57 protein-coding genes (1 of these 57 only partly in view) are annotated in these 55,902 nt (G+C 60.9%); 11 read left to right on the top strand and 46 right to left on the bottom strand.

The features are described from left to right. Positions 1-1,042: the 5' portion of an MFS transporter gene (locus tag JWQ61_RS10640; protein WP_304360505.1), read on the bottom strand. It extends 248 nt beyond the left edge of the window; only the first 1,042 of its 1,290 coding nucleotides appear in the window; the start codon lies at positions 1,040-1,042; its stop codon lies off the left edge, out of view. A gap of 237 nt (positions 1,043-1,279) precedes the next feature. Between JWQ61_RS10640 and JWQ61_RS10635 the strand changes: the two genes are divergently transcribed. The 6 genes from JWQ61_RS10635 to JWQ61_RS10610 all read left to right on the top strand — a co-directional run bounded on the left by JWQ61_RS10635 (position 1,280) and on the right by JWQ61_RS10610 (position 8,152). Beyond that, positions 1,280-2,287, top strand: coding sequence for a LacI family DNA-binding transcriptional regulator (locus tag JWQ61_RS10635; protein ID WP_304360504.1), 1,008 nt, complete (start codon positions 1,280-1,282; stop codon positions 2,285-2,287). A gap of 1 nt (position 2,288) precedes the next feature. Continuing rightward, a complete protein-coding gene (locus tag JWQ61_RS10630) occupies positions 2,289-3,776 on the top strand; it encodes a sugar ABC transporter ATP-binding protein (RefSeq protein WP_304360503.1) in 1,488 nt (495 codons plus the stop codon). Next, positions 3,757-4,761, top strand: a complete 1,005-nt coding sequence (locus JWQ61_RS10625) for an ABC transporter permease (RefSeq protein WP_304360502.1) — start codon at positions 3,757-3,759, stop codon at positions 4,759-4,761. Before JWQ61_RS10630 ends, JWQ61_RS10625 begins: the two co-directional genes overlap by 20 nt. An 81-nt stretch (positions 4,762-4,842) precedes the next feature. Next, complete coding sequence (locus JWQ61_RS10620; protein ID WP_304360501.1) at positions 4,843-5,820, top strand: substrate-binding domain-containing protein; 978 nt, start codon at positions 4,843-4,845, stop codon at positions 5,818-5,820. Between the two features lie 62 nt (positions 5,821-5,882). Then, complete coding sequence (locus tag JWQ61_RS10615) at positions 5,883-6,935, top strand: sugar phosphate isomerase/epimerase (RefSeq protein WP_304360500.1); 1,053 nt, start codon at positions 5,883-5,885, stop codon at positions 6,933-6,935. Between the two features lie 2 nt (positions 6,936-6,937). Beyond that, on the top strand, positions 6,938-8,152 hold the full coding sequence (locus JWQ61_RS10610; RefSeq protein WP_304360499.1) for a Gfo/Idh/MocA family protein: 1,215 nt from the start codon (positions 6,938-6,940) through the stop codon (positions 8,150-8,152). Positions 8,153-8,206: 54 nt separating this feature from the next. On the opposite strand, the gene JWQ61_RS10605 is transcribed toward JWQ61_RS10610, so the two are convergent. The 16 genes from JWQ61_RS10605 to ndk all read right to left on the bottom strand — a co-directional run bounded on the left by JWQ61_RS10605 (position 8,207) and on the right by ndk (position 24,624). Then, on the bottom strand, positions 8,207-8,743 hold the full coding sequence (locus JWQ61_RS10605; protein ID WP_014005912.1) for a phosphoribosyltransferase: 537 nt from the start codon (positions 8,741-8,743) through the stop codon (positions 8,207-8,209). 7 nt (positions 8,744-8,750) lie between these two features. Further along, positions 8,751-10,064 carry an adenylosuccinate synthase gene (locus JWQ61_RS10600; protein WP_304360498.1) on the bottom strand — a complete coding sequence of 438 codons (1,314 nt, stop codon included), beginning with the start codon at positions 10,062-10,064 and terminating at the stop codon, positions 8,751-8,753. A 3-nt stretch (positions 10,065-10,067) separates the two neighbouring features. Beyond that, complete coding sequence (locus JWQ61_RS10595) at positions 10,068-11,216, bottom strand: ATP phosphoribosyltransferase regulatory subunit (RefSeq protein WP_304360497.1); 1,149 nt, start codon at positions 11,214-11,216, stop codon at positions 10,068-10,070. 163 nt (positions 11,217-11,379) lie between these two features. Next, entirely contained in the window at positions 11,380-12,276 is an 897-nt protein-coding gene (gene hflC / locus JWQ61_RS10590) for a protease modulator HflC (RefSeq protein WP_120236053.1), read from the bottom strand. Continuing rightward, on the bottom strand, positions 12,276-13,574 hold the full coding sequence (hflK, locus tag JWQ61_RS10585; RefSeq protein ID WP_304360496.1) for an FtsH protease activity modulator HflK: 1,299 nt from the start codon (positions 13,572-13,574) through the stop codon (positions 12,276-12,278). Before hflK ends, hflC begins: the two co-directional genes overlap by 1 nt. A gap of 88 nt (positions 13,575-13,662) precedes the next feature. Next, positions 13,663-14,784 carry a GTPase HflX gene (gene hflX / locus JWQ61_RS10580; protein WP_304360495.1) on the bottom strand — a complete coding sequence of 374 codons (1,122 nt, stop codon included), beginning with the start codon at positions 14,782-14,784 and terminating at the stop codon, positions 13,663-13,665. A gap of 42 nt (positions 14,785-14,826) precedes the next feature. Beyond that, positions 14,827-15,063, bottom strand: a complete 237-nt coding sequence (hfq, locus tag JWQ61_RS10575; RefSeq protein WP_019141241.1) for an RNA chaperone Hfq — start codon at positions 15,061-15,063, stop codon at positions 14,827-14,829. A 147-nt stretch (positions 15,064-15,210) separates the two neighbouring features. Then, positions 15,211-16,554 (bottom strand): ribosome biogenesis GTPase Der, encoded by a 1,344-nt coding sequence (der, locus tag JWQ61_RS10570; RefSeq protein WP_304360494.1) that lies wholly within the window; start codon positions 16,552-16,554, stop codon positions 15,211-15,213. Between the two features lie 32 nt (positions 16,555-16,586). Beyond that, on the bottom strand, positions 16,587-17,732 hold the full coding sequence (bamB, locus tag JWQ61_RS10565; protein ID WP_304360493.1) for an outer membrane protein assembly factor BamB: 1,146 nt from the start codon (positions 17,730-17,732) through the stop codon (positions 16,587-16,589). A gap of 21 nt (positions 17,733-17,753) precedes the next feature. Beyond that, entirely contained in the window at positions 17,754-18,404 is a 651-nt protein-coding gene (locus tag JWQ61_RS10560; RefSeq protein ID WP_304360492.1) for a tetratricopeptide repeat protein, read from the bottom strand. A 25-nt stretch (positions 18,405-18,429) separates the two neighbouring features. Continuing rightward, complete coding sequence (gene hisS, locus JWQ61_RS10555; protein ID WP_304360491.1) at positions 18,430-19,815, bottom strand: histidine--tRNA ligase; 1,386 nt, start codon at positions 19,813-19,815, stop codon at positions 18,430-18,432. A gap of 53 nt (positions 19,816-19,868) precedes the next feature. Continuing rightward, the gene (ispG, locus tag JWQ61_RS10550) at positions 19,869-21,146 is read right to left on the bottom strand and encodes a flavodoxin-dependent (E)-4-hydroxy-3-methylbut-2-enyl-diphosphate synthase (RefSeq protein ID WP_304360490.1); all 1,278 of its coding nucleotides are present in this window, start codon (positions 21,144-21,146) and stop codon (positions 19,869-19,871) included. 23 nt (positions 21,147-21,169) lie between these two features. Next, positions 21,170-22,120: a helix-turn-helix domain-containing protein gene (locus JWQ61_RS10545; protein ID WP_304360489.1), complete on the bottom strand. Its 951-nt coding sequence runs from the start codon at positions 22,118-22,120 to the stop codon at positions 21,170-21,172. Beyond that, the gene (pilW, locus tag JWQ61_RS10540) at positions 22,113-22,958 is read right to left on the bottom strand and encodes a type IV pilus biogenesis/stability protein PilW (protein ID WP_304360488.1); all 846 of its coding nucleotides are present in this window, start codon (positions 22,956-22,958) and stop codon (positions 22,113-22,115) included. The genes JWQ61_RS10545 and pilW overlap by 8 nt, the downstream gene beginning before the upstream one ends. Further along, complete coding sequence (gene rlmN, locus JWQ61_RS10535; protein ID WP_304360487.1) at positions 22,955-24,130, bottom strand: 23S rRNA (adenine(2503)-C(2))-methyltransferase RlmN; 1,176 nt, start codon at positions 24,128-24,130, stop codon at positions 22,955-22,957. Before rlmN ends, pilW begins: the two co-directional genes overlap by 4 nt. 86 nt (positions 24,131-24,216) lie before the next feature. Further along, positions 24,217-24,624 carry a nucleoside-diphosphate kinase gene (gene ndk, locus JWQ61_RS10530; protein WP_014005898.1) on the bottom strand — a complete coding sequence of 136 codons (408 nt, stop codon included), beginning with the start codon at positions 24,622-24,624 and terminating at the stop codon, positions 24,217-24,219. Between the two features lie 260 nt (positions 24,625-24,884). On the opposite strand from ndk, the gene JWQ61_RS10525 reads away from it, so the two are divergent. Beyond that, positions 24,885-25,580, top strand: a complete 696-nt coding sequence (locus JWQ61_RS10525) for a Bax inhibitor-1/YccA family protein (RefSeq protein WP_304360486.1) — start codon at positions 24,885-24,887, stop codon at positions 25,578-25,580. 62 nt (positions 25,581-25,642) lie between these two features. On the opposite strand, the gene rlmD is transcribed toward JWQ61_RS10525, so the two are convergent. The 5 genes from rlmD to surE form a co-directional block, all read right to left on the bottom strand. Further along, entirely contained in the window at positions 25,643-26,992 is a 1,350-nt protein-coding gene (gene rlmD, locus JWQ61_RS10520; protein WP_304360485.1) for a 23S rRNA (uracil(1939)-C(5))-methyltransferase RlmD, read from the bottom strand. A gap of 74 nt (positions 26,993-27,066) precedes the next feature. Beyond that, entirely contained in the window at positions 27,067-28,092 is a 1,026-nt protein-coding gene (gene rpoS, locus JWQ61_RS10515) for an RNA polymerase sigma factor RpoS (RefSeq protein WP_183081756.1), read from the bottom strand. Further along, complete coding sequence (locus JWQ61_RS10510) at positions 28,093-29,064, bottom strand: peptidoglycan DD-metalloendopeptidase family protein (RefSeq protein WP_304360484.1); 972 nt, start codon at positions 29,062-29,064, stop codon at positions 28,093-28,095. It lies immediately after the preceding gene. Between the two features lie 147 nt (positions 29,065-29,211). Next, positions 29,212-30,090 (bottom strand): protein-L-isoaspartate(D-aspartate) O-methyltransferase, encoded by an 879-nt coding sequence (locus JWQ61_RS10505; RefSeq protein ID WP_304360483.1) that lies wholly within the window; start codon positions 30,088-30,090, stop codon positions 29,212-29,214. After that, the gene (gene surE, locus JWQ61_RS10500) at positions 30,087-30,824 is read right to left on the bottom strand and encodes a 5'/3'-nucleotidase SurE (protein ID WP_304360482.1); all 738 of its coding nucleotides are present in this window, start codon (positions 30,822-30,824) and stop codon (positions 30,087-30,089) included. The genes JWQ61_RS10505 and surE overlap by 4 nt, the downstream gene beginning before the upstream one ends. A 220-nt stretch (positions 30,825-31,044) precedes the next feature. Between surE and JWQ61_RS10495 the strand changes: the two genes are divergently transcribed. Continuing rightward, positions 31,045-31,542, top strand: a complete 498-nt coding sequence (locus JWQ61_RS10495) for a polyhydroxyalkanoate granule-associated phasin (protein WP_304360481.1) — start codon at positions 31,045-31,047, stop codon at positions 31,540-31,542. Here JWQ61_RS10495 and JWQ61_RS10490 read toward each other — a convergent pair. The 19 genes from JWQ61_RS10490 to JWQ61_RS10400 are packed head-to-tail and all read right to left on the bottom strand — an operon-like array spanning position 31,539 to position 49,038. Further along, complete coding sequence (locus tag JWQ61_RS10490; RefSeq protein ID WP_304360480.1) at positions 31,539-32,249, bottom strand: 4'-phosphopantetheinyl transferase superfamily protein; 711 nt, start codon at positions 32,247-32,249, stop codon at positions 31,539-31,541. The genes JWQ61_RS10495 and JWQ61_RS10490 overlap by 4 nt on opposite strands. 12 nt (positions 32,250-32,261) lie before the next feature. Continuing rightward, on the bottom strand, positions 32,262-33,506 hold the full coding sequence (locus tag JWQ61_RS10485) for a beta-ketoacyl-ACP synthase (RefSeq protein ID WP_304360479.1): 1,245 nt from the start codon (positions 33,504-33,506) through the stop codon (positions 32,262-32,264). Next, a complete protein-coding gene (fabG, locus tag JWQ61_RS10480) occupies positions 33,503-34,273 on the bottom strand; it encodes a 3-oxoacyl-ACP reductase FabG (RefSeq protein WP_304360478.1) in 771 nt (256 codons plus the stop codon). The genes JWQ61_RS10485 and fabG overlap by 4 nt, the downstream gene beginning before the upstream one ends. 14 nt (positions 34,274-34,287) lie before the next feature. After that, the gene (locus JWQ61_RS10475) at positions 34,288-34,761 is read right to left on the bottom strand and encodes a hotdog family protein (protein ID WP_304360477.1); all 474 of its coding nucleotides are present in this window, start codon (positions 34,759-34,761) and stop codon (positions 34,288-34,290) included. After that, positions 34,758-35,933, bottom strand: a complete 1,176-nt coding sequence (locus tag JWQ61_RS10470; RefSeq protein WP_304360476.1) for a beta-ketoacyl-ACP synthase — start codon at positions 35,931-35,933, stop codon at positions 34,758-34,760. The genes JWQ61_RS10475 and JWQ61_RS10470 overlap by 4 nt, the downstream gene beginning before the upstream one ends. 2 nt (positions 35,934-35,935) lie before the next feature. Next, positions 35,936-36,541, bottom strand: coding sequence for a DUF3261 domain-containing protein (locus JWQ61_RS10465; RefSeq protein WP_304360475.1), 606 nt, complete (start codon positions 36,539-36,541; stop codon positions 35,936-35,938). Continuing rightward, positions 36,526-37,764 (bottom strand): NAD(P)/FAD-dependent oxidoreductase, encoded by a 1,239-nt coding sequence (locus JWQ61_RS10460; protein ID WP_304360474.1) that lies wholly within the window; start codon positions 37,762-37,764, stop codon positions 36,526-36,528. Before JWQ61_RS10460 ends, JWQ61_RS10465 begins: the two co-directional genes overlap by 16 nt. Next, entirely contained in the window at positions 37,748-40,138 is a 2,391-nt protein-coding gene (locus JWQ61_RS10455; RefSeq protein ID WP_304360546.1) for an MMPL family transporter, read from the bottom strand. Before JWQ61_RS10455 ends, JWQ61_RS10460 begins: the two co-directional genes overlap by 17 nt. A 37-nt stretch (positions 40,139-40,175) precedes the next feature. After that, entirely contained in the window at positions 40,176-40,793 is a 618-nt protein-coding gene (locus JWQ61_RS10450) for an outer membrane lipoprotein carrier protein LolA (protein ID WP_304360473.1), read from the bottom strand. Continuing rightward, a complete protein-coding gene (locus tag JWQ61_RS10445) occupies positions 40,790-41,221 on the bottom strand; it encodes a thioesterase family protein (RefSeq protein WP_304360472.1) in 432 nt (143 codons plus the stop codon). The genes JWQ61_RS10450 and JWQ61_RS10445 overlap by 4 nt, the downstream gene beginning before the upstream one ends. Positions 41,222-41,224: 3 nt before the next feature. Beyond that, a complete protein-coding gene (hutH, locus tag JWQ61_RS10440) occupies positions 41,225-42,814 on the bottom strand; it encodes a histidine ammonia-lyase (protein WP_304360471.1) in 1,590 nt (529 codons plus the stop codon). Continuing rightward, positions 42,801-43,706, bottom strand: coding sequence for an acyltransferase (locus JWQ61_RS10435; RefSeq protein WP_304360545.1), 906 nt, complete (start codon positions 43,704-43,706; stop codon positions 42,801-42,803). Before JWQ61_RS10435 ends, hutH begins: the two co-directional genes overlap by 14 nt. Positions 43,707-43,759: 53 nt before the next feature. Beyond that, a complete protein-coding gene (locus JWQ61_RS10430) occupies positions 43,760-44,548 on the bottom strand; it encodes a glycosyltransferase family 2 protein (RefSeq protein ID WP_304360470.1) in 789 nt (262 codons plus the stop codon). Next, positions 44,535-46,304 carry an AMP-binding protein gene (locus tag JWQ61_RS10425; protein ID WP_304360469.1) on the bottom strand — a complete coding sequence of 590 codons (1,770 nt, stop codon included), beginning with the start codon at positions 46,302-46,304 and terminating at the stop codon, positions 44,535-44,537. Before JWQ61_RS10425 ends, JWQ61_RS10430 begins: the two co-directional genes overlap by 14 nt. Further along, complete coding sequence (locus JWQ61_RS10420; protein ID WP_304360468.1) at positions 46,297-46,902, bottom strand: hypothetical protein; 606 nt, start codon at positions 46,900-46,902, stop codon at positions 46,297-46,299. The genes JWQ61_RS10425 and JWQ61_RS10420 overlap by 8 nt, the downstream gene beginning before the upstream one ends. Before the next feature lie 16 nt (positions 46,903-46,918). Further along, on the bottom strand, positions 46,919-47,173 hold the full coding sequence (locus JWQ61_RS10415) for an acyl carrier protein (protein ID WP_148264977.1): 255 nt from the start codon (positions 47,171-47,173) through the stop codon (positions 46,919-46,921). Positions 47,174-47,224: 51 nt separating this feature from the next. Next, the gene (locus JWQ61_RS10410; protein ID WP_014005874.1) at positions 47,225-47,485 is read right to left on the bottom strand and encodes a phosphopantetheine-binding protein; all 261 of its coding nucleotides are present in this window, start codon (positions 47,483-47,485) and stop codon (positions 47,225-47,227) included. Continuing rightward, positions 47,472-48,305 carry a 1-acyl-sn-glycerol-3-phosphate acyltransferase gene (locus JWQ61_RS10405; RefSeq protein WP_304360467.1) on the bottom strand — a complete coding sequence of 278 codons (834 nt, stop codon included), beginning with the start codon at positions 48,303-48,305 and terminating at the stop codon, positions 47,472-47,474. The genes JWQ61_RS10410 and JWQ61_RS10405 overlap by 14 nt, the downstream gene beginning before the upstream one ends. Beyond that, positions 48,271-49,038 (bottom strand): beta-ketoacyl synthase chain length factor, encoded by a 768-nt coding sequence (locus JWQ61_RS10400; protein WP_304360466.1) that lies wholly within the window; start codon positions 49,036-49,038, stop codon positions 48,271-48,273. Before JWQ61_RS10400 ends, JWQ61_RS10405 begins: the two co-directional genes overlap by 35 nt. Positions 49,039-49,318: 280 nt before the next feature. Here JWQ61_RS10400 and galE point away from each other — a divergent pair, with 280 nt between their 5' ends. Continuing rightward, positions 49,319-50,350, top strand: coding sequence for a UDP-glucose 4-epimerase GalE (gene galE / locus JWQ61_RS10395; RefSeq protein ID WP_304360465.1), 1,032 nt, complete (start codon positions 49,319-49,321; stop codon positions 50,348-50,350). 5 nt (positions 50,351-50,355) lie between these two features. Here galE and JWQ61_RS10390 read toward each other — a convergent pair whose 3' ends face one another. Continuing rightward, a complete protein-coding gene (locus JWQ61_RS10390) occupies positions 50,356-50,547 on the bottom strand; it encodes a DUF1289 domain-containing protein (protein ID WP_120236090.1) in 192 nt (63 codons plus the stop codon). A 248-nt stretch (positions 50,548-50,795) separates the two neighbouring features. Here JWQ61_RS10390 and JWQ61_RS10385 point away from each other — a divergent pair, with 248 nt between their 5' ends. Continuing rightward, complete coding sequence (locus tag JWQ61_RS10385) at positions 50,796-51,461, top strand: TetR/AcrR family transcriptional regulator (RefSeq protein ID WP_041741656.1); 666 nt, start codon at positions 50,796-50,798, stop codon at positions 51,459-51,461. 65 nt (positions 51,462-51,526) lie between these two features. After that, positions 51,527-52,108, top strand: a complete 582-nt coding sequence (locus JWQ61_RS10380) for a TIGR00730 family Rossman fold protein (protein ID WP_304360544.1) — start codon at positions 51,527-51,529, stop codon at positions 52,106-52,108. A gap of 52 nt (positions 52,109-52,160) precedes the next feature. Here JWQ61_RS10380 and JWQ61_RS10375 read toward each other — a convergent pair whose 3' ends face one another. From JWQ61_RS10375 to JWQ61_RS10360, 4 genes are all read right to left on the bottom strand, one after another. Then, the gene (locus JWQ61_RS10375) at positions 52,161-53,396 is read right to left on the bottom strand and encodes a cystathionine gamma-synthase family protein (RefSeq protein ID WP_304360464.1); all 1,236 of its coding nucleotides are present in this window, start codon (positions 53,394-53,396) and stop codon (positions 52,161-52,163) included. Positions 53,397-53,485: 89 nt separating this feature from the next. Continuing rightward, on the bottom strand, positions 53,486-55,003 hold the full coding sequence (gene purF / locus JWQ61_RS10370; RefSeq protein ID WP_014005865.1) for an amidophosphoribosyltransferase: 1,518 nt from the start codon (positions 55,001-55,003) through the stop codon (positions 53,486-53,488). A gap of 97 nt (positions 55,004-55,100) precedes the next feature. Further along, positions 55,101-55,589, bottom strand: coding sequence for a CvpA family protein (locus tag JWQ61_RS10365; protein ID WP_304360463.1), 489 nt, complete (start codon positions 55,587-55,589; stop codon positions 55,101-55,103). A gap of 67 nt (positions 55,590-55,656) precedes the next feature. Beyond that, the coding region (locus tag JWQ61_RS10360) for an SPOR domain-containing protein (protein ID WP_304360462.1) at positions 55,657-55,902 on the bottom strand (246 nt) is incomplete at its 5' end.

Genomic DNA, 55,902 nt, shown 5'->3' with positions numbered 1-55,902 from the left:
TCAGCAGGCCGATCACGCCTTGCACCAGCAGCAGGTTGATGAAGCTCGGGTTGAACGACAGCCAGGAGAACAAGGGATAAGTCAGCAGCACGAACAGCACGCTGCTGGCCAGCATGAACGGAGTGCGCCCATATTTATCGGAGAGCTGGCCGACCACCGGCGAGAACAGCAGCATGATCAGGCCGGCCAGGATGGTGGCGCTGAACGAAGCGGTCGACGTCATGCCCAGCTGCTTGACCGCGTAGGTCGGCATGTAGACCACCAGGTACACCGACACGGTCGCCATGATGACGCTGCCGGAACCGATCAGCAGCCGCATCTTCTGGCTGGTCATGATGTCGCGCAGCGGCGTGCGGGTGGCGTCGGCCTGGGCGAACTCAGGCGACTCTTCCAGGTTCTTGCGGATGTAATAACCGGCCGGCCCGATCAGCAACCCGAAGAAAAACGGCAAGCGCCAGCCCCACGATTCCAGCTGCTCGGTGGAGAGCTGCGACGACAGCAGCGCCCCGGCCAGCGCCGCCAGCACGATGCTCAGCCCCTGGCTGGCGACCTGCCAGCTGGAAAAGAATCCGCGCCGGTGCGGCGCATGCTCCACCAGGAAAGCGGTCGAGCTGCCGAATTCGCCGCCGGCGGAAAACCCTTGCAGCAAGCGCGCCAGCACGATGCCGGCCGGCGCCCACAAGCCGATCTGGGCATAGGTCGGCATGATGGCGATCAGCAAGGTGCCGATCATCATCAGCAGGATCGACAGCGTCAAGGCGGCCTTGCGCCCGACCCGGTCAGAATAGGCGCCGATGACCACCGCGCCCAGCGGCCGCATGAAAAACGAGACGCCGAAGGTGGCGAAGGTAATCAGCAGCGATACGGTCTGGTTCGCCGTCGGGAAAAACAGTTTGGCGATGGTGACCGCCATGGCGCTGTACAGCAAGACATCGAACCATTCCAGCGCATTGCCGATGGATGATGAAATGACGGCGCGCCAAGTCTGCGGGTGCTGTTCGAAAGGCGTTGCGACGGTGCTGCGGCTTGCAATGCTGCTCATAGACATATCCTTTTTTGTTTGTTTTGCTTGAACATGGTGATACCCCCGGTTTTGGCGTTTCTGTTGCCCTTCCTGCTTCCTTTCCTGCTCTGCGATTCTCCCCCTCCTTGCCCTTTCCAAGTCCGGTTTTGATGTTGCATCACAGCATGGATTCATCTTGCCAGCCACGCAGCGAGCACGTATAAACCAAATGTAATCGATTACATTTAAATTGGCCACAGCAAACGAAACCCTTCCATGCCGCCTAAAACCACGTCCGCCTCGATCTCCGCTGTCGCCCTGCATGCCGGCGTATCGGTGGCCACCGTGTCACGCGTCATGAACGACATGGATGGCGTACGGCCCGGGACCCGCGACAAGGTAATGACCTCCGTGACAGCGCTGGGCTATCGGCTGAACCACCTGGCCCGCAACCTGCGCACCGCCACCAGCCGCCTGCTGCTGACCATGGTGCCGGACGTCGGCAATCCGTTTTATTCGGAAATCGTGCGCGGCATCGACAGCGTGGCGCGCGAACACGGTTATTTCGTCATGCTGTGCGATACCGGCGCCGAAGCCGGGCGCGAGAGCGCCTATTTCGACCTGCTGCGCACGCACCGCGCCGATGGCGCAATCTGCCTCGATCCGGATACCGTGCAGCACGCCCTGGCCAACGAATCCAACATCCTGCCTTGGGTCGCCTGCTGCGAATTCGACCCCGGCATCGCCGTACCGTATGTCGGCGTCGACAACTACAGCGCCGCCGGCGACGCCGTACGTCACCTGATAGCCCGCGGCCACACCCGCATCGGCCTGATCAATTCGGACCAGCGCTACCGTTATGCGCGCGAACGCCAGCGTGGTTATCTCGACGCCTTGCAGGCCGCCGGACTGCAGGCGCGCCCGGAATGGCGGCGGCAGGTCGACAGCCTCGACTACGACGCCGGCAAACACGCCACGCTGCAGATGATGGCGCAGCCGGATGCGCCCAGCGCCGTCTTCGCTGTATCGGACACGCTGGCTATCGGCGCCCTGAGCGCCATGCGCCAGCTGAACAAGCGCGTGCCCGAGGACGCCGCCGTGGTGGGCTTCGACGATATCGCCATTTCCGCGCAAACCTGGCCGGCGCTGACCACCATCGCCCAGCCCATGCGCACCCTCGGAGAAACCGCGGCGCAGTTGCTGCTGCAGCGGCTGGCCGATCCGGAGGCTACCGTGCAAGGGGTGTTGCTGCCCCATCAGCTGGTCCAGCGGGAGAGCAGCTGAGATGAGCGTCGCCGTCCGCTTCGAGAATATCCGCAAGGATTTTGGCGCAGTGCGTGTGCTGCACGGTGTCAGCTTCGACCTTGAACTGGGCCGGGTCTACGGCTTGCTGGGCGAAAACGGCGCCGGCAAATCGACCCTGATGAAAATACTGGCCGGTTATGAAAGCATCACCGAAGGCGAGCTGACGATTGACGGCGAAAGCCGCCATTTCACCGGTTCGCGCCAGGCCGAGGCTTGCGGCATTGTGCTGATCCACCAGGAATTCAACCTGGCCGAGCACCTGACCATCGCCCAGAACATTTTCCTCGGCCATGAAAAACGCAAGGGCTGGCTGCTGGATGACGCCGCCATGCGCAGCGAAGCGGCGGCCTGCCTGGCCCAGGTCGGCCTCGACCTGAGCCCGGACACCAAGGTCAGCGCCCTGATCGTCGCCGAAAAACAGCTGGTGGAAATTGCCAAGGCCTTGTCGCGCAAGGCGCGCCTGCTGATCATGGACGAACCCAGCGCGACCCTGACATCAAGCGAGACGCAAAGGCTGTTTGCCTTGATGGCGCAGCTCAAGCAGCAAGGCGTCACCATCATTTACATCTCGCACAAGCTGGATGAAATCGAGAATCATACGGATGAAGTCATCATCATGCGTGACGGCCGTTTCATCACCCGCGAGCCGACCGCCAGCCTGGACCGCCATCAGATGGCGAACCTGATGGTGGGACGCGATGTGTCGGACATGTTCCCGCCCAAGCTGATGCCGGCGGCCGATGCGCCGGTGCTGCTCAAGGTCGAAAACCTGGCGGTGCCGGGCTGGATCCCGGACCTCGGTTTTGAAGTGCGCGCCGGTGAAATCCTCGGCTTTGCCGGACTGGTCGGCGCCGGCCGCACCGAAGCCATGGAAGCGCTGATCGGCCTGCGTCCGCGCAGCGGCGGCCGGATCGCCATCGGCGGCAAACAACTCGACCTGCGCAGCCCGCGGCAAGCCATGCAGCACGGCCTGACTTACCTGAGCGAAGACCGTAAAGGCAAAGGCTTGCACGTCGATCTCGGCCTGCGCGAAAACCTGACCCTGATGACGCTGGAGCGCTACAGCCACCCCCTGCTCGACCTGCAGGCTGAAAAACAGGCGCTCGCCCGCGCCATCCAGGATTTCAACATCCGCGCCGGCAATCCGCAGGTGAAGGCGCGCATGCTGTCCGGCGGCAACCAGCAAAAGCTGGCGCTGGCCAAATACCTGCATGCCGATCCGCGCGTGGTCATCCTGGACGAGCCGACCCGCGGCGTCGATGTCGGCGCCAAGCGCGATATCTATTTCCTGATCCAGCGCCTGGCCGCCGAAGGCCGGGCGGTGATCGTCATTTCATCCGAACTGATCGAACTGATCGGCCTGTGCCATCGCGTCGCCGTCATGCGTGCGGGCGTCCTGCAAACCACGCTGGCCAGCAACCAGCTGACCGAAGAGGAGTTGATTTCCCATGCTACCGGCACCCGTTGATTCCCGCGCATCCGCCCGGTTTTTCCAGTACCTCAATCACCTGAAGGGCCTCGGCCCGGTGCTCGGGCTGGCCGGCCTGTGCATCGCCGGCACCTTGCTCAACGGCGATTTCGCCACCGTCGACAACCTGATGAACGTGCTGACCCGCACCGCTTTCATCGGCATCATCGCGGTCGGCATGACGTTTGTCATCATTTCAGGCGGCATCGACCTCTCGGTCGGTTCCATGGCCGCGCTGATTGCCGGCAGCATGATTTATTTCATGAACATGCTGATGAGCGCAGGCACGCTCGGGCCGCTGACCATCGTCGTGACCGGCATCGCGATGGCGCTGCTGCTGGGCCTGATCTTCGGCCTGCTGCACGGTTTGCTGATCACCAAAGGCAAGATCGAAGCATTCATCGTCACGCTGGGCACACTGGGCATCTTCCGCTCGGTGCTGACCTACCTGGCGGACGGCGGCGCGTTGACGCTGGACAACCAGCTGTCCGACCTGTACAGCCCGGTCTACTACACCAACCTGCTGGGCATCCCCATCCCGATCTGGGTGTTCCTGGCGGTGGCGCTGGGCGGCGCGCTGATCCTGAATCGCACCGCTTTCGGCCGCCACGTGCAGGCGATCGGCTCGAATGAACAGGTGGCCCGCTACGCCGCCATCCGGGTCGATTTCGTCAAGACCTGCACCTACATGCTGCTCGGCGTATGCGTCGGCATCGCCACCGTGCTGTACGTGCCGCGCCTGGGCTCGGCCTCGCCGACCACCGGCCTGCTGTGGGAACTGGAAGCGATTGCCGCCGTGGTGGTGGGCGGCACCGCGCTCAAGGGCGGTTCCGGCCGCATCGTCGGCACCGTGGTGGGCGCGATCCTGCTGTCCGTGATCAGCAACATCCTTAACCTGACCAGCATCATCAGCGTGTACCTGAATGCAGCAGTGCAAGGCGTCGTCATCATCGCAGTCGCTTATTTCCAGCGCGGCCGGCATTAAGGGTTCCTGCCGGCAGCGCAATGTCGTTTGTAGTTTCAAAACCGGATGCCGATAGCGGCACCACCAACTGGAGGAGATACCATGCATTCGATCCATCGTATTTTTAGCCGCGGCTTGTTGCCGGCTGCCGCCCTGGCCGTATTTGCGTACGGCGCCGCCCTGCCCGTCCACGCCGCCGAAAAAGTGACGCTCGGCGTCGCCATTCCTACCGCTACCCACAGTTTCACCGCGGGCATCGTGTGGTGGGCCAACGAGGCCAAGAAAGAACTGGAAAAAGCCCATCCCGACCTGAAAATCATCGTCAAGACATCGGCCGCCGCTTCGGAGCAAGCCAACCAGCTGCAAGACATGCTGACCGTCAACAAGATCAATGCGCTGGTGATCTTCCCGCTGGAATCGGCTGCGCTTACCCAGCCGGTGATGCAGGTCAAGAGCAAGGGCGTGTATGTCACGGTGGTTGACCGCGGGCTGACCAATACCGCCGCCCAGGACGCCTATGTCGCCGGCGACAATACCGCCTTCGGCAAGCTGCCGGCCGAGTATCTGGCGAAGCAGCTCAACGGCAAGGGCAACATCGTGGTCTTGCGCGGCATCCCGACCACCCTCGATAACGAACGTTTCGATGCTTTCAGCGCCGTCATGAAAGGCCATCCGGACATCAAGATCCTCGACGCCAAGTACGGCAACTGGAACCGCGACGACGCCTTCAAGGTGATGCAGGACTACCTGACGCGCTTCCGCCAGATCGACGCGGTCTGGGCGGCGGATGACGATATGGCGGTCGGTGTGCAGAAAGCCATCGACCAGGCCAAGCGCAGCGACATCAAAGAGATTTTCGGCGGCGCCGGCGCCAAGGGAGCCGTCAAGAAAATCATCGACGGCGACAAGATGATCAAGGCCGACGTATCGTATTCGCCGAAATTCATCTACGACGCCATCAAGATGACTGCCGAAGCCCGCCTCAAGGGTGAAAAACTGCCGGCGACCACCATCATCCCGTCGGTCCTGATCACCAACCAGAACGCCAAGCAGTTCTATTTCCCTGATTCGCCGTTTTAATGCGCAACTGCACAACTGCGCTGCTTCGACGGCGCGGTTGCTCTGCACGAAAGGATTGCACCGTGAAAACGATACTAGGTCCGGCCCTGTTTCTGGCCCAGTACATGGGCGACAAGGCGCCGTTCGACACCCTGGAAAACCTGGCCAGGTGGGCTTCCGCGCTGGGTTACAAGGCGCTGCAGCTGCCTACCGATGCGCGCCTGTTCGACCTCGAACTGGCGGCGCAAAGCCAGACTTATTGCGACGACATCGCCGGCATGCTGGCCGGGTACGGCTTGCAGGTTAGCGAACTGTCGACCCACTTGCAGGGCCAGCTGCTGGCAGTGCATCCGGCCTACGACGTGCTGTTCGACGGCTTTGCGCCGCCGGCGCTGCGCGGCAATGCGGTTGCGCGTACTGCCTGGGCCGAGGACCAGCTGCACTGCGCAGCCATCGCCTCGCGCCGCCTGGGCCTGCGCGCGCACGTCACTTTTTCCGGCGCGCTGGCCTGGCCCTACCTGTATCCCTGGCCACAGCGTCCGGCCGGACTGGTGAAAACCGCGTTCGCCGAACTGGCGCGGCGCTGGCGTCCTGTGCTCGACGCTTTTGACGACGCCGGCGTCGATCTTTGTTATGAACTGCATCCCGGCGAAGACCTGCATGACGGCGTCACTTTCGACCGCTTCCTCGAAGCGGTCGATCACCATCCGCGCGCCAACATCTTGTACGACCCCAGTCATTTCCTGCTGCAGCAGCTGGATTACCTGGCGTTCATCGACATCTACCACCGGCGCATCAAAGCCTTCCACGTCAAGGACGCCGAGTTCCGCCCTAACGGCCGGCAAGGCGTCTACGGCGGATTTTCCGACTGGCAGGAACGCGCTGGACGCTTCCGTTCGCTGGGCGACGGCCAGATCGATTTCAAGGCCATTTTTTCCAAGATGGCGCAGTACGACTTCCCCGGCTGGGCCGTGCTGGAATGGGAATGCGCGCTGAAACACCCGGAAGACGGCGCCGCCGAGGGCGCGGAATTCATCCGCCGCCACATCATCCGCGTCAGTGAACGCGCCTTCGACGATTTTGCCGGTGGCCAGGTGCAAACGGCGCAGATTGCACAAATATTAGGATTGGACTAGACATGGGCATCAATCACGGCAAACAGGAAACCAGGCTGCCGCGGCGTTTGCGCTTGGGCATGGTGGGCGGCGGCGACGGCGCTTTCATCGGCGCCGTGCACCGCATGGCTGCGCGGCTCGACGATCACTACGAACTGGTAGCGGGAGCGCTGTCCGGCAACCCGCTGCGGGCAGCGTCCAGCGCTGCCGCGATACGCCTGGACCGCAGCCGCAGCTATTCCGATTATCGCGACATGGCGCGGCGCGAAGCGGCCCGCCCGGACGGCATCGACGTAGTGGCTATCGTCACCCCCAACTACCTGCACGCGCCTGTCGCCACCGCTTTCCTGGAAGCCGGCATCCATGTCATCTGCGACAAGCCGCTCGCCGTCTCGCTGCAAGAGGCGCAAGCGCTGGCGGCCCTGGCGCAACGCAAGAACCTGGTGTTCGCCCTCACCCATACCTATACCGGCTATCCGATGGTGCGCCATGCCAAGGAGCTGGTTGAATCCGGCGCGCTCGGTGAATTGCGCTTGCTGCAAGTAGAGTATTCCCAGGACTGGCTGGCCGACGAAATACCCGCCGCCATGGCCGCTGCCAACGACGGCACGCAAGATCCGGCGGCGCTCGGCTGGCGCTCCGATCCGGCCCGCAACGGCCCGGCAGGCACCCTCGGCGACGTCGGCAGCCATGCTTACCAGCTGGCGCAATACGTCAGCGGCGCGACCCCGGAGCAACTGCTGGCCGAGCTGCATACTTTCGTGCCGGGCCGCCTGGTCGACGACCATGTGCAAGTGATGCTGCGCTACGCCAACGGCGCCCGCGGCACGCTGTGGGCCAGCCAGGTCGCCACCGGCTGCGAAAACGCGCTGCGGCTGCGCCTGTACGGCAGCAAGGCCAGCCTGGCGTTCGACCAGGAGAATCCGAACCAGCTGTGGTTCACACCGCAAGGCGGCCAGGCACAATGCCTCACGCGCGGCCGCGTGCAGGGCCAGGCAGCGGCACACGCTACCCGGGTCCCGGCCGGTCATCCGGAAGGCTACCTGGAAGCGTTTGCCCAGCTCTATGTCGACGCCGCCCAGCAGATTGCCGCGCTCAACGATGGCCGGCCCATTCCTGGCCATAGCCGATTCCTGACCACGGTCAAGGATGGCGTGCAAGGCATGGAATTCATTGAAGCCGTGCTGCGCAGCCACGCGCAGGATTCCAGCTGGGTCAGCCTGGAACAACAGGCATAGGCGTAAAAAAGCCCCGTTGTATAAGCAACGGGGCTTTTTGTTCAGCACGCTCGATTATCTCGATACGCCCTTTTTGCTCCAGGCTTCCAGCTGGTGCGGACGCAGGCTGTCGTATTCTTCGAAAGGCTGGTGGATCCACGGATTGGTCGGCAGGTAATCGACGTAAAAATCCGGTTTCAGCGAAGAACATGCCTTCCACCAGATCACTGCCGATTTCACCTCGGTCACCGGAGCGTAGTTTTCCTTCAGGTGATGCAGGACCTTGTCCAGCGTCACGCCCGAATCGACCAGGTCATCCACCACCAGCACCCGGCCCGACAAGGCGCCGCGGCTCATGGTGATGTGCTTGCCGATGTCGAGTTCGCTGCGCACCGTGCCGGCATCTTCGCGGTAAGAACTGGTCGACAGGATCGCCAGCGGCACGTCGAAAATGCGCGAAAACACGTCGCCCGGGCGCAAGCCGCCGCGCGCCAGGCACAAGACCTGGTCAAACTGCCAGCCGGAGGCGTGCACGTTCAATACCAGTTTTTCAATTATGCGGTGATATTCATCCCACGAGACCCACAGGTCTTTATCATCTGATTTGTTCATATTGCTTTTATTTAAATGGATGGCGCAAAACGATGGTTTCTTCGCGGTCTGGACCGGTCGACACCATATCGATAGGCACGCCTACCAGTTCTTCGATACGTTTGATATAAGCACGGGCGGTGGCCGGCAAGGCGTCCAGCGATTTGGCGCCGACCGTGGATTCGCTCCAGCCCGGCATTTCTTCGTAGATCGGCTGGCACAGCGCAGCGTCTTCGGCGCCGACCGGGAAGATGTCGACGGTCTTGCCGTTGAGCGTGTAGCCGGTGCACAGCTTCAGCGTTTCCAGGCCGTCCAGCACGTCCAGCTTAGTCAGGCACATGCCGGACACGCCGTTGATCTGCACCGAACGCTTCAGCAGCGCAGCATCGAACCAGCCGCAGCGGCGGGCGCGGCCGGTCACTGTGCCGAATTCATGGCCGACGCTGGCCAGGTGCTTGCCGACGCCCTGGTCGGTCGGCAGTTCCGACGGGAACGGCCCGGAGCCGACACGCGTGGTGTAAGCCTTGGTGATGCCCAGGATGTAGTGCAGCATGTTAGGACCGACGCCGCTGCCGGCAGCGGCATTGCCGGCCACGCAGTTGCTCGAGGTGACGAACGGATAAGTGCCGTGGTCGACGTCCAGCAGGCTGCCCTGCGCGCCTTCGAACAGCAGGCTGGCGCCGTTGTTGTAGGCTGCGTACAGGTCGCTCGACACATCGGCCACCATCGGCCGCAGGCGCGGCACGGTGGCCAGGGCGTCGTCCAGCGTCTTCTGGTAATCGACAGCCGGCGCCTTCAGGTAATTGGTCAGGACAAAGTTGTGGTATTCCAGGTTGGCTGCCAGCTTTTCCGCAAAACGCTTTTCGTTGAGCAGGTCGGCGACGCGGATCGCGCGGCGCGCAACCTTGTCTTCGTAGGCCGGGCCGATGCCCTTGCCGGTGGTGCCGATCTTGGCGTCGCCGCGCGCTGCTTCACGCGCCGCATCGAGTGCGGTGTGGTAAGGCAGGATGATCGGGCAGGCTTCGGAAATCTTCAGGCGCGATGCGACTTCCACCCCGGCCACCTGCAGTTTGTCGATCTCGCGCAGCAGGTCGGGCACCGACAGCACCACGCCGTTACCGATGTAGCAAGCCACGCCGGGGCGCATGATGCCGGACGGGATCAGCTGCAATGCCGTCTTGTGGCCGCCGATGACCAATGTATGGCCAGCGTTATGGCCGCCCTGAAAACGCACGACTGCCTGTGCGTGGTCGGTCAGCCAGTCAACGATCTTGCCTTTTCCTTCGTCGCCCCATTGGGTGCCAATCACAACGACGTTTTTTGCGGTGCTTTTCTGTAACATCACTTAGTCCAAATTTTTGATAATCCAGTTTCCATTTTCGAGTACAACCGCGCGGTCGCAATCGAACTCGTCTTGATCGTTTTCATGGCCGGGCAGACTCTGGATCACAACTTCCCCAGCCTTGCGCAATTCAACGATCTTTTCCTTCAAACCTGCCTCAATTCCCCAAGGCGCATGGATCGCGCGCTTGCGGGTTGCTACCGGAATCAGTCTTGCCAGCTCTCGCAAATCCATCGAAAAACCGGTGGCCGGACGCGAACGGCCGAACGCCGCGCCGACGTCGTAACGACCGCCGCGCAGTATCGCATTCGGCAGGCCGGGCACGTAAGCGGCGAAAATCAGCCCACTTTCGTAATGATACCCGCGTAAATCGGCTAAATCGACCGTAACGCAATCTTTCCCGGCTGCTACCGCCAAAGTTTCCAGCTCGTCCAGGGCCTTGGCGATGGCCGGCAGCGCCGGCAGCACCTGCCGCGCCTGCTGCAAGACGCTGGCGTCGCCATACAGGCCCGGCAAGGCCAGCAAGGCGGCCCGGGTGTCCGGCTTGTAATCGACGCTGATGGTGCGCAAGCCAGGCACATCCTTGGCTTCCAGCAAGGCGACCAGCTCGGTTTCATCCAGCTTGGCGGCGTCGTCGCCTCCGATAATCGTGCGCAAAATGCCAACATGGCACAAATCCAGGCGTACCTGGGCGATCCCGGCCAAGGCCAGGGTCGCCAGCGCCAGTTCCTGGATCTCGGCATCGGCTTCCAGCCCCAGGTGCCCATAGATCTCGGCGCCGATCTGCAACGGCTCGCGGGTGGCGTGCAAGCCGATCTGGCGGGTATGCAGGACGCTGCCGACGTAACACAGGCGGGTGACCGACTCGCGGTTCAGCAGATGGGCGTCGATGCGCGCTACCTGGGTGGTCATGTCGGCGCGGATGCCGAGGGTGCGGCCGGACAGCTGGTCGACCAGCTTGAAGGTGCGCAGGTCGGTATCCTGGCCGGCGCCGGCCAGCAGCGATTCCAGGTATTCCAGCATGGGCGGCATGACCAGCTCATAGCCGTACAGGCGGAAATTATCCAGTATCAGGCGACGCAGGTCTTCGATCTTGCGCGCTTCGGACGGCAAGACGTCGGCGATGTTTTCAGGGAGAAGCCAATTCGGCATAGGAAAAATGAATCTAGGGAAAATTACTTTTGTGGATCAATTCGGCTAAATGCTGGGGCTCGGTTATCAATACGACAATGGCCATATACGGCCGTCGAAAATAAGGAATGGCGCCGCTAGCGAGGGCGCCATTCCCGGATAATTCAGCCCCTCAGCAAAAGGCCTATTTTTTTGCAGGCGCTGCCGCCCCGCCGCCGGCCGGACTACGGAAATATTTAAAGAATTCCGAGTTCGGATCAATCACCATCAGGTCCTGGCGGGTCTTGAAGCTGGCGCGGTAAGCTTCAAGGCTACGGTAGAACTTGTAGAATTCCGGATTCTGGCCGAATGCCTGGGCATAAATCTGCGAAGCCTTGGCATCGCCCTCGCCGCGCATCTTTTCCGCATCGCGATAAGCTTCCGCCAGGATCACGGTACGCTGCTTGTCGGCGTCGGCGCGGATCTTTTCCGAATCCGCGGAACCGGTCGAACGCAATTCATTGGCGACCCGCAGGCGCTCGGACTTCATGCGGTCGTACACCGAAGCATTGATCTGGTCGACGTAGTCAACCCGCTTGAGGCGCACATCGATGATGTCGACGCCGATCTGCTTCGACTCTTCCGCCACTTTGCTGCGGATCGAATCCATCACCTTGCCGCGCTGGCCGGAGATCACTTCGCGCACCGTGCGCTTGGTGATTTCATCGTTCAAGGCCGCCTTGACGATTTGCGACATGCGGTCCTGGGCGCGTTTTTCATCGCCGCCGAAGCTGACGAAATACAGTTTCGGATCGGTAATCCGCCATTTCACAAAGGCGTCGATCAGGATGTTCATCTTTTCCGCCGTGATGAAACGGTCGGTATCCGGCGGATCGATGGTGAGGATGCGCTTATCGAGGAACAGCACGTTCTGGAACGGCGGCGGCAGCTTGAAATGCAAGCCAGGCTGGTTGATCACCTGCTTCACTTCGCCGAAGGCGAACAGGATCGCGTACTGGCGCTGGTCGACCACGAAGATGGTCGAAAACACCAGCCACAACGCGGCGAATACGAATATCAGCAGGGAGATAAGGCGATTCATTATCTGCCCTCCCGATCACGCGAGTCGCGGCTGTCGCGCGAACGGTCATCCGGCTGCGGCCGCGTTTCGACCGTGCTGGCGCCATCCTTCATCGTCGATGACGATGCGCTGGTCCCGGCGCTGCTTGCCGCCGCGCCCGGTACGGCGCTGGCCACCGATTGCGAAATCAGCTTATCCAATGGCAAATACAATAAATTACTCCCGCTTTTAGCATCAACCATTACTTTTGTCGTATTCGCAAAAATCTGTTGCATGGTATCCAGGTACATCCGGTCGCGCGTCACGCCCGGTGCCTTCTGGTACTCGGTCAGCACTTGCTTGAAGCGCGAGGCATCGCCCTCGGCATTGGCGGTGACGCGGGCGCTGTATGCTTCCGCTTCCTGCAGCAGGCGCGAAGCCGCGCCGCGTGCCTTTGGAATCACATCGTTGGCGTAAGCCTGGCCTTCGTTTTTCTGGCGCTCGCGGTCCTGGCCTGCCTTTACCGCGTCGTCGAACGCTGCCTGCACCTGTTCCGGCGGCTGCACGCCCTGCATCGTGACGTTGGTGATCTGCACGCCGACCTTATAGCGATCCAGGATCTGCTGCATCAGCTGGCTGGTGTCGAGCGCCACTTTTTCGCGGCCTTCATACAGCACGAAGTCCATCTTGTTCCTGCCGACTACCTCGCGAACCGAGGTTTCCGCCACCTGGCGCACGGTTTCCTCCGGATCGCGGACGTTGAAGACCCAGTCCGACGCGCTCTTCAGCGTGTACTGGACGGCGAACTGGATATCGATGATGTTTTCATCATCGGTCAGCATCAGGGCTTCTTTCGGCTGCTTGTTCTTGGCGTTGGCGCGATAGCCGACTTCGACCGTACGCACCTGGGAAACATTGACGATCTCATGGCTCTGGATCGGGTAAGGCCAGCGCCAGTTGAAACCTGGGGTGGTGGAATGGCTGTACTTGCCGAATGTCATGACAACGCCGGTCTGGCCTTCCTGCACGGTGAAGAAACCGCTGGCCAGCCACAGCAAGGCCACCACGGCCGCAATCGCGCCGACGCCGACACCGGCGCCTTTCATGCCCGGATTGAAGCCGCCGCCGCTGGAATCGCCGCCACCGCCGTTTTTATTGCCCAGCAGGCGCGCCAGGCGCTGGTTGAAGTCCTGCCACAGCTTGTCCAAATCCGGCGGGCCGCCGTTATTCGGCTTTTTGCCGTCATTGTTTTGCTTGTTGTCATTTTGCGAATTCCGGCCCCATTGCGGGTCGTTCAGCGAAAATTTCACACCAAGTTTTTTGAATAAGGTACCAAGCATTCGATCGTTATCTTTAAGTAAATAAAACAAATAGGTTGGAATGCTCGTTAGAGGCGCTTACTTTTGAAACAACGGCTTAACAATGGCTCTACACCTGCTGCTGCGTATTTTCTGCGGCCGGCAACGAATATGCCGCTGCCGGTGGATTGCCAGTCACGAATTCGGCGATGGCCTGCCTTAATAAATCCAGCCCCTGGCCTTTTTGCGCGCTAACAAAAACTCGCTGAATTTTATCATACTCATCACGTTCGACCGCCGGCTCCAGTTCCGCTGCGTCTATCTTGTTCCACACCAGAATCTGCGGAATATGGTCGGCGCCGATTTCTTTCAGCACCAGATTCACCTGCTCGATCTGCTCCATGCGCGCCGGACTTGCCGCATCCACCACATGCAGCAACAGATCGGCATGGATGGTTTCCTCCAGCGTCGCCCGGAATGCGGCCACCAGCTGATGCGGCAGCTCACGGATGAAGCCGACCGTATCGGAAATCACCACACTGCCCGCCTCGCCCAGGTAAACCCGCCTGGACGTGGTGTCCAGCGTAGCGAACAGCTGATCCGCCGCATACACGCCGGCTTTCGCCAGCGCGTTGAACAAGGTCGATTTGCCGGCGTTGGTGTAACCCACCAGCGAAATCGAGATAGTCGCACTGCGCCCGCGTGCGCGCCGTTGCGTTGCATGTTGCCGGTGCAGCTTGTCGAGCCTGGCGCGCAGGGCCTTGACCCGGTCGCCGAGCAAACGGCGGTCGGTTTCCAGCTGGGTTTCACCCGGTCCGCGCAAACCGATACCGCCTTTTTGCCGTTCCAAGTGAGTCCACCCGCGGATCAGCCGCGTCGCCAGATGTTGCAACTGTGCAAGCTCTACCTGCACTTTACCTTCATGGCTTTTGGCTCTTTGGGCAAAGATGTCGAGTATGAGGCTGGTGCGATCCAGCACTCTTACTTTCAGTACACGTTCGAGATTGCGCTGCTGGGCTGGCGACAAGGCGTGGTTGAAAATGACTATTTCAAGTTCATCATCAAATACCGCGTCGGCTATTTCCTGTGCTTTGCCTGAACCGACAAACAAGGCGGCGTCAGGACTGCTGCGCTTGCCGGTGATGGTGACGAGAGGCACCGCGCCGGCTGATTTGGCCAGCAAAGACAGTTCTTCCAGACTTGCGGCAAAGTCGCCTTTGCCGAAGTCCACTCCGACTAGCGCTGCGCGCATGGGTACATTCGTGTAGCTGCGGCCCTCGCCGACAGTGAATAGTTATTCTGCTTCAGATTCAAGATTCAGATTGACAGCGCGTGCAGGAACTACGGTTGAGATGGCGTGTTTGTATACCATTTGGGTAACGGTATTACGCAGTAAAACCACGTATTGATCGAAGGATTCGATATGGCCTTGAAGCTTGATGCCATTGACCAGATAGATAGACACCGGAACATGCTCTTTACGCAAGGCGTTCAAAAACGGGTCTTGTAACAATTGCCCTTTATTACTCATGGCTACTCCACTGTGTTGTTGTGATTAGAAGTCAGATGCAAATTAAAATATAGAACCAATACGATTCTAAGCGAATGACTCGGTGGGTGTTTTACGAATGTAAACGATTTTCGGATTTACTGCTCAGAAAAAAGTGTTTTTAAAAAATTATTTTTCCGGGCGAGCGTATGGATTCCGACTGGATCTGAACTCGATGCGTAATGGAGTCCCAACCAGCGAAAAAGTTTCTCTGAAATGTTTTTCGAGATAACGCTTATAGTTGTCTTCGATCGATTCCAGGGCATTGCCGTGGATCACGACGATAGGCGGATTCATACCGCCCTGGTGGGCATAACGCAGCTTCGGACGGATCGAACCCTTGCGCCGCGGCTGCTGATGCTCTACCGCTTCGATCAGGGCACGCGTCAGCTTTGGCGTAGTCAGGTTGGACATGGCCGCTGCATACGCAGAATCTATCGATTTCATCAACGGCGTAATGCCGGTCGATTTCAGTGCTGAAATAAAATGGAATTTCGCAAATGACAGGAAGTTCAGCTTGCGATCCATGTCCATCTTGATTTCATCGCGGCGGTCGCTGGTCAGGCCATCCCATTTGTTGACGCCGACCACCAGCGCACGCCCGGTCTCCAGCACGAAGCCGGCGATGTGGGCATCCTGTTCGGAAATATCCTGCTGCGCGTCGAGCAGCAGCAAGACCACGTTGGCTTCCGAGATCGACTGCAAAGTCTTGACCACGGAAAACTTTTCGATAGCCTCGAAAACCTTGCCGCGGCGGCGGATGCCCGCGGTATCGATCAAGGTGTATTTCTTGCCGTCGCGTTCGAACGGGATCTCGATCGAGTCGCGCGTGGTGCCCGGCATGTCGAACGCAATCACGCGCTCTTCGCCCAGCAAGGTATTGACCAAGGTCGACTTGCCGACATTCGGACGGCCGACGATGGCGATCTTGACGCCGCGCTCCTTGTCTTCCGGCTCCGGTTCTTCCGACGGACGCTGCGAGAAAGCCAGGTCGAGCGATTCTTCCACCAGGTCAGTCACGCCGTCGCCGTGGGCGGCCGAGATGACGTAGGGATCGCCCATGCCGAGCTCGTAGAATTCGGCGGTGACCGAGGTGTACTTCATGCCTTCGGATTTGTTCACCACCAGCATCACGGAGCGGCCGGATTTGCGCAGAAAATCGGTAATGGTCTTGTCGTGCGGCGTCAGGCCCTGGCGGCCGTCGACAATGAAAATCACGATATCGGCTTCCGCCACCGCCTGCTTGGTCTGCTTCGCCATTTCGTGCATGATGCCTTCTTTGGCAACCGGCTCGAAACCGCCAGTATCGATCACCAGGAACGGGCGTTCGCCGACCCGCCCTTCGCCGTAATGGCGATCGCGAGTCAAGCCGGGCAAATCGGCGACCAAGGCATCGCGTGAACGCGTCAGGCGATTAAACAAGGTCGATTTGCCGACATTGGGACGTCCTACAAGTGCAATTACTGGCTTCATTAAGTTGTTTTCACTCAGTTGTTACTTAGTTGTTACTCTGTCGCGATAGCGATCAGTGTTCCCGATTTTGTTTGAAAAATCACATTGGAGCCTGCCACCACCGGATTGGGCAGGACCGCACTGCTGTCTGCACGAACCCGTGCTATCAGGGCGCCGTCATCGCGCGACAAGAAATGAATATAACCCTCAAAGTCGCCCACGACTACCGCTTTAGGCAGTACTGCCGGGGTCGTCAGCACGCGGTTGGCGAGCTGCTTGTTTTGCCATACTACCGCACCGCTGTCCAAGGTGAATGCCGATACCGCGCCATGCTCGTCGGCGGCATAGATGTTCTTGCCGTCGCTGCCGACGCCGACATCGCTGGAAAACGGCTTGGCCCAGTGCGAAGTGCCGCTGCCGGCGTCGAAGCAGCCGACCCGCCCTTGGTAAGCGACGGCGCAGACTTCACGGCCGACAATCACCGGCATGCCGGAAGCGTCGGCTACCCGCTCCAGCTCGGTGGTGCCGCGCGGATCGCCGATCGCCATTTCCCACCAGGGACCGCCGTTAGTCAGGTTCAACGCTGACAGGCGGCCGCCCGGCAAGGACAGGAAAGTTGCCTGCGGCACAACCAGGATGCCCGGCGCCGAACGCAGGGTCAATGGCGGCAAGGTGCGCAGCACGGCCCAGCGACGTTCGCCGGTTGCTGCATCATAAGCCGCAATCCGGTTGTCCTGGCTGCGTACGATCACCAGGCCCTGGCCTACAGCCGGAGCCGACAGGATTTCGCTGGAAGCTTGCGCCTGCCAGATTTTTTTGCCCTGGCCGTCAAACGCCAGCACAATGCCCTTCTCACCCGCCACCGCAACCGTATTGCCGTCGCTGCCGGCGCCGGCGGTCAGGCGCGTGCCGGCGCTGATGCGCCAGGCAACCGTGCCGTTGGCGGCGTTGATGCGCGTCACGGTGCCGTCAGCCGCTGCCGCAAACACGCTGTCGCCTGCAACCACAGGCGAGAAAGTGAAGATGGCAGCGCTGCCGATCGACTGTTTCCAGACCGGTTGCACCTTGAGGCTTTGGGTGAATTCAACCAATGGCGCAGGCTGGTTGCTTGTCTTCTTGCTACTGAACAAGGAGCAGCCGCCCAATATCAACAACGCACCGGCACAGGCAGCAACAGCTCGCAGAGTCTTCACACGCATATTCTTCCTTTTTCCGAATTATCAGGCCGCGGCTTTGGCTGGAGCTCCGCCAATCGCATCAAGTTTCAATTGAATCAATTCCTTGCCAGGATTCTTGCTTTCCATCTTGTCCAGCGCCAGCTGGTAAGCGGCGCGCGCCTCGTCCAGCTTGTTCTGCGCTACCAGGATGTCACCCTTGCGATCGGCCGCCGCGCTGGCGAAAGGCGCCGGCAGGTCTGCCGCCAGGACTTTCAAGCCGTCGTCATAGGCCTTCTGGTCGAGCAGGATGCCGGCCAGCCGGATCCGGGCCAGCGCCTTGTAGTCTTCGTCGCGGCCATGGTCGACCACCCATTGCAGCTGTTCCTTTGCTGCATTCAGGTCATTGGCGTCAAACGCCACCTTGGCGGCCGACAAGGCCGCCATGCCGGCGTACGCCGTGCGGCCGAATTTCTGCTGGATATCGGCAGCGGCGCGCTGCACCTTGGCGTTGTCCTTGCTCGCCACGGCCTTTTGCTGCTCGTCGTAAAGCTGCGAAGCGTGCAAGGACTGGCTGCGCTGGTAATAATTCCAGCCGGACCAGCCGGCGTAGGCAGCCAGGGCGATAATCAGCACCCAGGTCGTCAGATTGCCGTATTTATTCCACCAATCCTTAAGCGTTGCCAGTTGTTCCTGTTCGTCGAGATCGAATGCCATATGATTTTAGTTTTTAGTGATGAATTTAATGATGATAGTGAACATGTCCATGGTCACCATGGTCGTGGTCATGATCGTCGCCGGCGCCGACGATCTGGTCGACCAGATAATCGCTTACCGCATCGAACGGTACGACACTTTGATTGCCGGTACTAGCTTTTTCAGCATCGCCGTCGCCTTCGGCGCGCAAGGTCTTGACGGTCGCGGTCTGGTTCGCCACTTCGTCTTCGCCGATAATGATGGCGTAGGCTGCGCCGCTGGCGTCAGCACGCTTCATCTGCGACTTGAAGCTGCCGCCGGCATTGGCCGAGGCGCAATGTAGCACAACATCCAGCCCCGCATTGCGCAAACGCTCGGCCAGCACGAACGATTGCAGCTGCGCTGCCTCGCCCTGGTGCACCAGGTACACATCGCATTCGTTGCGCACGGCTTGTTCGCCGTTGGCGCGCATCAGTTCCAGCAAGCGCTCGATGCCCATCGCAAAACCGCAGGCCGGAGTCGGCTTGCCGCCGAACATTTCCACCAGCGGATCGTAACGGCCGCCGCCGCAGACCGTGCCTTGCGAGCCGAGCTGGTCGGTGACCCACTCGAACACGGTGCGGTTGTAGTAATCCATGCCGCGCACCAGGCGCGGGTTGATGGTGAACGGAATATTGTTGTGGTTCAGGATCTTTTGCACGCCTTCGAAGTGCGCCAGCGATTCCGCGCCCAGGTAGGACAGCAGTTGCGGCGCGCCGTTGACCATGTCCTGCATGGCCGGATTCTTGGTGTCCAGGATGCGCAAAGGATTGGTGTGCAAGCGGCGTTGCGCATCGGCGTCCAGCAGTTCCTTGTGCTGCTCGAAATAAGCGATCAGGTCGGCGCGGTGCCGGTTGCGCTCTTCCGCATCGCCGATCGAATTCAGTTGCAGCTTCACGTCCTGCAGGCCGAGGTCGTCCCACAGACGCTGGCACATCATGATCAGCTCGGCGTCGATATCCGGGCCGGTGAAACCAAGCGCTTCAGCGCCGACCTGGTGGAACTGGCGGTAACGGCCGCGTTGCGGACGCTCGTGGCGGAACATCGGGCCGCTGTACCAGAGCCGCTTGGGGCCGTCGTAAGTCAGGTTGTGTTCGATCGCCGCACGCACCACGCCGGCGGTGCTTTCCGGACGCAGGGTCAGGTTGTCGCCGTTCATCGAATCGGTGAACGAATACATTTCCTTTTCGACGATGTCGGTCACGGCGCCGAGGCCGCGCGCAAACAAGGCGGTAGGTTCGACGATAGGCGTGCGGATTTTCTGGAAGCCGTAGCTCTTCAGCACCGATTCCACGGTGTTTTCAAACAATTCCCACAAGGCGGCATCGGCCGGCAGGATATCGTTCATACCTTTTACGCCGACGATTTTTTCGGCTTTCTTATTTTCAGACATTCTTTTTCAATGCACCAGTAGTGGTCAATTTTTATGGTTGATATTTATTCGGATCAGGCCGCTGCCTGGCCATAATGGCTCTTCACGTAATCCAGCACCACCGCCTGGAACTCTTCGGCGATCCGTTCGCCGCGCAGCGTCAGTTTTTTCTCGCCGTCGATGAACACCGGCGCCGCCGGCGATTCGCCGGTGCCCGGCAGGCTGATGCCGATATTCGCATGCTTCGATTCGCCCGGGCCGTTCACGATACAGCCCATCACCGCCACATTCATGCCTTCGACGCCGGGATAAGCTTTTTTCCAGACCGGCATCTGGTCGCGCAGATAGGTCTGGATCTTGTCCGCCAGGTCCTGGAACACGGTCGAGGTGGTGCGGCCGCAACCAGGGCAGGCAATCACCATCGGCGCGAACTTGCGCAAGCCCATGGTTTGCAGAATCTCCTGGCCGACGATCACTTCCCGCGTGCGGTCGCCGCCCGGTTCCGGTGTCAGCGAAATCCTTATGGTGTCGCCTATGCCTTCCTGCAGCAGCACCGACAAGGCCGCGGTCGAAGCCACGATGCCCTTGCTGCCCATGCCGGCTTCCGTCAGCCCCAGGTGCAGCGGGTAGTCGCAGCGCCGCGCCAGTTCGCGGTACACCGCAATCAGGTCCTGCACGCCCGACACCTTGCACGACAGGATGATGCGGTCGGCCGCCAGGCCCAGTTCTTCCGCGCGCTGCGCATTCTCTATCGCCGAAGTCACCAGCGCTTCATACATCACCGCCTGCGCCGGCCATGGCTGGCTGCGCAAGGCGTTCTCATCCATGATGCGCGCCAGCAGGGCCTGGTCCAGGCTGCCCCAGTTGACGCCGATGCGGACCGGCTTGTCGTACCTGCAGGCGGCCTCGATCATCTGCGCATACTGGGTGTCGCGCTTGGCGCCCTTGCCGACGTTGCCCGGATTGATACGGTATTTCGACAAAGCCTGGGCGCACTCGGGAAAATCGTTCAACAAAGTATGGCCGTTGTAGTGGAAATCCCCCACCAGCGGCACATCAACCCCCATCTTGTCCAGCTGTTCGCGAATCGCCGGCACGGCCGCAGCCGCTTCCGGATTGTTCACGGTAATGCGCACCAGCTCGGAACCGGCGCGCGCCAGGTCCTTGATCTGGATCGCGGTGCCGATCGCGTCAGCGGTATCGGTATTGGTCATCGATTGCACCACCACCGGCGCGCCGCCGCCGACCATGATCTTGCGTTCGCCATAGCTGATCGTCGCGCCGCGGCTAAGGCGGCGCACGCTGGGGCCTGAGCCTATCGGTAAATTCGTCGGCAAATTCGTCTGCGGCATGGGACTCTCTCTTTCCATCACGCTTATTTCAGGTTCAATCTGGCCACATTGGTTTTCGACCCGGCCTTCAAGTCCACCGGTGCGCCGCGCAGCGTCGCGTCGACGCCGGCAAGATTGCCGATGATGACATTGACCGGCTGCGACATATCGACTGTTTCCGTACTGCCGGCCTTGGCCAGGCGCGAGAGTAGCACGGTGTTGTCGGCGCGCTTGATTTCGACCCATGAATCCTGGCGGAAGTTCAGGCTCAGCTCGCCGCCGCCGGCCGTCGCCGGATTCGCCATTGGCGTGTTGGCCGGCACGGCATTGACGCCGACTTCGGACACCGGTGCTGCACTCGCGGCAGGAGCCGCGGTCAAGGCGGCATTGGCCGCAGCATCCGCGGACTGTGTCTCGGCGGCGGCAGGCAAACCGGCCTTGTCTTCGGCGCTGGCTGCGCTGTCCGCACTTGACGCGGCGGATTTTTCAGCCAGCGACTGCAGCGTATTCTGCACCACCGGCAACACGTCCAGCCGTATCGCCACCGCCAGCAGCAACAGCAGCACGGCCAGCACCACCAGCCATTTATAGGCAAATTTATTGCGCCCCATCAAACTGAAGCGGGACTCCGAGAAAGGCGTCGACAACGGGCTGCCATGCACCACGCTGACTGTCGCTTGCGCCGCTGCCGGCGGCGCGATGGTCGCCAGCAAGGCGGCCGCATCCAGGCCCAGCAATTTTGCGTAGGAACGGATGAAACCGCGCGTCATCACCATCGTCGGCAGTGCGGCGTAGTTATCGTGTTCCATGGCGTCGATCTGGCGCGGCGCCAGCTTCAGGTGGCTGGCCACGTCCTGCACCGACCAGCCCAGTTCTTCGCGCCTGCCGCCCAGTTGTGCGCCCAGCGAAAGCGGTTCGGCGCTGGCGGTTGCGGGAGTGACGCTATCCTCGCCGGGATCGGCATCGGTGATTTTCAGCTGTTCAGGCTCACTCATTAAACGCCCCGCGCTGATAAGCTGCGAATTCCGGGGAGCCGCCGAAACGACGGCGCAATTGCGTCACCAAACTTGCCTCTGCCGCTGTGTCACCCAACTTTCGCTCCACTTTGATAGCTGTCCACAATGCTTCCGCATTCTGCACATCGGTTTTTAATACGAGGCCGATATAAAACCGGGCCCGTTCATAATCGTTGCGGTCATACGCCAGCTGCGCCAGCTTGGCGTTGGTCAGAGGATTGCTGGCGTCGAACTGGAACGCCTGCGACAGGTAGCGCTGCGCCGCCACGGTATCGTTGAATTTGAGGCTGCAGACGCCGGCGTTGGTCAGCGCTTTTGCCGGAGACTGGTAATTGCGGCTTTTCAGCGCCGTCTCGAAATGCACGATCGATTCCTTGGCGCGGCCGTTCTGGCACAGGAACCAGCCATAGTTGTTGGCGTAGTCCGGATTGTTCGGCGACAGCCGCAGGGCGCGCTGGAAATTGTCGTCGGCCAGGCGGTTTTCCGACATGCCCATGTAGATCAGTCCACGCACGCTATAAGCGTCGGCCAGTTCAGGATCTGCCGCCAGAGCCTGCTTGATCTCGTCCAGCGCTACTTCCAGCTGGTGCTGCTCGTAATAACCGACCGCCAGCTGCAAACGGATGCCGGCGCGGCGCTGCGCTTCGGTCTGGTCCGAACTGGTAGCCAGTTCGCGACGCGAACCACCCTCGCTGTCGCTGCTGCTGAGCGGCGGGCTGGTGCAAGCACTCAAGCCGGCCAACAGCGACAACGCGGCCGCGGCGAACACCAGCCGGCCTTGCCAGCTCCCGAGCTTGCTACTTGCTTTTTCTATCACTGAGACACCTCGATGATACGGCCAAAGTTCTTTCCGAATTTCTGCTGATATTCGGTCATTTTCTGCATGCGTTCCTGCACCCGCGTCCGGTCCTGCACTTCGCCGGCGAGCTGGCCGCAGGCGGCGTCGATATCGTCGCCGCGCGTCTTGCGCACGGTGGTGACGATGCCGGCGTCCATCAGGATCTGGGCGAAAGCCTTGATGCGCGGATTGTTCGAGCGCTTCAATCCCGATTCAGGGAAAGGATTGAACGGGATCAGGTTGAATTTGCAAGGCACGGCCGGCCCGCCTGCGTGGCCCTGAACCAGGGCGATCAGCTCGCGGGCGTGGGCATCGGTATCGTTGACCCCGTCCAGCATGCAATATTCGAAGGTAATGAAATCGCGCGGCGCAAATTCCAGGTAGCGCTTGCAGGCAGCCATCAGGTCGCGCAGCGGATATTTCTTGTTGAGCGGCACCAGGCCGTCGCGCAAGGTGTCGTTGGAGGCATGCAGCGATACCGCCATCGCTACCGCACAGTCTTGGGACAGCTTGTCGATCATCGGCACCACGCCGCTGGTGGACAAGGTCACGCGGCGGCGCGACAGGCCGTAGGCGTTATCGTCCAGCATCAGCTTGAGCGCGGTCACGGTCGGTTCGTAGTTCAGCAAGGGTTCGCCCATGCCCATCATCACCACGTTGGTGATCTGGCGTTCGCCTTTATGGCCCGGTTCGATACCCTTGGACTTGCGCAGTTCAAACTCGGCCATCCACAACTGGCCGATGATTTCACCGACTGTCAGGTTGCGGCTGAAACCTTGCTTGCCGGTGGAACAGAAGCGGCAATTCACCGCGCAGCCGGCCTGGGTCGAAATGCACAGGGTGCCGCGGTTCTCTTCGGGAATGAACACCGTCTCCACCGCATTGCCCTGGCCGACATCGAGCAGCCACTTGCGAGTGCCGTCGGTCGAGATGTGATCGCTGATCACGGCAGGAGCGGCGATCATTGCCCGCGTCGCCAGCTTGTCACGCAATGACTTGGCCAAATCGGTCATTGCATCGAAATCGTGTGCGCCGAATTGATGAATCCAGCGCAGCAGTTGTTTTGCGCGGAACGGCTTCTCACCCAACTCGCCGCAGTAAGCGGTCAGTTGTGCGGGATCCAGATCCAGCAGGTTGGTGAGAGCAGTCATGGCATTTCCAATTCAAGATAATTGCAGGACAGGGTCGCCGTGCGGCGTTTTTCCCTGCCCCCAACTATGCAAAGCATTTAAAACAATTACGCCGGGAAGAAATAGGCGATTTCAACTTTCGCCGCTTCCACTGCGTCCGAACCGTGCACTGCGTTAGCGTCGATCGAGTCAGCGAAGTCAGCACGGATAGTGCCTTTTTCTGCCTTCTTAGGATCGGTTGCGCCCATCAGGTCGCGGTGCTTCAGTACTGCGTTTTCGCCTTCCAGCGCTTGGATCATCACTGGGCCGGAGATCATGAAATCGACCAGGTCCTTGAAGAAAGGACGCTCGCGGTGAACCGCGTAGAAACCTTCAGCTTCTGCGCGCGACAGGTGCGTCATGCGGGCAGCAACGATTTTCAGGCCAGCGTTTTCAAAACGGGTGTAAATTTGACCGATTACGTTCTTTGCCACTGCGTCCGGTTTGATAATCGACAGGGTGCGTTCAATTGCCATCTGAAAAACTCCAATAAAATGAAAGGGTTAAGCTGCTTATTTAAATGACTGGTTAATAGTTCAATCAACCTTTGATTTTAACACGAAACACCCATGTAGAATCGTCAAAACCAGCCAAAACGCAAGCTGCATGCCATAGAAAAGTCGTAAAAAACGCCGGAGAACCACTTTGCGGCGTTGTTGTCTCATGTAATGATGTTGAAGTTAGATGCTATGATCGCAATAGTTTAGTACTTTTGCAATTTCCAAAGGAGTCCCTGATGAACCCGAATCTGCAACCGACCTACTCGCCCGGCAGCACCGCGCTGAGCGCTCAGCACCGTGTGCTGCGCAACACGTACTGGCTGCTGGCCCTGTCCATGCTGCCGACGATTGCGGGCGCCTGGCTGGGAGTACAGATGGACTTCAGTTTCTTCAGAAACAGTCCGCTGATCGGCTTCATGGCGTTCATGGCCGTGGCATTTGGTTTCTTTTATGCAATTGAAAAGACCAAGAACACCGGCTGGGGCGTATTGCTGCTGCTCGGCTTCACCTTCTTCATGGGCCTGATGCTGTCGCGCCTGATCGGCCATACGCTGGTCGGCTTCTCCAACGGCGCCACGCTGATCATGATGGCTTTCGGCGGCACCGCCAGCGTGTTTGTGGTCATGGCAAGCATTGCCACGGTCAGCAAGCGCGATTTCTCGAACATGGGCAAATGGCTGTTCGCCGGCGTCGTGGTGCTGCTGCTGGCATCGCTGGCCAATGTTTTCCTGCAGATCCCGGCGCTTTACCTGGCGGTATCGGTGATCGCCATCGCGATTTTCTCGGCCTACATCCTGTATGACGTGCAGCGCATCATCAACGGCGGCGAAACCAATTACATCTCGGCAACGCTGAGCCTGTACCTGGATGTCTACAACATCTTTGTCAACCTGCTGTCGCTGCTGGGGATTTTCGGCGGCAACCGGAACTAGGCAGCGCCAGGTACAAAAAAACCGGCCTTCTGGCCGGTTTTTTTATTGTCGAGCGAACCGCATCAAGGCAGGTCGAACACCGCAATCGATTCCACATGCGCCGTATGCGGGAACATGTTCACCACCCCGGCCTGGCTCAGGCGATAACCGCCCGCGATCAGCAGACCGGCGTCGCGCGCCAGGGTCGACGGGTTGCAGGAAACGTACACGATCCGCTTCGGCATCAATGCCGGGTCGATTGCCGCCAAGCCGACCAGGGCTTCGCACACGGCCGCCGCACCGTCGCGCGGCGGGTCGATCAGCATCCGCTCAAACTTGCCCAGCGCGACAAAATCCTCGGCGCTCGCCTCAAACAGGTTGCGGCAATGAAAAGTGGTTTTAGCCGATAACTGGTTGACCGCGGCGTTCTCGCCGGCGCGGTTGATCAGGGCCTGGCTGCCTTCGATGCCGACCACCTGCTGCGCCTGGGTAGCCAGCGGCAAGGTGAAATTCCCCAGGCCGCAAAACAGGTCGGCGACCCGCTCATGCGGCTGCACATCCAGCAAGCGCAAGGCGCGCGCCACCAGCACCCGGTTGATCTGATGGTTCACCTGGGTGAAATCGGTGGGCTTGAAAGGCATGCGCACGCCGAATTCCGGCAAGGTGTAATACAGCTCGCCCTGCGCCGGATAAAACGGATAGGCGCTGTCGGGGCCGGCAGTCTGCAGCCACCAGTTCACCTGGTATTGGTCGGCAAACGCCTTCAGCTTGATTTCATCGTCGGCCGTCGGCGCCGCCATGATGCGCAACACCAGCGCGGTGACCTTGCCTTGCGGCCCCTCGCCCACCGCCAGTTCGATCTGCGGAATGTGGTCGATCAGGCTTAGCGAACCGATCAGGTGGCGCAGCGGCACCAGCATCGCCGATACGTTCGCCGGCAATATGTCGCAGGTTTTCATGTCGGTGATGAAAGAGGATTTCCTCTCGTGGAAACCGACCAGCACGCCGCCCTTTTTCGGCACGTTGCGCACCGAAATGCGGGCGCGGTAGCGATAACCCCAGGTCGGCCCGTAAATCGGCCGCAGCATCGATTCAGCCTTGACCTTGCCGATATGCCACAGGTTGTCTTCCAGCACGCGCTGCTTGATCGCCACCTGCGCCGTCGGCTCCAGGTGCTGCATGGCGCAGCCGCCGCACATGCCGAATACCGGGCACTGCGGCTTGACCCGCAACACCGATTCCTTGTGCAAGGCGGTCATGGTGGCCGCTTCCCATTTCGGCTTCTTGCGGTACGACAGGAAACTTACACGCTCGCCCGGCAAGGCGCCTTCGACAAAAATGACCTTGCCCTGGCTGCCGTCTTCATTTTGCAGATGGCCGATGCCGCGCGCATCCATGTCGAGGGATTTGATATCGATAGTATCTTGTTGCATAGGAAACAGTTATTCATCGCCGGGGCGATAGCTGAAGGAAATGGTGCGAGATTATAGCGCCAGCCGGCGCAGGTTTAAAGAAAGGAGTCTTTGCCGACGCCTTTGGCGCCCAGCAGGCGTTTCAGCTTGAGCAGCGCCTCCTGCTGGATCTGCCGCACCCGCTCGCGGGTGACGCCGATTTCGGCCGCCAGTTCTTCCAGCGTCGAAGGGTCGTCGTTGTCCAGGCCGAAACGGCGCATGATGACGTTGCGCTGCTTGTCGGTCAGCTTTTCCAGCCAGACCCGCACCAGGATCGACATTTCCTGCTGTTCGGCGCGCGAATCGGGATTTTCCTCGGTCGCGCTCGGCAGCAGGTCCATCAGGCTGGCCAGCGGATCCTGGTCCAGCGGCGCATCCAGCGACGCCGCGTGCTCGGACAAGGCCAGCACATCCTGCACGTCTTCCACCGGCCGGTCGACCAGGTGGGCGATATCTTCGGCGCTGGCGTCCTTGCCGTCGTGATGCTGCGCTTCCAGGTGGTATTTGGCGCGCAGGATCTGGTTCAGCTCGCGCACCATGTGCACCGGCAGGCGCACGGTGCGCGCCTGGTTCATGATGGCGCGTTCAATGCTCTGGCGTATCCACCAGGTGGCGTAGGTAGAGAAACGGAAGCCGCGTTCGGGCTCGAACTTGTCGATCGCCCGCATCAGGCCGAGATTGCCTTCTTCGATCAGGTCAAGCAAGGCGACGCCGCGGTTGATGTAGTGCTTGGCGATCGAGACCACCAGCCGCAGGTTATGCTCGATCATTTTCTGGCGGGCTTCGAAATTGCCTTGTTTCGCCAGGGTGGCGAAATGCACTTCTTCGGTCACCGACAGCAGCGGCCGGGTGCCGATCTGGTTCAGGTAGTGCTGCGTGGTGTCGGTCGACAGTTCGGCGGCCAGGACTTTCTTCAGTTCCTCGACGCCGTCGACCACCACCACCACGCCATCGACCACGACCTCATCGTCGACGTCCTGCTCGGCGGCGACAGCATCAACATCCTCTTGCCCGTCATCGGCAATCCGCTCCGATGCATCGTCAAGCTCGTCATCCTGATGATCTGTCGGCCGTTTGCTCATTTATCGACTAGGTAAGAATTTCGATGGATCCACAGGTTTGCCTTGCTGGCGGATTTCAAAATGCAGCTTGACCGCATCGCTGTCCGAATTACCCATTTCGGCAATTTTCTGGCCCTTGCTCACCGTCTGCCCCTCTTTCACCAGGATGGTCTTATTATGCGCGTAAGCGGACAACAAGTTGCTGGTATGTTTGATGATAACCAGATTACCGTAGCCGCGAATGCCGCTGCCGGCATACATCACCTTGCCGCCGGCCGCGGCGACCACATTCTGCCCGGCCTTGCCGGCAATATCGATGCCTTTCTTGCCCTGGTCGAAAGAGCCGACCTGCTTGCCTTCGGCCGGCCACATCCAGTCGACCTTGTCTTCATCGCCGCTTGCCGGCGCCGCTGTCGAGGCGGTGCTGCCGGCAGCTGCAGCTGGCGCCGCCACGGCCGGCGTTGCCGCCGGTTTCGGTGTCTCGCTGGATGGCCCGGCATCGGGCTTCTGCAATTCAGCCAATGCGCTGTCGGAATACGGACGCTTGTCGCCGCGCGGTCCGTTCTTGTTGCCGCCGCTGGCGACAGCCGCAGCTGACGGCGCGGTGCCCAGGGAGCGCACCTCGACTCCCGAGCCGGTCGCTACATTGCCGATCTGGGCGCCGCCGGCCGGTCCTGAACCGCTGTCAGGAGGCTGCACCCGCAGCACCTGGCCGACCTTGATGTCGTTGGCGTTGTCCAGCTTGTTCCAGGCCACGATATCGCGATAGCTCTGGCCGAATTCAAGTGCGATCCGGTACAGGGTGTCGCCCTGCTTCACGGTATAAGAACCGCGTCCTTCAGCGCCCCGCGGCGTTTCGGGCGCAGCCGCGGTAGCTACCGCGCCGCTGCCGCCAGCCCGCCGCTCGACTACCGGCGCGGGGGTGCGCGGAGTGGTACATGCGGCGAGCGTGCCTACCATTAATCCCAAAGCTATAAAGCGAGTTTTCTTCATTCTCATTACGTTAATTAGTATGTGCGACGTGGTCGCTGATTATTCGTCAATTGATTCGTCAATTTGTTTGCCAACTTGCTTGCTAACTTATTCGTCAATTCGTTGCCGGACACAACAGGCGATCCGGCGCTGCTCAAACCGCACTGTTCAAACCGTTCCTGCACGCAAAGGCACAAAATGACAGTCTTCCAGTGTGGTGCTGGTCCAATCAAATTTACTGGTGCGCTGGATGAGCTGCAGTACCTGGTGACGGGCGCCGACCGGAGCCACCAGGCGGCCGCCGATCGTCATCTGGTCCAGTAATGCTTGCGGTACTTCGAGGCCGGCTGCAGCCAGGATGATACCGTCGAAAGGCGCTACCTGCGGCAGCCCAAGCATACCATCTCCGTAATGCAAACGGATGTTGCCGATCCGCAGCGGACGCAAGTTGCTTCTCGCCAGTTCGTGCAAGGGCTTGATCCGCTCTATCGAATAGACTTCCTTCGCCACCAGGGACAGCACCGCTGCCTGGTAACCGCAGCCGGTGCCGATTTCCAGCACCCGGTTCAAGACGCCGCCGTGCTGGTTGTCGCGCATGATCTCTATCATGCGCGCCACGATATAAGGCTGCGAAATGGTCTGGTGGTGGCCGATCGGCAGCGAAGCATCGATGTATGCCTGGCTCGACATGCCCGGCTCCATGAACATGTGGCGCGGCACCGCTTCCATCGCTGCCAGTACCTTGGCGTCGCTGACGCCCTGCCTGGCGACCCGGTCCACCATGGCTTTGCGCACGCCGTCGGACACCATGGAGCCTGAACGGTCGACATGGCTTGCGCTCTGTGCCGGCCGCGCCATCGTCTTGCTGGCCGGCGCCAAAGGCGGCGCGCCGGCGCCAGTGCGCGGTGTCGGCCGGGAGTTCTCCCAGGCGGCATTTTTTGTTGCCGTCTGCGGCGTGGCTACGCTGCGCTTGCTCTGGTCCGTGCCGGGTTTCTTGTCGACGAGCGACGACAGCGTCAACGGAAATCGCTTGGCCTTCTCGGTCATGACAAATCTTTCCTCAGCGCGGCCAGTTGCGCCGCATGGGTCAGATCTATCTGCAGGGGAGTAATCGAGACATGGCCGTTGGCGGTCGCATGGAAATCGGTGCCCTCGCCGGCATCGCGCGCCGCGCCCGGCGGCCCGATCCAGTATATGTCGCGGCCGTGCGGGTCCTTGTCCTTGATGACCGCTTCCGATTCATGCCGCTTTCCCAGACGGGTCGCCACCATCGGTTTCAGCTGGTCGTAAGGCAGGTTGGGAATATTCACGTTCAGCAGGTAGGGCTGCGGCAGGTTGCCGAAGCGGCGCTCGACGATTTCGCGCGCCACCATGGCCGCCGTCTCCAGCTCGTCCCAGCCTTTGTGCAGTTGCGAAAAAGCGATGGCGGGAATGCCGAACAGGAAACCTTCGGTGGCCGCAGCCACGGTGCCGGAATACAGCGTGTCGTCGCCCATGTTCTGGCCTTGGTTAATCCCGGACACGATCAGATCCGGCCGAAAATTCAGCAAGCCGGTCAGGGCAATGTGCACACAGTCTGACGGTGTTCCATTGACAAAATAGAAACCGTTTTCGGCGCGTTGCACCGATAGAGGGCGATCCAGAGTCAGCGAATTGGAGGAGCCGGAGCGATTGCTGTCGGGGGCTACCACCACGATTTCGGCTATCGGCGCCAGTGCATCTGCCAAGGCGATGATGCCCGGCGCCAGGTAACCATCATCGTTGCTGATCAAAATTTTCATATCTGGATTTTACCCGAAGCAATGTTACTCATTTATGAAGATTTTGGAATTTTACCGAAGTAGCTCTTAAAGACACTTTAGCTGGCAATTTAGTTGCTCTTTCTCTATGAAAACAAGGCAATTGCAAAATTATGTTGCAGCGCCACATAAAAGCCACAGCGATTGCGTAAAAAGAGGTATTGTTAGCGCTATCAAGGCCATTTGGTCTTAAGGAGTCACCATGAAGTCGTACCGAGTCCGCAACACCACTGTCGCCAGTCCTTTGAGCGCCTGGACCGACCTGCTGTTCAAAACCGGGGAAATGATGAGCGCCTCCGCCCAGGTGATCGGCCACCGCACCGCCCGCATGGCCCTGGCCGGACCGGCGCCGAGCCAGAGCGACCGCAATGAATTCAACCTGATGAGCCAGGAAAAAATGGAAGTTGCCGCCGAATCGGCGCATGCCATGGCGATCCGCATGATGAGCTTGCATCAGGACGTGGCCAGGCTGGCGATCCAGCACATGCTGGACGGCACCGCCAACCTGCTGTCGGTGGCCAGCAGCAGCAGCCTGCACCAGTCCGGGCACCGCCAGAGCAAGCTGGCGCACGACACCATGCGCAACTCGGCGGAAGCCGTGTCGCAGCTGAACACGTCGCTGGCGCATATTGCGCAAACCGGCCTGCAGCCGATTCATGCCCGTGCAACCGCCAACGCAAAGCGCCTGAAGAAACTCTAAGGCAGCTGGCTGTCCAGCTGCAGCGTCCAGGCCGACGGCGCGGCGCCAAGCAGGCAAATCCGCGCTACCGACTGCAAACGCTCGCGACTGCACAGGGTAATGACCAGGCCCTGCTGCGTCCACGTCCGCGCATGCCAATCCGGCCCCGAACGCAAACGCACCCCTGCGGCCACATGCTCCGGCGATGGACTACCGTCCCCCTGAACCGACATCAATTTAAACAGCGCCTCTTTGCTGCTCCACAAGGCATAGAAGTCCGCCGCTTTATCCTCGGCAGGACGACTCGACAGCCAGTCACTTTCCTCTTCCGAAAAAGCGGCGCGAGCGATGGCGTCCACATCGCGCTCGGTATCGAGCATCTCGGCATCGAGGCCCAGCGCGGTATCGACACTGGCGGCGCAAGCCACCCAGCCGCGGCTATGCGACAAACTGAAGAAAGGAAGCGCGGCGCCGGCGACCGGCAGTTGCACCAATGGCGCCTGGTTCTTACGCTCGGCGATCTGCACCGCTTCAAGCGTGACGCCGGCCAGGCGCGCAACGGCAAAGCGCAGCAATATCCGTCCCAGCAAAAATTCGCGCTGGCGCAGCGGCCGCAAAAACCGCCGGTAACGCAGCAATTCCGACTCGCCTAGACAGGCAAGAAAACGATCGCGCTCATCGTCCGCCAGCTGGCTGGCGTTGTACAGCAGGATGAACGCGGACCGCATGGCTTAAGGGCCTTAATCCAGGCGTTTGAAAATCAATGAGGTATTGATGCCGCCGAACGCAAAATTATTCGACATGAAATACTCGCATTGCAAGCTGCGTCCTTCGTCGACAATGTAGTCCAGCTCGGCGCACAGCGGGTCCAGCTGCTTCAGGTTGATGGTTGGCGCGAACCAGCCGGAACGCATCATTTCGATGCCGATCCAGGCTTCCAGGGCGCCGCATGCGCCCAGCGTGTGGCCAGTGTAACTCTTCAGCGAACTGATCGGCGTGTGCCGCGCGAACACCGCGGCGGTGGCATGAGATTCGGCGATGTCGCCCTGCTCGGTGCCGGTGCCATGGGCGTTGATGTAGCCGATAGCGCTTGCCGGCAAGGCGGCGTCGGCCAGCGCCAGCGTCATCGCGACCTGCATGGTGTCGGCGTTCGGATGGGTGACGTGGCAGCCGTCGCTGTTGGTGCCGAAGCCTACGATTTCGGCGTACATCTTTGCGCCCCGGGCGCGCGCATGGTCGAAATCTTCCAGGATCAGGCTGCCTGCGCCCTCGCCAATCACCAGGCCGTCGCGGCTGCTGTCGAACGGGCTGGGCGTCAGGGCCGGCGTGTCGTTGCGCACGCTGGTGGCGAACAGGGTGTCGAATACCGCCGCTTCGGTCGCGCACAGTTCCTCGGCGCCGCCGGCAACCATGATTGCCTGGCGGCCGCTGCGAATGGCTTCATAGGCGTAGCCGATGCCCTGGCTGCCGGAAGTACAGGCGCTGGAAGTGGTGATCACGCGCCCGGTAATGCCGAAAAACACGCCGATATTGACCGGCGCCGTGTGCGCCATCATCTTGATATAGGTGGTGGCGTTGATGCCGCGCGTGCTGCGTTCATCCATCATCCGGCCGAAATCGCCGATCGCCTTCGGCGTACCGGCAGACGAACCGTAGGCGACTCCGCAGGCGCCGCTTTTCAGCACTGGATCGTCAAGCAGGCCGGCATCGGCCAGCGCCAGTTCGCTGGCGCGGGTCGCCATCAAGGCTACCCGTCCCATGCTGCGCATGGTCTTGCGGGTATAACGGTCGGACAAGGCGAACTCGGCGGCGGGAGCTCCCAGCTGTGTGTTCAGGCCGTCGTAACCGGCCCAGTCCTCCATCCGCACTATGGCGTTGCGATAACTGCCGAGGTGGGTGCGGATGGCGTCCCAGTCGTTGCCGATCGGGCTGATGCCGGCCATGCCGGTCACCACTACCCGCCGTTCTGTCAGCGTACGCGTCATGCCATGCCTCCGTTGACCGAAATCACCTGGCGCGTGATGTAGGCAGCATCGGCGTGCATCAGGAAGGCCACCGTCGCCGCCACTTCTTCCGGCTTGCCGACCCGGCGCGCCGGAATCAGCTTGAGCGCTTCGTCCAGCGGCACCTCGCTGATCATGTCGGTTTCGATCAGGCCGGGAGCGACGCAGTTAACCGTGATGTTGCGCTTGGCCAGCTCGATCGCCAGCGCCTTGGTGGCGCCGATGATCCCGGCCTTGGCAGCGCTGTAGTTGACCTGGCCGCGGTTGCCTATCAGGCCCGACACCGAAGCCAGGGTGACGATGCGGCCAGGCGCGCGCCGCTGCACCATCGGCATTACCAGCGGATTGAGCACGTTGTAGAAACCGTCCAGGTTGGTCTTCAGCACCAGGTCCCAATCCTCGCCCGGCATGGCAGGGAAAGCGTTATCGCGCGCCACCCCGGCATTGCACACCACGCCGTAATAACAGGCGTGCTGCTCGACATCCGCCAGCAACGCAGCGGCGCTGGCCTGGCGGTCGCCTATGTCGAACTGCAGGACGCGCGCCTGCACTCCCAGTTCGCGCACCGTCTGCGCCACGGCATCGGCTGCCGCGCGCTGCTGGTGGCAATGCAAGACGATATCGTAGCCCTCGCGCGCCAGCCGCAATGCAATCGCCTTGCCGATGCCGCGGCTGGAGCCGGTGACCAGCACGCTCTGGTTCAGGCGGGCAGCCGGCGCTGCCTGGCTCACTTCCAACCTCGATTCCAAGCTCGTTTCCAACATCATTCAGTACTTCCCTCAAGAAAAACAGCCGCATCAGCCGGCTGGAACACGGTAATGGTAGCGCTTGCCAGCTGCTGCCCGGCGGCATGGATCTGGCATTCGAACGATCCTATCCCATTGTCTGCCTGCAGCAGCTTCTGGACATGGACTTGCAGCACGCTGCCGACGGCAAAGGCCGGGCAACTGGCTTCATAGCGGCGGGTGCCCAGCAAGAAACCGATTTTCACCGATTCGCCGCGCAACTGTGCGGTATAACCGGCATAGGCGGCAATCGCCTGCGCCATGTACTCGACCCCGACCCAGGCCGGCACGCCTTGCCCATCGCAAAACAGGCTGTCCGGCCGGATCACCACGTCAGCCCGCAAATCTTCCTCGCCGACCGCCAGCAGCCGATCCAGCAGCACCATGACGCCGGAATGCGGCAAAAAACGGCGGATATCCATCGCCTCGATTGCATTCAACTGTTCCATCATTCCCGCCCCAGCAGCAAACTTGCATTGGCGCCGCCAAATGCAAAAGAGTTACTCAAAGCCCAGCGCAAGGGATGTCCAAGGCAGGCTCCGATCGGTAGCAAGTTCAGCTGCGGCAAGCCGGGATCGCAGGCGCCGTCCCACAAATGCGGCGGCAGCTGGCCCTGCGGATTGTCGTCCTGCATCGCCAGCCAGCACAGGCCCGCTTCCACCGCGCCGGCGGCGCCCAGCGCATGGCCGGTAAACGGCTTGGTCGAACTGAGCGCCACATCGTCGGTAAACAAGGCGGCGATCACGCGCCCTTCCATGGCGTCGTTTTGCACGGTGGCAGTGCCGTGCAGGTTAATGTAGTCGATGTGTTTTGGCGCCACGCCGGCGCGCGCCAAAGCTTGTTCGATCGCGCTGCGGGCGCCGGCGCCGGACGGATCCGGCGCTGAAATATGGTAGCCGTCGGAAGATTCGCCCCAGCCGCGCAAACTCACGGTTGCTTCAGCCTTGCTCATCAAGAACAGGGCCGCGCCCTCGCCGATATTGATGCCGTTGCGATTGGCGCTGAACGGATTGCAGCGCGCCGCGCTGACCGACTCCAGCGCGCCGAAGCCGGCCACGGTAAATGCGCACAACGAATCGACGCCGCCGGTCAGCACCGCATCGCACAGTCCCATCTTGATCAGGCGGGCGGCGCTGGCCATCGCCTTGCTGCTCGAAGCGCAGGCGCTGGAATGCACATAAGCGGGCCCGGTCACGCCCAGCACCGACGCCAGGGTCGCCGCCGGCGAGGCCATTTCTTGCTGCCCATAGTCAAAATCGGCAGGAAACCTTTCATGCTGCAGACGATAGCGAAACGCCGCTTCGCTCTGCGCGATGCCGGAAGTGCTGGTGCCGAGCACGATCGCCACCCGCCCTGCGCCGAACTGCTGGATGGCGGCATCGACTTGCGGCCGGATCTGCGCCAGCGCGGCCAGCGCCAGCTGATTATTGCGGCTGCGCTGGCCCAGCGGCAGCGCGCTGATATCGGGCAGCACCGTCTCGACACTACCCAGCGCCAGCTCCCGCCCCGGCGAATGACGCGTGGTCATGGCGACGCCGCTGTCGCCGGCGAACAGGCGACGGCTGATCTCCGCGTGGCTTTCGCCAAGCGGACACACCATGCCGAGTTGATTAAGATAAAGCATGTCTATGGCGTTGCAGTAGACGAAGGAGCAGCAGCATCGCTGACCGATTCAATCGTCAGGTGATAGTGATAGCGCAGATTGTTCAGTTCCACCTTGCCGTCCCACGGCGTCGGTGTGCTGTAATCGATCACCATGACCGGCTCCCCTTGCAGCGACAGCGTGCGCCGCAATCCTTGCTGCTCGATCTGCCAGCCTGGCGGCAGCGCCGCGCGGATCGCCGCCAGCGGCCACAAGGTCAATTGCGTGTCTTCCATCACATCTTCGACCCGCACCTGGGACGGCAGCATGGGATGACGCCAGGACTGCAACGTCTTGCCGTCATAGTTCATGCTCAGGACACGCTGGCCAAACGCCAGGCCGACCATGTTGAATTGCTGCTGGTCGACTTCCACCGCGGCATCAAGCTGGTCGACGCGGCCTTGGCGCTCCACCGTCAAATGCTGCTGCAGGCTGATGCTGGCGCCCAGGGACGCCGGCGCCAGCATCAGCCCCAGCCTGGCCGGCGCTTGCGGCTGCGTGGTTGTACAGGCCGCAAGCGCGCCAGCCAATACGCAAATTAGCCCGCCAAACCGCAACCGGCCATGGCCGCCAGTCAGATTGAACTGCATATTTCCTCCAGCGTTTTCAGGCGCCGCTTGCTTTCCTTTGCATACGGATTGCTGTCGTCCCAGGCATAACCGGCCAGGATCGCTGCGATCATGCGGCGCACTTCCGGCTGCTGCTTTTCATAAAAAATGACTTTCTGGAAACCGCCCGAATACCAGGAATCGACAAAAGTGCGGAAAGTATCGACACCTTTTTTCAACGGTATCGCATATTCGCTTTCCCAGTCCACGGTTTCGCCTGCGAACTGGCGCTGCAAGGCGGCGGCGGCCAGGCTGGCGGACTTGACCGCGATCGTGACGCCGGAAGAAAACACCGGATCCAGGAATTCCCCGGCGTTGCCGAGCAAAGCATAACCCTTGCCCCACAAGGATTTGACGTTGGACGAATAACCGACGATCTGGCGCGCCGGCGTATCCCAGCGGGCATTCTCCAGCAAGGCGCGCGACGCCGGGTCCTGCATGACCAGCGTCTGCAGGCGTTCGGTTTCGCTGCCCTTGAACTGCTCCAGGAACGCGGTTTCCGCGACCACGCCGATAGAGCAGCGGCCGCCGGCAAATGGAATCAGCCAGTACCAGACATCGCAATGTTCAGGATGCACCGTAATCCGTATCTTGTTGCGGTCGAAACCAGGCACGGTTATGCCATCCTCGATGTGGGTGAAAATGGCGCCGCGCACCGGGAAATTCGACGGCGATTCCAGCTGCAGCAGGCGCGACAGCACGCGCCCGAAACCGCTGGCGTCCAGCACAAAACCCGCCTCCACGATATATTCCGTGCCGTCCACATGGCGCACCGTGACCCGCGGCTTTCCTGCGTCGGCGTCAAACGCAGTCACGGTATGCTGATAGCGCACTTGCGCGCCCTGGCGCTCGGCTTCATTGGCCAGCAACTGGTCGAACTGGGCGCGCTGCACCTGGTAGGTGGTGCCCCAGCCCGGGGAGTGCTTGTCGCGGAAGTCGAAATCGGTATAGCGGTCTCCGCGCACGAACGCGGCGCCGTTCTTGTACTGGAACCCTGCTTCCACCACCGCCTGCAGCATGCCTGCCTGCTGCAGATATTCCATGCTTTGCGGCAGCAGGCTCTCGCCTATGCTAAAACGCGGAAACTGCTCCCGCTCCAGCACCAGCACCTGCCGCCCTTGCTTTAGCAGCAACGCCGCCGCCACCGAACCTGCCGGACCGGCGCCGATCACCAACACATCACACTGTTCAACTCTTGTTTGCATGTTGTTCTTCTTTTTCCTGTTGTGAATCCTGGCTAAAACAAGGGGCGACTAGCCAAACGACCGCAATTCCGATCAACATCGTGAATCCGAATGCATGCAGCGGCGGCGTAGCGGACAACGCCAGCAAGCCGAACGACAACAAGGCGCTGGCGGCCGACAAGCCGACCGTGAGCCAGGCGAAGCGATCGCGCTGCATGCTTTGTTCTTGCAAAAAAATACCGTAGTCGACGCCCAGCCCGAGAATCAGCATCAGCGCCAGGACATGAAACAATTGCAACGGCTGCCCCAGCAAGCCCAGCATGGCCAGGGTAGCGATGCTGGCGACCGCCGGCGGCGTCAGCACGCGCCAGGCTGCGCTGCGATAGCGGGTAAACAGCAGCAGGAAGATCGCCGCATATGCGCCCAGCAGCACCCATCCCATATATTGCCGGTAATGGCCCAGCACCGAAGATATTTCACTGACCTTGTCGACCCATGACACGCCATCCAGTTCCCCGGCTGCCTGTTTCAGGAGCGGCAAGTTGCCATAATTGTTCAGCCCGCGCAGCGCGACTATGCTGGCATAGACGCGCCCTTGCGCCCCTTCTATTTCTCCCAGCCAGAGATAGCGCGACGGCTCGCTGGCCGCGCTCTTCAGGAATGCGGCCGGAGTAAGATCGTGGCCGCCGTTGGCGCTGGCCGCCGCGCTCAGGGCCCGGCTGCGCATTTGCGCTACCCAGCTCTCATCTTCGCCCAGCTGCGCCGCCAGCGCCTGCAAAGGACCGTCGGCAGCAAGCAAGGCCTGCGTGACCAGGGCCCGGTTCGCCGCCTGTTCCCGTATCGAGGGTGTCCAGTTGGACATTGCCTGGTAACCGCTGATGATATGTTTGGCAACCAAGGGCTCGAGCCGCTGCTTTAATGCTTCCTCGCGCTGCAACACCTGTTCCGCGCTGGCGCCGCGCACCAGGTAGAACTGCACCGGGGTCGGCGCGTCGAGCAGTTTTCCCAGCTTGATCTGGTCCGCCAGCAGCGCTTTCGGCGGCGTCTGCAAAGAACGGATATCGTCGTTCACCGTCAGGCGCGTCATGCCGGCCACGGCAAAAATACCGAACAGCAGCACTGCCACCGCCGACGCACGATTCATGCCCAGCAACGGCCAATGGCGCCGGGTCCGGCCGAACCAGCCGGCAAAGGCGGAGTTCTTCAACGTTTGCGCAGTCAGCAGCGCAGGAAACCAGAAAACCACCGTCAGCCACGCAAATACCAGGCCCAGCACCGAGAACACAGCCATCTGCCGCAAACCTGGAAACGGCGTCAGCGCCAGGCCGATGTAGCCTATCGCCGCGGCGGCCAGGGTCAGCGCCAGGCCCGGCATCAGGCGCCGCAGCAATTGCCACGATCCCAGCGTGCGGTCGGCGGCGACCCGGCTGCACAGGAAATAAATCCCGTAATCCTGGGCCACGCCGATCAGGCTGGCGCCGAATACCAGCGTCAGCAAATGCACTTGTCCGAAAATCATCCAGCACAGGGAAAACGACGCCAGGCAGCCGACGCCTATCGACAGCATGATCATGGCGATCGGCCGCAAGGAACGGAAGGTCAGCCACATCAGCAGGATCACGCCCAGCAACGAGCCGATGCCGATGGTCGACATTTCCCGGCTGGCCTGGGCGCTGCCGGCGCCGGCATGCAACACCACGCCGGCGCTGACCAGTTCAACCGCCGGCACTGCCTGGCGGGCGGCCGCGCCGGCCTGGTCCAGCAGCGGCAGCAACGCCTGCTGGGTCGCCATCGAGAATGCCGGCTGCCGCAAGTTCAACAGCAACACGATATAAGGACGTCCCTGGTCTTCCACAAACAGATAGCCGTCGCGCGGGCGCACCGGCGTTTCCTGGGCACGCGCTTGCACCCAGCCGTTGAACAGGCCGAAGGGATCGTCCTGCCAGGCGCCCAGCTTGGGCCCGGAAAACGGGCTGTACAACTGTTGCAAGGCGCTGTCGACCCAATATTTGGGCGTTTGCTGGCGCAGCGCTGCCTGCTGCGCCGGCGTCAGCAGGCTGAGCCGCATCTGCTGCGACGGCGCCAGCCAGTCTTGCTGGTTCTGCGCCGACAGCTGGATAGTGCTCTGCAGCAGGGCCGGCTGCCTGGCCAGCACCGCGCTGTAGGCATCGGCGGCGGTGCGGGCCTGATCCCAGTCGTCGGCGCCGACCAGCACCACCAGCCGCTGCTGGGCGGCGTCGACCATGTGCGTGAACGCCTGCTGCAGCACCGGATCGCGCTGTTCGACCGGCAGCAAGGCCATGATGTCGGTATCAGGCACCACGCCTTTGACCAGCCACAGGTAGCCGTTATGCGCCAGCAGCAAGGCGACCGCCAGGGCCCACGCCAGCGCCATGCGCCTGCCCCAGCCAGCGCCATTGCCTCGGCCTGGATCAGTCAAATGCAGCCCCTTCTTCGGCCGTCATCGCGCTGCTGCCGCTTTGCAGCTCGGAAAAACTGATGTCGGTGCGATCGCCGCTCGCCTCGCTGATCGTCACCGTCTTGACGTAGGCGCCGCCGCTCAGGGCCAGCGTGCCGATCGCCTTGGCCAGCGCCGGCTGGCGCGCTTTCAGCGCGACTTTCCAGCTGTTGCCCTGCACGCTGCCATCCAGTTCGAACAGGCTGTCGAGCTGGCTAAGATCGCCAGCCAATAGCGAAAACAGCACGCTGTTGATCATCCTCACCACCGGCTCCTGCTTGGCGTCCATGCGCATCGCAACCCGGTCGCCCTGCATCTGCACGATTTCGTCGCGCTTCAGGCGCAGCGTGTTGGGGAACGGCTGCAAGGTGCGCCACAGGACGCCCTTGCCGTTCACGACGCAAAAGCGGCCGTTCGACAACAGCGGTTTCTTGATGCCGACCAGCTGCTTGCTTTGGTCGAAACGGCCGCACAAGACCGGCGGCCGCGCCAGCATCGCCTGGATTTTTTCCACCGGCGCGGCAGCAAGCGCCGGCCAGGCGCTGCAGGTTAAAAAGATGGCCGCAAGAACAACGACAAGGCTTCGTTTCATACTTGTTCAATTCCTAATTTTTCAAATAACACTGGCGGCGATGCAAAGCACATTTCACCGGTGTCAATCGCCACCGCCACCTGCGTGGTGGTGCCGCGGGTAAGGCGGCGGCCGCTGGCGCTGTCGGTAATCACGTATTCGATCCGCAGCCGGTTTTCCCATTCGATGATGCTGGCGCGCACCTTGATCTGCTGGCCGAACGTCGCCGGATGGGCATAACGCAGGTGCAGGTCAATGATCGGCCAGGTATATCCGGATGCCTGCATCTCCGGATAGTTGTAATCCAGTTTGTCCAGCAACGCGCAGCGCGCCATTTCCAGGTATTTGACGTAATTGCCGTGCCAGACGATCTGCATCGGATCGAGATCGTAGAACTGCACCTGCAATTCCAGTTCTGCCGACCAGCGGTGCTTGTGTAAATTAACCATGGCCTACTCGTACAAAGACCAGTGCTGGAGGCGTATGCGCTCCAGCAGGCGGCGTAAATCGGGTTCCAGCATGCGGTCTTCCTGTATTACGGCAATATCGGCCGCCAGCAGTTCCATCATCTGCTGCAGATTCTGCTGCGGCTGCGCAGCGCCATCCAGCCGGCTACGCAGCCAGACGCCCTGGCGCACGCTGACCAGCAATGCCGCCACCACCTGCTCGGTCAGTTGCAGCACGCGCAGGCAGTCGCGGGCGGCAATCGTGCCCATGCTGACCTTGTCCTGGTTATGGCATTCGGTGGAACGCGAAAACACCGAGGCCGGCATGGTCTGCTTGAGCGCTTCGGCAGTCCAGGCCGAGGCGCTGATTTGCAGGGCCTTCAGGCCGTGGTTGATGCTGGCGCGCGGCCCTTCCGCGCCCGACAGGTTGGCCGGCAAGCCGTGGTTGTAGCGGCTGTCGACCAGCAAGGCCATCTGCCGGTCGAGCAGGTCGGCGACATTGGCGACCGCGTTTTTCATGCTGTCCATGGCGAACGCAATGTGGCCGCCATAGAAATGGCCGCCGTGCAGCACCCTTTCATTTTCGGCATCGATGATCGGATTGTCGTTGGCGCTGTTCAATTCGTTTTCGATCGATTCCCGCATCCATGGCAAGGCGTCGGCCAGTACGCCGATGACATGCGGCGCACAACGGATGGAATAACGGTCCTGCAAGCGCTGCTGGTTGCGCGGCGCATCGGTCACCGGTAAATCCTGGCGCAGCCAGGCAGCCACCTGCTGCTGGCCGGCGTGCGGCTTGACCGCAAACAAGGCGGCGTCGAAGTGATGGGCGTTACCGTCCAGCGCGAAACTGGCCATGGCCGTGATGCGGGTCGCGATGCGCACCAGGTATTGCGCGCGGTCGTAAGCCAGGCAAGCCAGGGCCGTCATCACCGCGGTGCCGTTCATGATCGCCAGCCCCTCTTTCGGCCGCAGGCGCAGCGGCGTGATGCCGGCGCTGGCCAGGGCCTCGGCGGCGCTGACCTTGACGCCATTGCGCCAGACCTCGCGCTCGCCGCACAGCACGGCGGCCAGGTAAGAAAGCGGCGTCAGGTCGCCGCTGGCGCCGACCGATCCCTCAGACGGAATCAAGGGCAGCAGATCCTCTTTCAAAAGACGGGCGATCTGTTCCAGCAAGCCGACGCTGACGCCGGAATAGCCCTTGCTGAGCGAGGCCAGGCGCGCCGCCATGATGGCCCGCGTCTGCGCCGGGCTGAACAGCTCGCCCAGGCCGCAGCCATGGTAGGTGTACAAATGATGCGGCAGTTCGGCGATCAGTTCGGCGGGCACCGTGACGGTGCAGGAATCGCCGTAACCGGTAGTCACGCCGTAGATGGTGCCGTCTTCGCGCAGCAGGCGGTCCAGGAAATCGGCGCCGCGCGTAATCGCCGCGCGGAAGGCCGGCGCTTCGGACAGGCTGGCCTGCGCCGCTCCCGATGCGAGGTCGACAATATCTTCGATCGTCAGGCGGCCCTGGTCAAAGCAGACGGTGCGTTGCAGCGGCGCCGCCGGCGCCGGTGTTCCTGCAGACAGATTTTTCAGTTCAGCGAGATGCATCTTTGTACCCGGATAAATGCCAGAAATCGTAAAAATTGAACCATTGCAGCGGAGCTTTCAAACAGAAAAACTCCAACCGTGCCGCATAGGCGGCGGCCAGTTCATGCAGGACTTGATCGCGGCTTTTGCGCGGCAAGTGAATCGACTCTCGAAACAGTTCGAAATGACATTCGGAGTGGCCGTTTTTTGTCATTGAAAACAGCAGGTAGACCGGGCACTGCAGCACACTTGCCAGCACATAGGGGCCGACCGGGAATGCTGCGCTCTCGCCCAGGAACGAGGCCTGCGCTACGCGCGGCATGGGCGATACAGGAATGCGGTCGCCGGCGATGGCGACAAATTCGCCGCGCCCTACTTTCTCGGCCAGCAGCATCGCGGTGGCCGGCGTCATCTCGCTTACCTGCATCAGGTTCAGCTGGCTGTCCGGATCGAGTTTCGCCAGCAGCCGGTTGAACGCCTGGGCGTGCCTGGTATGCACCAGCACCGTAATCCGCAGCTGGCGGCGTTGGCGCGACAGCACCCGGCACAGCTCAAGATTGCCCAGGTGCGCGCAAACCAGCACGCCGCCGCGCTGCGCCTGGATGTTTTCCAGCATCTGTTCGCGCCCGAACGACACCACGTCGGCAGTCTTGAACAAGCCGCCCCACAACAGCATCTTGTCTAGGATGTTTTCGGCAAAAGAGGAAAAATGCCGGAACACGCCACGCCAATCCGGCCGGATCCGGTTAAGCCTGGCTAGTGCGGGGTCGAAAGCGCACAGCCGTTGCAAGTACTCCATGGACGCGCGCCGCGCCGCCGGTTTGCTCAGCAAATACCAGGCCAGCACCGGATACAGGGCGAACCGGAACGGCCAGCGGCCGGCGATCCGGTATATCCCGAACAACAGCCGCATGCCGTTCACAAAACTGGCTTCGTTGATTTGCGCCCAATGGCGTTGGCCGGTGCTCACGGTTGTCCTCGCGTCAAGCGCAGACGCCGTCCCAGCAAGCGCGGCGCACGCCACAGCATGCCGAAAAACAAGGTGGCGTGGAGACGTGAGATCAGCAGGTTGTCGAGGCCGACGCGAAAATGCGAGACGCCGTCCATCGGATAAGTAACCCGGGTCGGCAGATTGACGATGGATACGCCGTCCCAATACAGGCGCACCAGCACTTCGGTATCGAAGTCCATCCGCTCGCCCAGTTTCTTGCGCTGTATCAGGCGCATCAGGGACGGCAAGGGATAGACCCGGAATCCGCACATCGAGTCCTTGATATCCAGCGACAAGGTATTGATCCAGACCCAGACATGCGTCAGGTAGCGTGCATACAGGCGCATCGACGGCACGCTCTCGTCATATTGCGGACAACCGGCAATCACGCTGCGCGGCCGGGCCGCGGCTTGCTGCAGGAAGCGGGGAATATCGTCAGTGCGATGCTGGCCGTCGGCGTCGATCTGCATTGCGTGGGTATAACCGGCTGCGGCTGCGTGCCGGACACCGGTCAGCACTGCCCCGCCCTTGCCGCGATTGACGGGGTGACGTAACAAAGTAACCGTTTCGGGATTTGCCTTTGCCAAATCGTCAAGCACTGCCGCGCAGGAAGCGGAGCTGGCGTCGTCGACCAGCATGCAATGCAGATCGTGCGCCAGCACTGCCGCCAGCACAAAACCGATGGCATGCTCATGGTTATAGACCGGGATCACCGCACACGGCTTGAATGGCGCCAGTGCAGCCGTCAGGTCAGCTTGCGGCATGGCCGGCTCCAAAAGTGATGCGGCCGCTGGCGTGCTGTCCCGCAACCGAGAACAGGCGAAAGGCCAGGCTGCTTTTTTGCAGGTCATGCAACAACTCCAGCTGCACCACCATGCCCGGCGTGATCGCGCGCTGGAATTTCAGGCCGAGCATGCCGAGGAAATGCGGCGCCAGTGCAAAGTAGCGGCGGCCATAGCTGATCGCCCAGTCGAGTTGCACCACGCCGGGCAAAATCGGCGCGCCTTCGAAATGGCCGTTGAAATACAGGAGATCGGCCGGCACCGTCAATTCCAGCAGCACGCGCTGGGGTTCTTGCTCCAGCAGGCGCTCGGCAGGCTTGCGCGGAGCTGCGGCCAGGCCGGCGCCGACCGCCGGCTCCAGCAGCGCCAGCAGGTCGGCGCGGGTAGTCTTGCCTTGTGCGTTGACCGGCAGCGCGTCCAGGTAACGCCAGCTGCGCGGCAGCGCAATCGCTTCCACCGCATGCGCGATGCCGTCGCGCAGCAGGCGGTTCAGCGCCAGCTTGCCTTGCGCCGCAAGAATTTCCGAACCGGCTGCCGACAGCACTACGAAAGCGGCAATCCGCTGTCGTTGCTGCAATTCCGGCTGCTCTACCAACATTACGAGCGCATCCGTCACCAGCGCAATCGCCTTCAGACGCCGCTCCAGCGCATCCAGGGAAATGCGCTTTTCTTCGACCTTGACGATGCGATCAACGCGCCCCTTCAAGCGGAAACGCTGGTGGTCGACGGCTTGCACCTGGTCCGCCAGCGCATGCCAGCCGGCGTCGGGCAAATGGGGCGAACGGATTTCCAGCACCTCATCGTTGGCGGCGACACGCCAGGCAACCGCCGGCATCGCTTGCCAGCTGTCGTCCGCGCCGGCGAGACGCTGGCGCCAGGCCACACCGCCGGTTTCGGAACTGCCGTAGACCTCGACCGGGATCGACCCCAGCGCCTGCCCGGCGGCAGCGGCTACTTCGGGCGGCAACGGCCCGCCGGATGAAAATATGACGCGTATCGCGGCAGCTTGATCCTGAGAAAATGCAACAGGCAAACGCTTCAGATGGGCCGGACTGGAGACCAGGATAATCTGCTTGCCGTTGAGCGGCTGGAACTCTTCCAGGTATTCAAGCTGGCGCGCATGGATAACACGGCCGGCAGCCAAAGGCCACAGCACTTTGAATAGCAACCCGTAGATGTGCTGGTGCGAAACCGTCGCGACGATATCGGCAGCGTCCATCCTGCCGCCAAACAAATGCTCCAGGGACGCCACTTCGGCAGCCAGTTGCGACAGGAATTTCGGCACTGCCTGCGGCTCGCCCGTACTGCCCGAGGTATAAATCACCAGCCCGGGGAAATCCGGCGGCAACGCGTTGAACGCGGGCCTGGCGCCATCCGCCTCGGCGGCAGTCAACGGCGCATCGGTCAGCGGCGCATATTGCGGCGGGAAGTCGCCCAGATAACCGTCGACCAGCGTATCCAGGTTGGCGCAGGTAGCAGGCAGCACGTCGCCCGGCAGGTAGACAGTCTTGCCGGCTTGCCACGCGCCCAGCAGGATGCAGGCAAAGGTGGCGCTATCGCTGGAGTACAAGGCGAAACGCGATCCCGCCTGAGACGACAGCACCCGCCGCCAGGCGGCAACCTGGGCAACCAGGCAGGCATGGCTCAGCGGTTTGCCGTCGCGCCAGGCAAATGGCCGCTGCTGTTCGTGCTCGCGCAGCGCACTCAAAAAAGTCAGGAGATTAGGCGAATCAGACATGTTGTCCATCCGGCCGCTGTTCGAGGCGGCGATGACGGCGCCTGACGACGATCCGCACCAGGTATTCGCCGGCGAACAGGCAGCCCATCAACACATAAGCCAGCACGCCGTTATACAGCGACCAGACCGCGGCGGAAGCCCAGATCGCGGTCAGCAAGGCCAGCATGCCATTGACGACAAAAAAACCGCACCACACCTGCGTCACCCGCCGCGTATAGGCAACCGCATAAGCAGGCAAGGCCGGATCGCTCAGGCGCGCCATGCGTTCGATGACCGATGGCGGCGCATGCAGGCTGTAGCCGAACACAGCCAGCATGCCGAGATTGACCAGCACCGGATACAGCTTCAGAGGCAGCAAGGCGTTGTTCCATATCGCCAGCGCCGCCAGCAGCAAGGCGCCGGCCAGCCACCAGCGGCTGGCGCGGCTCAGTTTCAGTGCAGGCAGGCGGCTGGCCGCGGCCAGCACCAGCAGCAAAGCCAGCAGGCGCGGCTCGACCCGCCCGTGTCCGAGCCAGATCGCGAGCGGATAGAGCAAAGTGAGCAGCACGCTCACTACGGTGGGTAAAAAACGCCTGATATAGCGGGTAAAATTCAGCACGATGTCCCTGAGCGCCTTACTTTTCGTCCTCGGCCAGCAAGGCCGCCAGCGCGTCGACCACGTCCTGCACCGTGCGCACCGCCTTGAACACGTCCGGCTGCAGGCGTTTGCCGGTCAGCTGCTTGAGCTTGACCACCAGGTCGACCGCATCGATGCTGTCGATATCGAGGTCGGTATACAGGTTGGCCTGGGGCGTCACCTGGTCCTTGTCGATCTCGAACATTTCATGCAGTACGTTCACCAGCCACAGGTAGATTTCTTCCTTGCTCATTGAGCTGGTCACAGAGCTGGTCACTGAGTTGTTCAATATCATGTCACACCGTCATTTCTTTCTGTTGCTGGCGATCATCGCAGCCAGCGTCTGTACCGAAGCAAAATGGTTGCGCGTCTCGGCCGAATCCGCCGACAATGAAATGCCGTAGCGCTTCTGGATCGCCACGCCGAGTTCCAGCGCATCGATCGAATCCAGGCCGAGGCCGTCGACAAACAACGGCGCATCGCTGACGATGTCGGCGGGAGTCATGTCTTCCAACTGCAGGACATCGATGATGACCTGCTTCACTTCTTCTTCAAGCTGCTGCATAACCCTGGCTTTCTTTCCTAAAATAATCTTGCAGATAGGCGGTCAGATGCCTGGCTGCCAACACTTCGCTACCGGCTTTTGCGAGAAACTCGTGGACATCTATGTCTTCTTTTACTTCAATGCTGAAATGCGCGGCAATCGGCGGCACTTGCCACCATTTGACGCCCTTGCCCAAGGTCGGCGGCAGGCAGCGAATCACTACCGGCGTTACGTTCGACAGGCTGCGCACAGCAATGTTGGCCGCGCCGCGCTTTAAATTGATCTGACCGTCGCCCGCGGTGCGGGTGCCCTCCGGAAAAATGATCAGGTTGCTGCCGCGCTGCAGGGAGCGGGTGCAATCCTCGATCAGCCCGCCGCCATGCTCGTTGTCGCAGTACTCGTTGCTGATATAGCCGGCGGCCCTTATCGGTCCGCGCGTAAACGGGTTGTCCCAGAGCCGCCTTTTGACAATGCAGTCGGCGCGCTTGACGAAAGCCATCAGGAACACCGTGTCGATCAAGGTCGGGTGGTTTGCCAGGATCAGCAAACCTTGCCGCTCCAGCCGTTCCAGCCCGCGGATATCGTAATCCAGCACCCCGAGGCCGCGCATGCACCCGACAAAACCGCGAAATACCAGGCGGATCACGCGACGCGCCACCAGTACCCGCAGTTGTCTTTCCCATATCAGCAGATTCAATACAGGAAACACCAGGACCCGCAGCAGCAGGCCGCCGACCGCGAACAGCACGAAGCTGAAACCGGTCGCCAGCACGCGCCAGTAGCGATTCACGTGTTTAATGATGCGCTTAAGCAAGACGCCCCCAGCGCCAGCGGCGTCCATCGGCGGTGCGCACCAGCTCGCGATCGCGGCGCAAGTAAAAACCCAGCACATCCAGCCCGGCCGGCTGCCGGTCACTGTTGGATTCCTGTTCCATGGCATTCGTTTCATCGTTGCCAGCGCCGTCCCACGACAGTGCAATGCGGTTGCCGGATCCGGCGCTTTCTGCGGACATCAGCCAGGCCCAGGCAAACGGCTGCTCCTGGCAATCCTGGAACTCTTGAAACAGTTCTGGCAACTGGCAGTCATAAACCACCAGCAGCACCTCCGGCGCGCCGTCGGCCAGCAAGCCGCAGGCTTCAATCACCGCATGCTCGACGCCGCTGTGTCCGGCCGCCAGGGCGGTATGGCTGGCCTGGTCCTTGCGCGCGATCGAAAACAGGCCGGCGGCGGCGTTGTGGACCGACAGGCTGAAAGAAGTGGGAGATAAGGGTTGGTCTTGGGCCAGGTCGGCCAGCAGCTCTATCGAGCGTGCACACTCGCCATGGCGGGAACAAAACACGGTTGGCACGCCTGTCTTGCCATCGAGGCAGCGATAAGCCGCTTCCAGCGCCATTTTGCCCATGGCGCCGGCACGCCGGCGCAGCATCGCGGGCATGGCGGCAACGGCCGCATCGCCGCTGCCTTCGATGGCATATGGCTGCTGCGCCCAGGCTAGCCATGCGGCGGCCGTATCCAGCCCGGGCGCCCATGCTGCATCAGATACAATTGAAAACCGAACTCCCCCGAGTTTCATCTCACCATTCTCCAACACCCATTAAATCTATTTTATTTTCTGCCAGCAATCTTGGGAGTTGAGCCGATGGCAATTCCTGGATTTTTGGCGGCATTATAAAGTATATGCCGCAGAGAAACGTTCTTAATCACACAGTACTACGATCTTTGACCTTTACTGTCACTCTCTCATGACATGGTGGTTTTTAGGCCGGAATATACAGTAAGTTACAGTATGTTTTAGCATTAAAATACCCAAAATCAGGCCCAAAACCGATCAATTCTAATAAATTACAGTCACTTTGACGATCAAAAACAACACAATCCTGGTGACCGGCGCTGCAGGCTATATAGGCTCCCATATCTGCGCGGCGCTGCTGTCCGAAAAATATTCGGTGCTAGGCGTCGACAACCTGTCGAACAGCTCGCTGGAGGCGATACGCCGCGCGGAACGTTGCGGCGATGGCAAGATCGATTTCCACCAGATCGATGTCGGCGACCGCCCCGCCCTCGACCGCCTGCTGCAGGCGCATAGCGTGGACGCCGTCATCCACTGCGCCGGACTCAAGATCATGAGCGAATCGGTGGAACAACCCCTGCGCTATTTCCACAACAACGTCAGCGCCACGGTAACCCTGCTGCAGGCTTTGCAGCGGCATGGCGTCAGGAATTTCGTGTTCAGCTCGTCAGCGGCGGTGTACGGCGCGCCGGCCACGGTGCCGATCGCGGAAACCGCCACGCTGCGCGCCAGCAATCCGTACAGCCAGTCGAAACTGATGGTGGAACAGGTGCTGACGGATCTGGGCGCCGCGGACAGCAGCTGGGCGATTGGCGTGTTGCGTTATTTTAATCCGGTCGGGGCGCATGTCAGCGGCATCATGGGCGAAGCGTCGCGCACCATGACGGACAACCTGCTGCCGGCCATGGCGCGTGTCGCGTCGGGGCAACAAGCCATGCTGCCGATATTCGGCGGCGATTATCCTACCGCCGACGGCACCGGGGTGCGCGACTACATCCATGTGACTGACGTGGCGGATGCCCATATCGCTGCGCTACGCTACCTGTTCGGCAACAGGCGCGGCTTCACCGTCAACCTGGGCACCGGGCGCGGTTATAGCGTACTGGAAATGCTGGATGCTTTCGAAACCGTCAGCGTGCGCCGCATCCCGTATGAAATCAGGGCGCGCCGCGCTGCCGATACCGCCAGCTGTTATGCTGATCCGGCACAGGCATCAAGACTGCTCGGCTGGCGCGCCGGCAAGGGCCTGGCCGACATGTGCGCCGACCACTGGCGCTGGCACAGCCAGAACCCGCAGGGTTATGGCGATAATTAATGCCGTCAGCCTTGGCGGCGCGGGTAACCCTCGGCGGTGATCCGCTCCCAGACCTTGGTCTTTTCTTCCTCGGTCATGAAGACCCAGTGCGCCACTTCATTGACGGTACGGCCGCAGCCGCGGCAGACATCGTCGAAAGTGGTGGAACAGACTGCCACGCAGGGAGTGTCGGGACGTTGCGGGGGAGACTGTGACATGCTGACCTTTTAAAATGTGAAGCGTTGCTGCGGTTGAGACCGGGCGGGCTGAGAGCAGTCGCCGGCCCTCCATTTTATAACAGCGGCAGGATGATCGTGGCGATGCCGGCAAATGCAATTACTATCATTTCAGCAATACATTTACGACGATAGGCGCGAAGCAATATACAATCTTAGTGAGCATAATTGCCAATTGGTAAAACAGCATTGCAGCATTGTGCATTGGATATCAGAAAGAAAATAAAGTCATGGAGCAAAAGGCGCCGCGTCGTACCCGCGAAAAAATCATGGACCTGTCGTTACGGCTCTTCAACGAGTTCGGCGAACCCAACATCACCACCACCATCATCGCCGACGAGATGAAGATCTCGCCTGGCAACCTGTATTACCATTTCCGGAACAAGGACGATATCGTCAACTCGATCTTCGTCACCTTCGAAGAAGAAATCAGCCGCATGCTGGCCATGACGCAAGGACAGCGTCCTACCATGCACGACGTCTGGCACTATCTGCACCACATGTTCCAGCTGATCTGGCGCTATCGCTTCTTCTATCGCGACCTCAACGACCTGCTGTCGCGCAACCGCACCCTGGAGCTGCACTTCAAGGAAATCTTCGGCCACAAGATAGCGGTAGTCAAAGAACTGTGCCAGGGCTTGCACGAAGACCAGACGCTGCAGGCCAGCCCGGCCGAGATCGACGCCCTGTCGTCCAACATGGTGGTGGTAGCCAGCTACTGGCTGTCTTACCAGTACGTCCTCAATCCGCGCCAGTACACCGAGCAGGCGGTAGTCGAGCACGCACTGGCAAGCGGCTGCTACCAGGTCCTCTCGCTGATGCATCCGTACCTGCGCGGCGAAACCCTGCTGCATTTCGAGCAGCTGAAAACAAAATACCTGCAAACCAACGCCTGACCGGTGCGGCGGCGCCCTGCCGCTGCAGTCACATCATCTTTCTATATTTTCTATCTATGCAAGAAATCAAATCTCTCTGCGTTTATTGCGGTTCTTCTCCCGGCGCCACCCCGGTTTATGCGGAAGCGGCGCGCGGACTGGCGCAAGCCATGGTCGAACAGGACATCGCGCTAGTGTACGGCGGCGGCAACGTCGGCCTGATGGGCATCATTGCCGATGAAGTGCTGCGCCTGGGCGGCCGGGCCACCGGCGTGATTCCCCAGGCCTTGCTGCAAAAGGAACTGGGCCACAAGGGCCTGACGCAGCTGCATATCGTCAAGGACATGCACGAGCGCAAGGCAATGATGGCGGACCTGTCGGATGGCTTTATTGCGATGCCGGGCGGCGTAGGCACGCTGGAAGAATTGTTCGAAGTATTCACCTGGGCCCAGCTGGGCTTCCACCAGAAGCCGATCGGCCTGCTGAATGTCGACGGTTTTTACGACGGCTTGCTGCAGTTCATCCAGCATATGGTGTCGCAGCGTTTCCTGAAAGGCGAGCAGGCAGAAATCCTGATCGCGGAAGCGCACGGCGCAGAGCTGCTGCAACGCTTCAAGTCGTTTGTACCGCATCTGGTGCCGAAATGGCTGGACCGCAACACCATCTGAAATGCAAACGGGGTGGACCATGTCCACCCCGCATAGTTACGGTTCTGCCGGCTTAAGCTTGCAGCGCCTGCCTGAAGTCTTCCACCAGGTCTGCCGTATCCTCAATCCCGACCGACACCCGGATCAGCGATTCGCTGATGCCCATGGCGGCGCGGCGCTCTGCTCCCATCTCGTAGAAAATGGTATGCGCAACCGCGATCACCAGGGTCCGGTTGTCGCCCAGGTGGGTGCCGGAAATCGCCAGTTTCAGCCGGTTCAGGTAATCGAAGCAATCGATATCCTGCTTCAATTCAAAACTGAACAGATAGCCGCTTGAGCGAAACAGGTCCGCTGCCAAAGCATGTTGCGGATGTGAAGCCAGTCCCGGGTAATGCACCGCCGCCACCCGCGGATCGGCTTCCAGCATCTGCGCCACCGCCAACGCGCTGGCGCTGCTGCGCTCCATGCGCAACGCGATGGTTTCAGCGCCTACCGCGATATGATGCGCGGCCTCGGGTCCGAGCGAAGCGCCGAAATCGCGCAGGCTCTTGGCGCGCATTTGCGCCAGTCCCCATTGCGGCTGCGGATTGCGCTTGTAGGCGTCGAGGATGTTGGGAAAACGGCTCCAGTCAAACAAACCGGTGTCGGTGACTGCGCCGCCCAGGGCGTTGCCGTGGCCGCCGATGGACTTGGTCAGGGAATTGATCACCAGGCCGGCGCCCACCAGCCTGGGCTGGAACAGGTAAGGCGAAGTCATAGTGTTGTCGACCACGAACAAGATGCCGCGCGCCTGGCACAGCTCGCCGATGCGCTTGAGGTCGGCGACCTGGGTGCGCGGATTGGCGATGGTTTCAACGAACACGACACGGGTCGCCGGCGTCAATGCCGCTTCCACCTGCGCCACATCGGTAGCATCGACCATGGTTACCTTGCCGCCCTGGCCGCCGTAGGTTTGCCACATGCTGGCGGTATTCCCGAACAAGAATACGGAAGACACCACGTGGTCGCCTTCGCGCAGCAAGCCTTGTATCACCGCGCCGATCGCCGCCATGCCGGAAGCGAAGCAGATGGTAGCCAGGCCGCCCTCCATCTTGGTGACCTTGTCCTCCAGCGCCGCGACGGTCGGATTGCCCTGGCGGCCGTAGCGATAACCTGACTGCTTGCCCTGGAATACATCGGCCAGCTGGCGTGCATCGCTGTAGCCCCAGGTCACCGAGGTGTGGATAGGCTTGTGCGGGGCGCCGTGCTCGATGGCTTTCTGGCGGTCGCTGTGCAGGATGGTGGTGGTGAAGCCGTATTTTTGAGTCATGTTTGATCGATACTTATCTGGGAGCTTCGGCGCGCGCAGGGTGGGCAAACATCTGGCCACCCTGCCTTGCAGTCCCGCACTGAGTAAAACTAGTCGACTTGCGCCAGGCTCAGGTTCAGCTGCGAACGCACCGCGTCTTCGCTTTCAGGCTTGGGATTGTTGCGTGCGAACTCGATGCGGTCGAGGTAGTCGCGCGAAATATCGCCGGTGATGTAGTTGCCGTCGAAGCAGGAAGCTTCGAAATTCCTCAGCAATGGATTGATGTCGGAAATCGAACGCTTGAGGGCGTCGATATCCTGGTACACCAGCGCATCAGCGGTAATTTCGCGGCACACTTCTTCATCGCTGCGGCCGTAGGCGATCAGCTCGCCGCGGGTCGGCATGTCGATGCCGTAGACGTTGGGGAATTTCACCGGCGGCGCGGCCGAGGCGAAGATCACGCGCTTGGCGCCGGAATCGCGCGCCATCTGCACGATCTCGCGGCTGGTGGTGCCGCGCACGATCGAATCGTCGACCAGCAGCACGGTCTTGCCCTTGAATTCGGAACCGATCGCGTTGAGTTTCTGGCGTACCGATTTCTTGCGGATCGCCTGCCCTGGCATCAGGAAGGTGCGGCCGATGTAACGGTTCTTGATGAAACCTTCGCGGTATTCGATATTCAGCTTGAGCGCCAGCTGGATTGCGGCCGGACGCGACGAATCGGGAATCGGCATGACCACGTCGATGTCGCCGCTGGGGAATTCGCGCTTGATCTTGTCGGCCAGGTACTCGCCCATTTTCAGGCGGGTAGCATATACCGAGGCGCCGTCGATGATCGAATCGGGACGGGCCAGGTAGACGAATTCAAAGGCGCAAGGATTCAGGGTCGGATTGTCGGCGCACTGCTGGTTGTACATCTGGCCGTCGATGTCGATGAAAATCGCTTCGCCCGGCGTCACGTCGCGCAGGAAGCGGAAACCCAGGCCTTCCAGCGCGACCGATTCGCTGGCGATGACGTATTCGGTGCCCTTGTCGGTTTCGTTGAGGCCGATGCACAGCGGCCGGATGCCGTAGGGATCGCGGAAAGCCAGCAAACCGTGGCCGGCGATCTGCGCCACCACGGCGTAAGAACCGCGCACCCGTTTGTGGACATTGGCCACGGCCTTGAACAGCACGCCCGGATCGAGCGAGTAACCGCGGGTTTCTTGCTGGATCTCGTGCGCCAGTACGTTGAGCAGCACTTCGGTATCGGAATCGGTGTTGATATGGCGGCGATCGTTCTTGAACATCTCGATCTTCAGCTGCTCGGCGTTGGTCAGGTTGCCGTTGTGCGCCAGGATGATGCCGAACGGCGCATTGACGTAAAACGGTTGCGCCTCTTCCGCGCTGGCGGTGCCTGCGGTTGGATAACGCACCTGGCCGATGCCGTAGTTGCCTGGCAAGGAACGCATGTTGCGGGTACGGAAAACGTCGCGCACCAGGCCGTTGGCCTTGTGCATGAAAAATCCGTTGCCGTGGTTGGTTGCGATCCCCGCTGCATCCTGGCCGCGATGCTGCAAAAGCAACAAGGCGTCATAGATGAGCTGATTGGCGGGGTTGTGGGAAGCGATGCCGACTATGCCACACATGGTGGACTCCTAAACGATAAACAATCCGGTACTCAAGGGACTTGCGATCTTGCCACGAGCTTTGCTACGAAACCTGCGCAAGTCCGGTCAAACAAATTCAAAACTTCAGGTGGCTGGCGAACTGTCCCGGCAAATAGGGAATAACACTTCGCGCGGCAGCTTCCGCCAGCGGGCTCAGCATCGCGTCGCGCCAGAAAGGCTGTTGCGGAATCGCCGTAGCACCACACACCAGGACCGCCGCCAGCACCAGCACCAGGCCGCGCGCCAGCCCGAACAGCACGCCCAGCCCATGGTCCACCGTCCCCAGGCCGCTGGCCTTGACCACGGCGTCGAGCGCCGAACTCAACAACATCATTAATAACCTTACGCCAATAAACAGGGCTAGGAAAGCCACGATTAAGCGCGTTACATTCCCCGGAATCGCGTCGGGGAGCAATTTTGCCAGATTTTCACCATACGCGTTGGCCACCACCAAGGCAATGACCCAACTCGCCAATGACAGGATTTCCTTTACCAGGCCGCGCAGGGTGCTGATCACGACCGAGCAGATCAGTACAAAAAACACCAGATAGTCGAAAATTGTCACGCTGCCTGTATTTCCCTGGTCAGTGGTCTATATGGCGCCAAATGCGGCCGAATCAAGCCGCCCGCGCTCAACCCGGGATCAGGCTGCCGTTCAGCCCCAGCTTGCCCAGCTTGGCGCGGGTCTTTTCAGCCTCTTCCTTGCTGCTGAACGGGCCGACGCGGATACGGATCCGTTCGCCCGCCTGGGTCGGGACTTTTTGCGTATAGGAGCGGATGCCGGCTTCTTTCAGTTTGCCCTGCAGCTCGTCGACCTTGTCCTGCGACGCCAGCGCGGCGACCTGCAGCACGAATTTCGCCGGTTTCTTGTCGGCGGC

Source organism: Collimonas fungivorans (assembly GCF_028292705.1).
Classification (GTDB): Bacteria; Pseudomonadota; Gammaproteobacteria; order Burkholderiales; family Burkholderiaceae_D; genus Collimonas; species Collimonas fungivorans_B.
The sequence above is the reverse complement of the archived record's forward strand: the minus strand, read 5'-3'. Positions and strand labels throughout refer to the sequence as shown.

Bases quoted from the DNA above. Each gene is read 5' to 3' on its own strand.
- JWQ61_RS10415 (WP_148264977.1), bottom strand. From the start codon at position 47,173: ATGAGCAAGGAAGAAATCTACCTGTGGCTGGTGAACGTACTGCATGAA.
- hfq (WP_019141241.1), bottom strand. From the start codon at position 15,063: ATGAGTAATAAAGGGCAATTGTTACAAGACCCGTTTTTGAACGCCTTG.
- der (WP_304360494.1), bottom strand. From the start codon at position 16,554: ATGAAGCCAGTAATTGCACTTGTAGGACGTCCCAATGTCGGCAAATCG.
- JWQ61_RS10620 (WP_304360501.1), top strand. From the start codon at position 4,843: ATGCATTCGATCCATCGTATTTTTAGCCGCGGCTTGTTGCCGGCTGCC.
- hflX (WP_304360495.1), bottom strand. From the start codon at position 14,784: ATGCGCGCAGCGCTAGTCGGAGTGGACTTCGGCAAAGGCGACTTTGCC.
- hutH (WP_304360471.1), bottom strand. From the start codon at position 42,814: ATGCATCTCGCTGAACTGAAAAATCTGTCTGCAGGAACACCGGCGCCG.
- hflK (WP_304360496.1), bottom strand. From the start codon at position 13,574: ATGCTTGGTACCTTATTCAAAAAACTTGGTGTGAAATTTTCGCTGAAC.
- JWQ61_RS10460 (WP_304360474.1), bottom strand. From the start codon at position 37,764: ATGCAAACAAGAGTTGAACAGTGTGATGTGTTGGTGATCGGCGCCGGT.
- JWQ61_RS10610 (WP_304360499.1), top strand. From the start codon at position 6,938: ATGGGCATCAATCACGGCAAACAGGAAACCAGGCTGCCGCGGCGTTTG.
- JWQ61_RS10410 (WP_014005874.1), bottom strand. From the start codon at position 47,485: ATGCAGCAGCTTGAAGAAGAAGTGAAGCAGGTCATCATCGATGTCCTG.
- hisS (WP_304360491.1), bottom strand. From the start codon at position 19,815: ATGTCTGAAAATAAGAAAGCCGAAAAAATCGTCGGCGTAAAAGGTATG.
- JWQ61_RS10485 (WP_304360479.1), bottom strand. From the start codon at position 33,506: ATGACGCGTACGCTGACAGAACGGCGGGTAGTGGTGACCGGCATGGCC.
- JWQ61_RS10630 (WP_304360503.1), top strand. From the start codon at position 2,289: ATGAGCGTCGCCGTCCGCTTCGAGAATATCCGCAAGGATTTTGGCGCA.
- JWQ61_RS10625 (WP_304360502.1), top strand. From the start codon at position 3,757: ATGCTACCGGCACCCGTTGATTCCCGCGCATCCGCCCGGTTTTTCCAG.
- surE (WP_304360482.1), bottom strand. From the start codon at position 30,824: ATGAAAATTTTGATCAGCAACGATGATGGTTACCTGGCGCCGGGCATC.
- JWQ61_RS10430 (WP_304360470.1), bottom strand. From the start codon at position 44,548: ATGCCGCAAGCTGACCTGACGGCTGCACTGGCGCCATTCAAGCCGTGT.
- JWQ61_RS10635 (WP_304360504.1), top strand. From the start codon at position 1,280: ATGCCGCCTAAAACCACGTCCGCCTCGATCTCCGCTGTCGCCCTGCAT.
- JWQ61_RS10510 (WP_304360484.1), bottom strand. From the start codon at position 29,064: ATGAAGAAAACTCGCTTTATAGCTTTGGGATTAATGGTAGGCACGCTC.
- bamB (WP_304360493.1), bottom strand. From the start codon at position 17,732: ATGCGTGTGAAGACTCTGCGAGCTGTTGCTGCCTGTGCCGGTGCGTTG.
- JWQ61_RS10525 (WP_304360486.1), top strand. From the start codon at position 24,885: ATGAACCCGAATCTGCAACCGACCTACTCGCCCGGCAGCACCGCGCTG.
- rlmN (WP_304360487.1), bottom strand. From the start codon at position 24,130: ATGACTGCTCTCACCAACCTGCTGGATCTGGATCCCGCACAACTGACC.
- JWQ61_RS10385 (WP_041741656.1), top strand. From the start codon at position 50,796: ATGGAGCAAAAGGCGCCGCGTCGTACCCGCGAAAAAATCATGGACCTG.
- JWQ61_RS10560 (WP_304360492.1), bottom strand. From the start codon at position 18,404: ATGGCATTCGATCTCGACGAACAGGAACAACTGGCAACGCTTAAGGAT.
- JWQ61_RS10605 (WP_014005912.1), bottom strand. From the start codon at position 8,743: ATGAACAAATCAGATGATAAAGACCTGTGGGTCTCGTGGGATGAATAT.
- hflC (WP_120236053.1), bottom strand. From the start codon at position 12,276: ATGAATCGCCTTATCTCCCTGCTGATATTCGTATTCGCCGCGTTGTGG.
- JWQ61_RS10405 (WP_304360467.1), bottom strand. From the start codon at position 48,305: ATGGACGCCGCTGGCGCTGGGGGCGTCTTGCTTAAGCGCATCATTAAA.
- JWQ61_RS10445 (WP_304360472.1), bottom strand. From the start codon at position 41,221: ATGGTTAATTTACACAAGCACCGCTGGTCGGCAGAACTGGAATTGCAG.
- JWQ61_RS10400 (WP_304360466.1), bottom strand. From the start codon at position 49,038: ATGAAACTCGGGGGAGTTCGGTTTTCAATTGTATCTGATGCAGCATGG.
- JWQ61_RS10375 (WP_304360464.1), bottom strand. From the start codon at position 53,396: ATGACTCAAAAATACGGCTTCACCACCACCATCCTGCACAGCGACCGC.
- JWQ61_RS10495 (WP_304360481.1), top strand. From the start codon at position 31,045: ATGAAGTCGTACCGAGTCCGCAACACCACTGTCGCCAGTCCTTTGAGC.
- ispG (WP_304360490.1), bottom strand. From the start codon at position 21,146: ATGCCGCAGACGAATTTGCCGACGAATTTACCGATAGGCTCAGGCCCC.
- JWQ61_RS10450 (WP_304360473.1), bottom strand. From the start codon at position 40,793: ATGAAACGAAGCCTTGTCGTTGTTCTTGCGGCCATCTTTTTAACCTGC.
- JWQ61_RS10455 (WP_304360546.1), bottom strand. From the start codon at position 40,138: ATGGCGCTGGCGTGGGCCCTGGCGGTCGCCTTGCTGCTGGCGCATAAC.
- purF (WP_014005865.1), bottom strand. From the start codon at position 55,003: ATGTGTGGCATAGTCGGCATCGCTTCCCACAACCCCGCCAATCAGCTC.
- rpoS (WP_183081756.1), bottom strand. From the start codon at position 28,092: ATGAGCAAACGGCCGACAGATCATCAGGATGACGAGCTTGACGATGCA.
- JWQ61_RS10595 (WP_304360497.1), bottom strand. From the start codon at position 11,216: ATGCCGAATTGGCTTCTCCCTGAAAACATCGCCGACGTCTTGCCGTCC.
- JWQ61_RS10475 (WP_304360477.1), bottom strand. From the start codon at position 34,761: ATGATGGAACAGTTGAATGCAATCGAGGCGATGGATATCCGCCGTTTT.
- JWQ61_RS10470 (WP_304360476.1), bottom strand. From the start codon at position 35,933: ATGCTTTATCTTAATCAACTCGGCATGGTGTGTCCGCTTGGCGAAAGC.
- JWQ61_RS10465 (WP_304360475.1), bottom strand. From the start codon at position 36,541: ATGCAGTTCAATCTGACTGGCGGCCATGGCCGGTTGCGGTTTGGCGGG.
- JWQ61_RS10390 (WP_120236090.1), bottom strand. From the start codon at position 50,547: ATGTCACAGTCTCCCCCGCAACGTCCCGACACTCCCTGCGTGGCAGTC.
- ndk (WP_014005898.1), bottom strand. From the start codon at position 24,624: ATGGCAATTGAACGCACCCTGTCGATTATCAAACCGGACGCAGTGGCA.
- JWQ61_RS10490 (WP_304360480.1), bottom strand. From the start codon at position 32,249: ATGCGGTCCGCGTTCATCCTGCTGTACAACGCCAGCCAGCTGGCGGAC.
- JWQ61_RS10545 (WP_304360489.1), bottom strand. From the start codon at position 22,120: ATGAGTGAGCCTGAACAGCTGAAAATCACCGATGCCGATCCCGGCGAG.
- JWQ61_RS10425 (WP_304360469.1), bottom strand. From the start codon at position 46,304: ATGTCTGATTCGCCTAATCTCCTGACTTTTTTGAGTGCGCTGCGCGAG.
- rlmD (WP_304360485.1), bottom strand. From the start codon at position 26,992: ATGCAACAAGATACTATCGATATCAAATCCCTCGACATGGATGCGCGC.
- JWQ61_RS10600 (WP_304360498.1), bottom strand. From the start codon at position 10,064: ATGTTACAGAAAAGCACCGCAAAAAACGTCGTTGTGATTGGCACCCAA.
- JWQ61_RS10435 (WP_304360545.1), bottom strand. From the start codon at position 43,706: ATGCGGCTGTTGTTCGGGATATACCGGATCGCCGGCCGCTGGCCGTTC.
- JWQ61_RS10505 (WP_304360483.1), bottom strand. From the start codon at position 30,090: ATGACCGAGAAGGCCAAGCGATTTCCGTTGACGCTGTCGTCGCTCGTC.